At 63.6% G+C, this 42,880-nt stretch carries 39 protein-coding genes (1 of these 39 running past the window's edge); 20 read left to right on the forward strand and 19 right to left on the reverse strand.

Annotated elements, in window-relative coordinates:
• On the reverse strand, positions 1-287 hold the start of the coding sequence (gene lipP1 / locus QTH90_RS29415; RefSeq protein ID WP_286668114.1) for a LipP1 family hormone-sensitive lipase. Its footprint begins 652 nt before the window's first position; 287 of the gene's 939 nt are visible here — the first part of the coding sequence; its start codon is at positions 285-287; its stop codon lies beyond the left edge, outside the window.
• Positions 288-364: 77 nt separating this feature from the next.
• On the opposite strand from lipP1, the gene QTH90_RS29420 reads away from it, so the two are divergent.
• Positions 365-751: a MerR family transcriptional regulator gene (locus QTH90_RS29420; protein WP_286668115.1), complete on the forward strand. Its 387-nt coding sequence runs from the start codon at positions 365-367 to the stop codon at positions 749-751.
• Positions 752-942: 191 nt separating this feature from the next.
• Here QTH90_RS29420 and QTH90_RS29425 read toward each other — a convergent pair whose 3' ends face one another.
• The 3 genes from QTH90_RS29425 to QTH90_RS29435 form a co-directional block, all read right to left on the reverse strand.
• Positions 943-1,344: a hypothetical protein gene (locus QTH90_RS29425; protein ID WP_286668116.1), complete on the reverse strand. Its 402-nt coding sequence runs from the start codon at positions 1,342-1,344 to the stop codon at positions 943-945.
• Between the two features lie 148 nt (positions 1,345-1,492).
• Positions 1,493-1,789: a hypothetical protein gene (locus tag QTH90_RS29430; RefSeq protein WP_286668117.1), complete on the reverse strand. Its 297-nt coding sequence runs from the start codon at positions 1,787-1,789 to the stop codon at positions 1,493-1,495.
• Between the two features lie 376 nt (positions 1,790-2,165).
• Positions 2,166-3,398 (reverse strand): alpha/beta fold hydrolase, encoded by a 1,233-nt coding sequence (locus tag QTH90_RS29435; protein ID WP_286668118.1) that lies wholly within the window; start codon positions 3,396-3,398, stop codon positions 2,166-2,168.
• A gap of 252 nt (positions 3,399-3,650) precedes the next feature.
• On the opposite strand from QTH90_RS29435, the gene QTH90_RS29440 reads away from it, so the two are divergent.
• Positions 3,651-4,367: a hypothetical protein gene (locus QTH90_RS29440; RefSeq protein WP_286668119.1), complete on the forward strand. Its 717-nt coding sequence runs from the start codon at positions 3,651-3,653 to the stop codon at positions 4,365-4,367.
• 86 nt (positions 4,368-4,453) lie between these two features.
• Here the strand turns inward: QTH90_RS29440 and QTH90_RS29445 are convergent, their stop codons facing one another.
• The 4 genes from QTH90_RS29445 to QTH90_RS29460 all read right to left on the reverse strand — a co-directional run bounded on the left by QTH90_RS29445 (position 4,454) and on the right by QTH90_RS29460 (position 9,050).
• A complete protein-coding gene (locus QTH90_RS29445; protein ID WP_286668120.1) occupies positions 4,454-4,816 on the reverse strand; it encodes a hypothetical protein in 363 nt (120 codons plus the stop codon).
• A 202-nt stretch (positions 4,817-5,018) separates the two neighbouring features.
• Complete coding sequence (locus tag QTH90_RS29450; RefSeq protein WP_286668121.1) at positions 5,019-5,864, reverse strand: PA4780 family RIO1-like protein kinase; 846 nt, start codon at positions 5,862-5,864, stop codon at positions 5,019-5,021.
• Positions 5,865-5,963: 99 nt separating this feature from the next.
• Positions 5,964-8,387: a DNA polymerase II gene (locus QTH90_RS29455; protein ID WP_444814779.1), complete on the reverse strand. Its 2,424-nt coding sequence runs from the start codon at positions 8,385-8,387 to the stop codon at positions 5,964-5,966.
• 129 nt (positions 8,388-8,516) lie between these two features.
• Positions 8,517-9,050, reverse strand: a complete 534-nt coding sequence (locus tag QTH90_RS29460) for a phosphatase PAP2 family protein (protein ID WP_286668123.1) — start codon at positions 9,048-9,050, stop codon at positions 8,517-8,519.
• A 92-nt stretch (positions 9,051-9,142) separates the two neighbouring features.
• On the opposite strand from QTH90_RS29460, the gene QTH90_RS29465 reads away from it, so the two are divergent.
• A complete protein-coding gene (locus QTH90_RS29465) occupies positions 9,143-9,676 on the forward strand; it encodes an ABC transporter substrate binding protein (protein WP_286668153.1) in 534 nt (177 codons plus the stop codon).
• A gap of 67 nt (positions 9,677-9,743) precedes the next feature.
• Here QTH90_RS29465 and QTH90_RS29470 read toward each other — a convergent pair whose 3' ends face one another.
• Positions 9,744-9,959, reverse strand: coding sequence for a DUF2061 domain-containing protein (locus QTH90_RS29470; protein ID WP_286668124.1), 216 nt, complete (start codon positions 9,957-9,959; stop codon positions 9,744-9,746).
• A gap of 266 nt (positions 9,960-10,225) precedes the next feature.
• On the opposite strand from QTH90_RS29470, the gene QTH90_RS29475 reads away from it, so the two are divergent.
• Entirely contained in the window at positions 10,226-10,621 is a 396-nt protein-coding gene (locus tag QTH90_RS29475) for a VOC family protein (RefSeq protein ID WP_286668125.1), read from the forward strand.
• Between the two features lie 75 nt (positions 10,622-10,696).
• A complete protein-coding gene (locus QTH90_RS29480) occupies positions 10,697-11,461 on the forward strand; it encodes a helix-turn-helix transcriptional regulator (RefSeq protein WP_286668126.1) in 765 nt (254 codons plus the stop codon).
• A gap of 29 nt (positions 11,462-11,490) precedes the next feature.
• On the opposite strand, the gene QTH90_RS29485 is transcribed toward QTH90_RS29480, so the two are convergent.
• Positions 11,491-16,761 carry a hybrid non-ribosomal peptide synthetase/type I polyketide synthase gene (locus QTH90_RS29485; protein ID WP_286668127.1) on the reverse strand — a complete coding sequence of 1,757 codons (5,271 nt, stop codon included), beginning with the start codon at positions 16,759-16,761 and terminating at the stop codon, positions 11,491-11,493.
• A 1,239-nt stretch (positions 16,762-18,000) separates the two neighbouring features.
• Between QTH90_RS29485 and QTH90_RS29490 the strand changes: the two genes are divergently transcribed.
• Positions 18,001-18,996 carry a 2-hydroxyacid dehydrogenase gene (locus tag QTH90_RS29490; RefSeq protein WP_286668128.1) on the forward strand — a complete coding sequence of 332 codons (996 nt, stop codon included), beginning with the start codon at positions 18,001-18,003 and terminating at the stop codon, positions 18,994-18,996.
• Between the two features lie 225 nt (positions 18,997-19,221).
• Here the strand turns inward: QTH90_RS29490 and QTH90_RS29495 are convergent, their stop codons facing one another.
• Complete coding sequence (locus QTH90_RS29495) at positions 19,222-19,662, reverse strand: IclR family transcriptional regulator domain-containing protein (RefSeq protein WP_286668129.1); 441 nt, start codon at positions 19,660-19,662, stop codon at positions 19,222-19,224.
• A gap of 31 nt (positions 19,663-19,693) precedes the next feature.
• Between QTH90_RS29495 and QTH90_RS29500 the strand changes: the two genes are divergently transcribed.
• Positions 19,694-19,966 carry a helix-turn-helix domain-containing protein gene (locus tag QTH90_RS29500; RefSeq protein ID WP_286668154.1) on the forward strand — a complete coding sequence of 91 codons (273 nt, stop codon included), beginning with the start codon at positions 19,694-19,696 and terminating at the stop codon, positions 19,964-19,966.
• Here QTH90_RS29500 and QTH90_RS29505 read toward each other — a convergent pair.
• Positions 19,866-20,783: a LysR family transcriptional regulator gene (locus QTH90_RS29505; RefSeq protein ID WP_286668130.1), complete on the reverse strand. Its 918-nt coding sequence runs from the start codon at positions 20,781-20,783 to the stop codon at positions 19,866-19,868. The two genes, QTH90_RS29500 and QTH90_RS29505, sit on opposite strands and share 101 nt — an antisense overlap.
• Positions 20,784-20,947: 164 nt before the next feature.
• On the opposite strand from QTH90_RS29505, the gene QTH90_RS29510 reads away from it, so the two are divergent.
• The 3 genes from QTH90_RS29510 to QTH90_RS29520 all read left to right on the forward strand — a co-directional run bounded on the left by QTH90_RS29510 (position 20,948) and on the right by QTH90_RS29520 (position 23,872).
• Positions 20,948-22,177, forward strand: a complete 1,230-nt coding sequence (locus QTH90_RS29510; protein ID WP_286668131.1) for an MFS transporter — start codon at positions 20,948-20,950, stop codon at positions 22,175-22,177.
• An 8-nt stretch (positions 22,178-22,185) separates the two neighbouring features.
• Entirely contained in the window at positions 22,186-22,731 is a 546-nt protein-coding gene (locus QTH90_RS29515) for an NAD(P)H-dependent oxidoreductase (protein WP_286668132.1), read from the forward strand.
• Positions 22,732-22,912: 181 nt separating this feature from the next.
• The gene (locus tag QTH90_RS29520) at positions 22,913-23,872 is read left to right on the forward strand and encodes a Bug family tripartite tricarboxylate transporter substrate binding protein (RefSeq protein WP_444814780.1); all 960 of its coding nucleotides are present in this window, start codon (positions 22,913-22,915) and stop codon (positions 23,870-23,872) included.
• A gap of 13 nt (positions 23,873-23,885) precedes the next feature.
• On the opposite strand, the gene gcvA is transcribed toward QTH90_RS29520, so the two are convergent.
• Positions 23,886-24,794, reverse strand: a complete 909-nt coding sequence (gene gcvA, locus QTH90_RS29525) for a transcriptional regulator GcvA (RefSeq protein WP_286668134.1) — start codon at positions 24,792-24,794, stop codon at positions 23,886-23,888.
• Between the two features lie 267 nt (positions 24,795-25,061).
• Between gcvA and QTH90_RS29530 the strand changes: the two genes are divergently transcribed.
• From QTH90_RS29530 to QTH90_RS29550, 5 genes are all read left to right on the forward strand, one after another.
• Complete coding sequence (locus QTH90_RS29530) at positions 25,062-26,228, forward strand: CaiB/BaiF CoA transferase family protein (RefSeq protein ID WP_286668135.1); 1,167 nt, start codon at positions 25,062-25,064, stop codon at positions 26,226-26,228.
• A gap of 68 nt (positions 26,229-26,296) precedes the next feature.
• Positions 26,297-27,469 carry a thiolase family protein gene (locus QTH90_RS29535; protein WP_286668136.1) on the forward strand — a complete coding sequence of 391 codons (1,173 nt, stop codon included), beginning with the start codon at positions 26,297-26,299 and terminating at the stop codon, positions 27,467-27,469.
• A gap of 42 nt (positions 27,470-27,511) precedes the next feature.
• Positions 27,512-28,255, forward strand: coding sequence for an SDR family NAD(P)-dependent oxidoreductase (locus tag QTH90_RS29540; protein WP_286668137.1), 744 nt, complete (start codon positions 27,512-27,514; stop codon positions 28,253-28,255).
• A 12-nt stretch (positions 28,256-28,267) separates the two neighbouring features.
• The gene (locus QTH90_RS29545) at positions 28,268-29,071 is read left to right on the forward strand and encodes an enoyl-CoA hydratase/isomerase family protein (RefSeq protein WP_286668138.1); all 804 of its coding nucleotides are present in this window, start codon (positions 28,268-28,270) and stop codon (positions 29,069-29,071) included.
• 5 nt (positions 29,072-29,076) lie between these two features.
• Positions 29,077-30,282, forward strand: a complete 1,206-nt coding sequence (locus QTH90_RS29550; RefSeq protein WP_286668139.1) for an iron-containing alcohol dehydrogenase — start codon at positions 29,077-29,079, stop codon at positions 30,280-30,282.
• A 378-nt stretch (positions 30,283-30,660) separates the two neighbouring features.
• On the opposite strand, the gene QTH90_RS29555 is transcribed toward QTH90_RS29550, so the two are convergent.
• Positions 30,661-31,788 carry a zinc-dependent alcohol dehydrogenase family protein gene (locus tag QTH90_RS29555; protein WP_286668140.1) on the reverse strand — a complete coding sequence of 376 codons (1,128 nt, stop codon included), beginning with the start codon at positions 31,786-31,788 and terminating at the stop codon, positions 30,661-30,663.
• 18 nt (positions 31,789-31,806) lie between these two features.
• Here QTH90_RS29555 and QTH90_RS29560 point away from each other — a divergent pair, with 18 nt between their 5' ends.
• The 3 genes from QTH90_RS29560 to QTH90_RS29570 all read left to right on the forward strand — a co-directional run bounded on the left by QTH90_RS29560 (position 31,807) and on the right by QTH90_RS29570 (position 34,116).
• Positions 31,807-32,721 carry a LysR family transcriptional regulator gene (locus QTH90_RS29560; RefSeq protein WP_286668141.1) on the forward strand — a complete coding sequence of 305 codons (915 nt, stop codon included), beginning with the start codon at positions 31,807-31,809 and terminating at the stop codon, positions 32,719-32,721.
• A 248-nt stretch (positions 32,722-32,969) separates the two neighbouring features.
• Complete coding sequence (locus tag QTH90_RS29565) at positions 32,970-33,578, forward strand: gamma carbonic anhydrase family protein (RefSeq protein WP_286668142.1); 609 nt, start codon at positions 32,970-32,972, stop codon at positions 33,576-33,578.
• Complete coding sequence (locus QTH90_RS29570) at positions 33,553-34,116, forward strand: MarR family winged helix-turn-helix transcriptional regulator (RefSeq protein ID WP_286668143.1); 564 nt, start codon at positions 33,553-33,555, stop codon at positions 34,114-34,116. The genes QTH90_RS29565 and QTH90_RS29570 overlap by 26 nt, the downstream gene beginning before the upstream one ends.
• A 130-nt stretch (positions 34,117-34,246) precedes the next feature.
• Here the strand turns inward: QTH90_RS29570 and QTH90_RS29575 are convergent, their stop codons facing one another.
• The 3 genes from QTH90_RS29575 to QTH90_RS29585 form a co-directional block, all read right to left on the reverse strand.
• Positions 34,247-35,614 (reverse strand): amidohydrolase family protein, encoded by a 1,368-nt coding sequence (locus tag QTH90_RS29575; RefSeq protein ID WP_286668144.1) that lies wholly within the window; start codon positions 35,612-35,614, stop codon positions 34,247-34,249.
• Between the two features lie 293 nt (positions 35,615-35,907).
• On the reverse strand, positions 35,908-36,231 hold the full coding sequence (locus QTH90_RS29580; protein WP_286668145.1) for a hypothetical protein: 324 nt from the start codon (positions 36,229-36,231) through the stop codon (positions 35,908-35,910).
• Between the two features lie 721 nt (positions 36,232-36,952).
• Complete coding sequence (locus tag QTH90_RS29585) at positions 36,953-37,246, reverse strand: type II toxin-antitoxin system Phd/YefM family antitoxin (protein ID WP_286668146.1); 294 nt, start codon at positions 37,244-37,246, stop codon at positions 36,953-36,955.
• A gap of 267 nt (positions 37,247-37,513) precedes the next feature.
• Here QTH90_RS29585 and QTH90_RS29590 point away from each other — a divergent pair, with 267 nt between their 5' ends.
• Complete coding sequence (locus tag QTH90_RS29590) at positions 37,514-37,681, forward strand: type II toxin-antitoxin system VapB family antitoxin (RefSeq protein WP_286668147.1); 168 nt, start codon at positions 37,514-37,516, stop codon at positions 37,679-37,681.
• Positions 37,682-38,151: 470 nt separating this feature from the next.
• On the opposite strand, the gene QTH90_RS29595 is transcribed toward QTH90_RS29590, so the two are convergent.
• Positions 38,152-39,141: a Bug family tripartite tricarboxylate transporter substrate binding protein gene (locus tag QTH90_RS29595; RefSeq protein WP_286668148.1), complete on the reverse strand. Its 990-nt coding sequence runs from the start codon at positions 39,139-39,141 to the stop codon at positions 38,152-38,154.
• Between the two features lie 137 nt (positions 39,142-39,278).
• Here QTH90_RS29595 and QTH90_RS29600 point away from each other — a divergent pair, with 137 nt between their 5' ends.
• Positions 39,279-40,292 carry a LysR family transcriptional regulator gene (locus QTH90_RS29600; RefSeq protein ID WP_286668149.1) on the forward strand — a complete coding sequence of 338 codons (1,014 nt, stop codon included), beginning with the start codon at positions 39,279-39,281 and terminating at the stop codon, positions 40,290-40,292.
• Between the two features lie 228 nt (positions 40,293-40,520).
• On the opposite strand, the gene ybgF is transcribed toward QTH90_RS29600, so the two are convergent.
• Positions 40,521-41,393: a tol-pal system protein YbgF gene (gene ybgF / locus QTH90_RS29605; protein ID WP_286668150.1), complete on the reverse strand. Its 873-nt coding sequence runs from the start codon at positions 41,391-41,393 to the stop codon at positions 40,521-40,523.
• Positions 41,394-42,880: the final 1,487 nt, after the last annotated feature.

Raw genomic sequence — 42,880 nt, forward strand, 5'->3', positions numbered from 1 at the left:
CCGTCGTGAGTATCGAGATCCCCCAATACGAAGCCTCCCCCATGAAAGAAAACCATGACCGGTCGCGCGCCTTGCACGTCGGGGTGGTAAATGCGAACCTGGAGATCGCCAGCGTCCGTTGAGATGGTGCGGTTGTCGATCTGTCGAACCGGCTTCCCGGGCGGGAGTGCCTGCGCCATCCGGCGCATTCCTTCGCGGACCTGCCCGGGTTGGAGGGTGTGCATACCGGCAAAGCCAGTTGCTGCGAGTCGCTGCAGATGCGTAGCCACTTGCGGGTCGAGTGCCATTTTCAAAGTCCTTCGCTGTGCTTGAGTTGAATGAGCGACTAGACTATGCAACTTGAACCACGCTTCAAGTCAAGGCCATGTTTTTGGACATAGCAGAAGTCGCTCGGAGTTCGGGCCTCACCGCGTCGGCGCTCAGATACTACGAACGGCGGCGGCTGATCCGATCAAGCGGTCGCAATGGATTGCGCCGAACCTACGAGCCCGATGTGCTCGCTCGATTGGCGCTGATCAACTGCGCCCGAGCCGCTGGGTTCACACTGGCGCAGATCGGCCGCTTCCTTGTGGCGACCCCTGGTGATGTCGAGCTTCGAAAGCAGATGGGGCAGCGCGCGAGAGAACTTGACGCACAGATTGCACAGCTCATCCGGATGCGAAACAGCTTGCGCCACGCGGCGATTTGCAGGCACGAGCCGCTTGTGGAGTGTCCCAAGTTCAAGGCCTTTATCGATGAGCCGAAGCCGTGAGTATTGGTTTGGGGCGGATGTCCGCGCAGTCCTCTGCGCAGCGAATGCCGACATCGAGGCTAGCTCCGCTTGATGCGGGAGACCTGCCGTTCCCGGTGGGCTTGGAGGAGTCCGCACCGGGCCCTAAGCGGTAGTCGGTGTTTCCTCAAAGCGGCCGTTCGCTGAGCCAGATGGGCTCCACAGCCAGGGGCTCAACTCGAAGCTGTCAGAAGTCGAGGTTCGTCCTGGCTCAGAACACTGACGCAGTAATCCACGCCGATGACCAAGAACTCTCGAAGGTCTTCGTACAAGCGGCCGCTCACGAAATGCGCACGTTGAAGTTCGAGCGCCTTCCATCCGCCGTCTGTGACCTCGAACAGCCAACCAGTCTTCAGTGAGCATTGTGACCAGAACTCCGTCAGGTCGAGTTCGTCAAGGACTCGGAATCCCCAGACTGAGGGGAACACAACCTCAGTGGAAGCTTTTGATGCCTCTACCTTTATCGTCAGGCTGCCGGCCGCGTACGAGATGGACACGACCTCACAAGCTGAGTCGGGTTGAAACGGGACCGCCAGCACACTCACGGCAGGCTGCAGATGAATCAACTCGCTCATACTTTCCTTGGCTTTCGCATGACGTGGCCTGGTTTGGACGGACGACGGGAAGACCGGTCTTGGCCGGTTGTGGAAGTAGCGCTCTCACGAAATCTTCGTTCGAGCCCAAGTGCCGCGGGCAACCATCAACCGAAATTGTCGTGCAACTCTACGCCGCCCGCCTCTCCGCCGCAGGTTGGTCGGCGGCAGCGAGCACGCCGATGAATGTTGAGGCCTTGTCGACGAGCACTCGCAAAACCTCCTCGGTCTCTTCGAAGGTGCCTGCCACGGACACCTGCAGCCTCATAAACTGTTGCGCAGCGTAGGCGTAATCGACGTGGAGTACGTCAACGCCGCGCGCGGCATAGAGGCCGAGGATGCGGCAAAGCAAGCCAGCATCGCGCTCAACGAGATAAACCTGCTCGAGGGTGGGCGCGGTTCGGGGGGGGAGGTTGGGAGAATTCATGACTTCGATCCTGGTCGTCGGCGATGGCTAGCCCTGCTGAGGCTAGCGATGAGGGCGCGCGTGGATCGAAGAGGGAGAAGAAGTTGCCCGAAGCGTCGACCCGCCTGACCGGGACGACGCGCACGTGCCCGGTCAGCGGGGAATTCGAATAATCACCGGAGTCGACGTGCGAAGTGGCATGCGCCGAAGTCTAGCAGTGGTCGACCCTTGCGCACCTTGAGGTTCGGTTTTGGCCCCAATTCAGACCGTCAGCACCAACCGCTGTCCGGCGGGTCCGCAGCGAAAGCGGCCCTTCAGGAAGGCAAGCACGGAAGACCGCTAGCCAGCGCTCTGCAGACATTCCTTTGCCGGGTACGCGAAGGCCACGTCCATCGGCTCACGCCCGGCCGCGGACCATGTCGAGCAGGCGACCCACGATGCGCTCGCCATCAGCCCGCAGACCGTTGTGGGCGTACTCGTTGGTAACCCAGGCCCGCAGTCCACGAACGCCACGGGCCGTCTCCTCGGCAAATGATCGCTCCACGTAGACATCGTCGACGTACACGGTCGCTGCCACTGGGACCTCATTGCGGGCGAGGCGGTCAGCGTCGTACAGGCGCGGCCATGGATGCTGGGCCAGAAGCTGCGCCACCTCGCGGTGCGCGCGTAAGCCCGCGTAGTCGTCCCACATCCAAGGGAAGACGTGCTCTGCGCCGAGGAGGTCGCCGGTCATCGCCTCCTCGGGCGCGAGCCGGTGTGCCGACCAGCGAGTGGCACCCCCGTCGGCGTACGAGGACTCATGGAGCGTCGCGTAGATCGGATTGCGCTCCCAAGATGACGCCATCTGCGCGTCGACCAGGAATGCGGCCGAGCCGAAGGGCAGCTCGAGCAGGTGGTGAAGCCGTTCGAACCCGGCGCTGTCGCCGAGCGACATTCCGGTCTGCCGAAACCGACGCGATGTGAGGCGGTCGCCGTTGGGCAAGCGGACATCTTCCTCGTCGAGCCGGCGCAGGATCGTCCGCAAACGATCGAGGTCTCCTGGGTATCGCGCGTGATAGCGCTGGTTCGCTTCGCGCACGCGCGCCCATGTCGCCGCGTAGACCTCGTCGACCGGCCGATTCGTGATCGGCGCGAGGCCGCCGGTGATCAGTACCTCCCGCAGGCCCTCGGGCGCCAGCGACAGATAGGTGAGCGAGGTGAATCCCCCGAAGCTCTGACCGAGGAGACTCCAGCGCTCGACGCCGAGTTCAGCGCGGATCAGTTCGAGGTCGCGCACGATCGAGTCGGCGCGGAAATGTGTGAGGTACTCGGCCTGATCGGCAGACGCTGCTCCAGGAATGACTGGCCCGACGGGCGTGGAGCGCCCTGTGCCCCGCTGGTCAAGCAGCAGGACCCGGAAGTCCGCAACGGCACGCGCCATCCACCCTGAGGGCGGGCTGGTCGGGCGGGCGGCCTCGAAACCTGGGCCGCCCTGCAGGAACACGAGGTAGGGGCGATCAAGACCGTCTGGGGCAGCAAGCTCGCGCGTGAACACGCTGATCGTGCCACGCAGCGGATCGCCGTGAACCAAGGGAACCGAGTGCTCGCGCTCGGTCAAAACTGCCCCGGGCATGCGATAGGTCGTATTCATGGCTCGCATTAGAACCCGAACGCCCCCGGAGCGAGCGTCTCTGCGGCCCGGCAGCGAAAGCCGCCGTTCCTCTGGGTGAGCCCCGCCGTGATGGACGCGCTCCATCCGGACAGGAGCAGCTGGTTGGCCTGGATAGGCGAAGCACAAGTCCTTGACGAAAAGAATGGGTGCGGAAGCCGCTGAGTTCATGGCCCAACCCAACCGCGTCTGCGCACCACGTGGCGCGCACCCATGGTCGACTAGGATCTCGGTATGAACCCATTGCAGTTCGAACTCGATCGCCTGTACGGACTGGGTGCGAGCGCCTCGCACGGCGCTGCCCCAGCGGCGGCCCAGGGCGTTCGAGCGTTGGTGTTCGAGTTGAGGCCACCCGCGGGGTGGGCCCAGCTTTCCTCGGTGTGGACCGGCGTCCAATCGGACCTCGGCCTTCCTCCCCCTGCCATCGCGGTCTCAGGCGTCGACGCAGTGCAGTTGTGGTTCTCCCTTGCATCGCCGACGTTGCCGAGTGCCGGCGAGCTTTTCCTGCAGGGCCTGCGTGCACGGTATCTGCCGGACTTAGGATCGACCCACTTACGTCTGATCGCCGACGCGGCGCAACTCCCGTCCGCGCCGCCCTTGGAGACCAGCCCGGATCGCTGGTCGGCGTTCGTCGCCCCCGACTTGGCTTCGGTGTTTGCCGATACGCCGTGGCTGGACCTGGCCCCCAATGGCGAAGGCCAGGCAGCGCTTCTGCGCGCGCTCGAGCCCATCCAGCAAGTTGCCTTCGAAGCCGCGCTTAGACAGCTCGGCGTCTTGGAGGAAGTGCCAGCTGACTTGAAGCTGTCCGGCTTGCCCGAAGTGCCCACCCACGAACACGGGCGCGCCGACGCGGAGCGCTTCCTCAGACGCGTCATGAACGACGAATCGGTGCCTATGGCTTTGCGGATAGAAGCCGCAAAGGGCTTGCTTGGCCATGCCAAGCGTTCGTAGGCAGATCGCCGCCGGACCGATGGGGGCTGGCGGAGGCCGGGGAGGGCTCACAGCAGGCTTCGTCTCGCTCGAAGCAGCCGTAATCCCTATCTCCAACTTGGTGGGATCAGCGCAAGCGCGTCAGGGTCGGAAAGCGAGTACTGCCGCACATAGGGCTCACGATCGAAAATCTTGGCGTGGACCGTCGGATCGATCCTGGGCTTGTGCAAGTCCTGCTTGCCGAGGAACGCCTTGACGCTCTCCATCGAGTCCCACAACGCCAGGATGACCACCTCGACCGTTCCGTCCGCCTGATCGCGAAACAGCGCCGTCGACCGAAGATTTCCTGGGCTCTCGATCAGTTCCCTGAGCGTGTTTGTTTCGAGGAACTCGCGACACTCATCGCGCAGCGAGGACAGGATCCAGAAGCCGTAGGTGCGGAGGATCGTTTCGGTGTTGCGCGTAGTCATGCTGGCTTCGAGGAGAGGCGATGATCCTACCGGCTACGAGCGGCGAATTGCCTCGATGGCGGCGGAGTTCCGCCACAAATCGTGGACGAATGCGACATACCACGCTCTTTGTCCAGAAAAAGGAATCTCACTCCCCAACGATTCGCAGACTAGACCTTCAGGGCGCGCATCGCCGCGATCCTGCCGGCGCAGCTGAGTTGCATCAACGCGTCGCCATACGCACAAGCCGGGCCGCCTCTTCGGCGCGCGCGTCGTCAACCTCGCGCAGCACGCCGTCCACGTCCACCGGCCCACTCGGACGCGCGAAGCTGCCCGTCAGCGTCGAGCCAGCGTGCAGTTCGCCACGCTCGTAGAGGTTCCATATTTCCTCGCCGTAGCTGGTGGAAAGCAGCTCGGGCGCGACCTGCCCGAAGAAGTCCGCGAGGTTGGCCACATCGCGCAGCAGCATCCGCCGCGCGTGGTTGTTGCCAGCGGCATCGACCGCCTGCGGCAAGTCAATGATCACCGGGCCGTCGGTGGCGAGCAATACGTTGAACTCAGAGAGGTCGCCGTGCACCACACCCGCGCACAGCATGCGAACAACTTCCACCAATAGTGCTGCATGGTGCAGCCGCGCGTCCTCTGGCGTGAACACAACGTCGTTGAGGCGCGGTGCGGCATCGCCCTGCGCGTCGGTGACCAGTTCCATCAGCAGCACGCCGTCGCAGAAGTTGTGGGGCACCGGCACGCGCACGCCGGCCGCGGCCAAACGGTAGAGTGCGTCGACTTCGGCGCTTTGCCAGGCGGCTTCGGTGGCCTGCCGGCCGAACTTGGTGCCTTTGGCCATCGCGCGCTGAAGTCGCGTGTTCTTGACTTTGCGGTTTTCGGTGTAGTCGACGGCTTGTCGGAAACTGCGCTGGGTGGCTTCCTTGTAGATCTTGGCGCAGCGTGTCTCGTCCCCGCAGCGCACCACGTAGACCATCGCTTCCTTGCCGCTCATGAGCTGGCGAACCACGCTGTCGATGAGTCCTTCGTCGATGAGTGCCTGTAGGCGAGGGGGTGCTTTCATGGTCCATTCTGCCTGTCGGGCCGTTGGCCTCGCGAAGGAGGGCCGATGCCAACTGCTGCGGCAAGCGCAAGAAGACGAAGCTCGTCTGGGAAAAGGTGGTCAGAAAAGACCTTGCTGTGAGCTCGTCAGCGCCATGAAATTCTCCCCCATGGGCTGGAGGATGGCATCGGCAATCGGCTGGAGCTGCTTGGTCAGATAGTGGTCGTAGTCGATGCGCGAATGCCGCGTCTCCAGCGGCTCCGGACCGTTCTGCGTCATGACGTATTGAATCCACCCGCCTTTCTGGTACTGCAGAGGTCGGTTGACCCGACCGTTGTACTCGTCGGCAATACGCGCGGCACGGACCTGCGGCGGCACATTGACCTGGTAGGCATCGAGACGATGGCGCAGCCGCTTCCGGTAGATGAGAAGGTCATCCTTCTGCCCAGCCAACGTCGACCGCGCATAGTCGGTCACGAACTCCTTGAAAGGGTCGCCGTGGAAAATGCGTGAGAGCAGCCCTTCCTGGAACTGGCGCGCCAACAGGGTCCAGTCGCTACGGGCCATCTCCAAGCCGCGGTAGACCATCTCTTCCTTGCCCGCAGCATCCACGCTCAGGCCCGCGTAACGCTTCTTGCTGCCCACGTCCGACCCGCGAATGGTCGGCATGAAGAACTTCTTGTAGTGGGTGTCGAACTCGATTTCAAGGAAGTTCGCCAGGCCGTGCTCCTCGCGCAGGGTACGCGTCCACCAGTCGTTGATGTCGCTCACCAGGTTGGCCGCGATGGCGTGTGCTTCCTCGTTGGTCCGGGTGCGCTTGAGCCAGATGAAGATGGAGTCGGTGTCGCCATAGATGGCCTCGTAACCCCGCTTCTCCACAAACGTGCGCGTGAGCTTCATCATCTCGTGCCCCCGCAACGTGATGGCGGAGACGACCTGGGGATTGAAGAAGCGGCAGTCGGCCGCACCCAGCACGCCGGCGAAGGAGTTCATGAGCAGCTTGAGGGCCTGGGATAGCGCCTCGTTCTTGGCGAGCTTGGCCTCGTCCCGGGCCCGCCAAAGGGTGGTCACGATTTCAGGCAGGCAATGTTTCTCGCGCGAGAACAACGTTCCTTGGGGTCCCTTGACGAGCGTTGTCGAGTCGCGCGCGTTAGCGGCTTCCACGAAGCCGACTGGGTCGACCAGAAACGTTCGAATAATCGAGGGGTAGAGACTCTTGTAGTCCAGGACTACGACTGAGTCATAGAACCCTGGCTTCGAGTCCATCACATACCCACCGGGGAACGCCTTGCTCTGGACCTCGCCCACGCTCGGCGCGACGTAGCCCAGGCGATGCATCCGCGGCAGATAGTGGTGGCTGAACGCGGCAATGGAGCCACCGAAGTGGTCCACCTGAAGTCCCGTGGTGTGGGCACGTTCCATCATGAACTGCAGCAGCCTCGTCTTGTCGAAGATGCGCAGGACCAGTTCGCAGTCACGAATGTTGTAGAGCGCCAGTGCGGGCTTGTCCTCCTGGTACCGTCGCTCAATCTCGGCCATCTTGTCGTATTCGTCGCCGATGGCCTTGCCCTCGCCCAGCAGTTCCTGTGAGACGGCCTCCAGGCTGAAGGAAGGAAAGCTCTTCGACGCGGCTTTGAGTGCTTCGATGCCGTCGATGACTACCCGGCCTGGGACGGCGGCGAACAGGTAGCCCTGCTTTCCCGGGTGAGTTCGCCAATCGATGGGCCGCCGCTCACGGCCCAGATGGAGCTGCGCCCCGCACGCGTCGGCACCCTTCTGCAGAACGCGCAGGTCGAACTGAATGACGCTCCAACCGATGATGACGTCCGGATCGTTCCTTTCGAACCAGTCGTTGAGCTTCTCCAGCATGGCCCGCCGGGTTGGGCAATAGATGAGCGAGAAGTTCAAGGACTCGTCGGGCTCTGGTGGCGGCTCGCCCAGCATGAAAACGACGCGGTCTGTCATCCCGTCCAGCGCGATGGAATACAGCTCTTCGTCCTGGCTCGTCTCGATGTCCAGCGACACGACCTTCAGCACCGGCCGGTAGTCGGGTGCAGGCTTGAGCTTGCAGTCGAAGATGGTGGCACCGTCCTCAGTCCCACCTTCCAACAGCACGCCGGCGGTAATGAACCGCTCCATCAGGAAGCGGTCATGAGGACGTACGTCGGCTTCTAGCAAAGGAATGTCGTGGGGCCGGAGGGCGCGTGCCAGTTGACCCAGTTGGCGGAAATGCCTCGCGTAGACGCCGACGACAGGTTCCTGGTGAAAGGTCCTCAGCTCGAGCTCACGCAGCTCCAACCCTGGCATGGCGGCCAGATGCGCTTCGACCGATGACCTGTGCCGTGTTTCAACGAATGCGACCGAGGTCTGGGAAGTCAGGACAACTTTCCTTGGCCCCGCATCTGTGGCCACCCAGTACTCGATTTCGGTGCCGGCCGCGACATCACGCCATCGACGAGTGAGGATGAAGCCTTTGATTTCGGTGGGGACCACGAGAGCTAAACCAACGGAAGGCGAGGGACGCGGGGCTTGGGCACAAGCCATTTTCGCCCGGTTGCAGTCGCATTCCGCTCCGAGGTCCGCTATCGAATCGGGTTTCCCGAGCACCACGATCGAGGCGAGCGAAGGGACAGTCGAAGACCTGTGCCGAATGAATCGCGAGGAACCGGCCTTTCACCAGCGTGCAGCAAGGTGGACGCCGACGTAGCGGCGGCCGACCATCGGCATGACGACGACCTTGGACTCAGGCTCCACGAGCCACCAGGCAGCCAGCTCCGACACCAAGGCCGCGCCGGCGACATCGGTCCAGCTGTGCCGATCGGCCTCCACACGGGTGTACCCGACGTACAGCGCCGCGATGTACATCGGCCACGCCACGTCGAACCCGTGGCGCTGGCGCACATAGGCGGCCGAGGAGAAGGCGCGCGCCGCATGGCCCGACGGAAACGAATGATCGTTCGATCGGTCGGGCCGCTCGACGTGGGTCGTCCGCTGGAGCACTTCGGTGGTTGCGATGCTTGCGGCAAATGTCATGGTGAATTGCCAGGCGCCCTCCCGATCGCCCCGAAACAACTCCGTGCCGAGCGTCGCGAGGGGCATGGCCGTCGCCAGGAAGTCGCCGGCCTGCCGTTGCGAGTCAGCGCGGACCTCATGGGCGCCGACAAGCAGGCACAACAGGAAGACGAGCGCCGCGAGGCATGCATGCATGCAGGTGAAGACCGTTGGGCCCTCGCCAGAGCGAGATCGAATTTGCACCAGCATGGCGTCAACGTAGGTCGCGAAGATGAACGGAACCTGAACTGAGATGGAGCTTCACCAAGCCGAACTGCGGCAGCCTTCCGCAAAGCGGACCGTCGCAAAGGTCGGTTCATGGCGCCACGCAGACGATTCCAATCGCGGTGCCAACCTGCAACGACGATCTGGTCGAACAGGGCATCATCAGAAGCTTCAAGAATCCCGGCGGCAGCATCACGGGCATGTCGACGCTGACGCCTCAACTGGCAACGAAGCGTCTTGAGCTTTTGCTTCAGGCGGTCCCGTCGGAGAAGCGGATCGCGGTTCTGTGGAACCCGGGGTACTCCGAATTCAAGGCCGATTGGCGAGAGTTGCGCGACGCGGCCCGCGTGCTTGGGGTGACACTCGTTCCGTTCGAATTCCGCAGGGTCGATGATCTCGAGCTGGTCTTCGACTCCATATTGCGCGCATTCTGCGGGGCGAAAGCTGGAGATCTTCCGATAGAGCAGACGACACTTTTCGAGCTGGTGATCAATCGCAAGTCGGCGAACGATCTCGGGATTTCCCTGCTCCGGCGGGTCGACGCCGTGGTGGACTGAGCGGCCCCAGCGGACCTTTGCCGGGAACCTCCTCAATGGCGGGCGAAGACGACCGCGAGGGTGCCGATCACGCGGTAAGCGGAGCGAGCCCAGGCTCTTGCCGCTCCTTGCGCGTCGCCCAGAAGAGCTCGTGGAAGTAAAACGCCACGGTGTTCACGCATGGCTCGATGAGCGCCACCGCACCTGACACGCGCCAGTCACCGGTCAACAGATACGTCACTCCGAAGGCAACGCTGAAGTGCAGGGCGGCAAAGCTGATGGTTTTCTTGAGATGGCGGTTCATGGCAACTCCTTGACTGCATTGTAATTTCTAAATGCGAAGCATTCGCATCTAATTCGCTATCGATCCGATAGGCCGCAATGGCGCGAGCCCGGACGCCACTCGCCAACTGTCGGGCGAGGGAACGGTACGAAAAGGAGGAAGATTCCAGGCGCCTCAGTCACGTTGAGCGTTTCAGCGCTGAAATTGAGCGTTTCTTGCTGAATCTGCGATTGATACAGCGCCTAAACTCGCTCTGACCTCACGGTCGAACCTAGCAAGGAGAAGCGATGTTCAATCACGTCATGGTCGGAAGCAACGACCTCGAACGTTCGCGGCAGTTCTATGACGCGGTACTTGGGGTACTCGGCGCTGGTGATCCTGTCCGGAGTACGGCAGCCTCGGGCCACGTTCGGCTTTTCTATCGCCACAACGGCGGCACCCTCGGCGTCAGCCAGCCTATCGACGACGGGCCAGCAACGTATGCAAATGGAGGCACCCTCGCTTTCAAGTGCGACTCGCCCGAACGCGTGCATGCGTTCCACGACGCGGCAGTGGCACATGGAGGCTCCTCCATCGAGAACCCGCCGGGTCTGCGCAAGGACTCGAGCGGTTCCTACTACCTCGCCTATGTGCGCGACCCCGATGGCAACAAGCTCTGCGCCATCCATCGAGTGCCGTCGTAGCGTTTCGGGTTGACGATGCGCGGCGTGACAAGGTCCCTCGACGTACGTCCCGGCGTCGGACTGACTGCGAACGTAGTGCAGCGCAGCGCGCTCAGATTCAGCAATGTCGTGGTCGATAGCCCTGCACTCATCCTCTTGAAGCACGGTACGAAATCGCTTCAGTCGGGAAGCCGGCAGTGGACCATTCAAGGCGGAGACGCCATTGCCATCGCCGGCGGTCAGTCCCTCGACGTGTCGAACCACTTATCGAGCGCTGGTCTGTTCGAAGCGCGCTGGCTCGTATGGGACAAGGCAGTCGTTCAACGTTTCGAGGAGGCATTTCCTGCGGCAGGGCGCGCAATGACAGGGGCCGTGGTGCTCAAGCAGCCCAGCAGCGAATTCCTCGCTGCGACCGAACGCGCCATCTCGGCCGTTTGCTGCCCTTCAGACGTTCCGGAACCAGTCGCCTTGCATCGGCTCACGGAGGTCCTCGTGTGGCTATCTCTCGCCGGCGTGAAGCTTTCGGTTCCGCGGGCCCTGAGCACGTCAGCAAAGCTGCGAGGCTTGTTCGCCGGAGCGCCGTCCGAGGCCTGGACGATCTCGAATGTCACCGCCCGGCTCGCTATGAGCGAAGCGACGCTGCGACGACGACTCAGTGCAGAGGGAACGAGCTTCGTAGACCTCCTGGCCGACGTCCGCATGTCTCTCGCGATGACGCTGCTTCAGTCAACCGACCGTGCCGTTGCGCGCATTGCCTTGGATGTCGGCTACGAATCCGCCTCTCGGTTCGCCATCAGATTTCGCGAACGGTTCGGCTTTGCCCCCACGGCAATTCGTGGGCACCGCAGAAGCGGCACCTGAAGAACTTCAAATCCCGCTCTGTTGCCGGGTCAGGATTCCATGGAGCCGGACCCGTTCAGGGGAGAGGCCGACAGCATCGTGAGTTGCTGCTGCATCAACTGCATCTGACTTGCCACGACCTGCTGCAGGAGGCCGTCGTGAGGAGCTGCGGACGCTGTCGGCTCCCGCGCCGCGTCCGGAGCCGGCGCCACGGCCACTGGCGCCATGCCGTGCGAGCGGAGATCGGGGGACGTCGCGGAGGCGGCGGTCGCGTCGAGCCAGCAGCGCTTGCGTTCGAACGGATAGGTGGGCAACGGCACGCGATGCTTGTTTGCACGTTCGTCGAGCGCGACGAGATCGATCTCCGCACCCATTGCCCAAATACGGCCGGCAGCAAGGCGCCAGGCACTGCATTCGTCATGGGGTCCGTTGCCGAGGAGGACGATAGCCGGCGACGGAGCCTCTTCAGCGGGCCGGTGCCTGCTCAGCGTCGGCACAGTGTGGCGCGGACCGATCTCGATGAACAACGGATGTCCGAGCTGGCTCGTCACCTCGGACAGCGCCGGCGAGAAGCGCACCGTCTCCCGCAAATGGCGGACCCAGTAGCTCGGATCGGTGGCTTCCTCGGGTGTCAGGAGTCTGCCGGTCAATGTCGAATAGATCGGCAGACGGGGGGCCGACAAGCGGATGTCTGGCAATTTCGATCCGCAAGGCGTGCCGGCGAGGCTGGTCAGGTTAATTGCGCGCGATGCCAGGAAAAGTCTGGACTCGATCCCTTGGGCTTCGAGCGATGCACGCAGGCGTTCGAGTCCATCGATCGGCCCGGCCACAAGGCAGCCCGTGGGACCGTTGTCGGCAGCCAGCGAAACGCCTTCCGGCAGCAGTTGCGACAGCTCCGCGGCAGTCCGGGATATGGACAGCATGATCTCGGCGCGCTGCGTGTGCATCGAGTCGGCGCGCAGTTCCACGAGCTTGACCGCGTCGTCGAGCTGCATCACTCCCGCCAGAACCGCGGCGACGAAGGCGCCGACTCCGTGGCCGAGCATGGCGGCCGGCTTCACCTGCAGCGCCAGTAACTGGCGCGCGAGCGCATATTCGATCGCAAAGGTCGCGGCCTGCGCGAAAGCGGCAGGGTCATCGGCAAACATGTGCGCCCGGAGGTCGAAGCCCTGCACGCGTTCGAAGGCCGAGTGGCACTCGTCGAAGGCGGCGCGGAAAACCGGCTCCTGCGCATACAGCGCGCGGCCCATGCCGCGGTATGGCGGCGCATCCTGGCCAGGAAACAGCAGGACAGGCTGGGGTCTCGATGTGGCCGCTGTTCCGCTGAAACCACCTGATCCGTCTGCGGTGCGCAATGCGGCGGCCGCTTCGGCTGGTGACCGTGCGACGACGCATGCCCGATGGGCGAAGATCTTGCGACCGACGCGGAGCGTGTGGGCCACATCGGGTAGGCAGATGCGGGGATGAGCCTCGAGGTGAGCGGCCAGCCGCGTGCGAGCCGCAGCCAGCGCCGTGGGCGTGCGGGCCGAAAGCACCAGCAGTTGAGGCGCGGCCGAGATGTCCGAGTCGTCACGGGATGGCGCCTCTTCGACGATCACGTGGGCGTTGGTGCCGCCGACGCCGAAGGAGCTCACGCCGGCGCGCCTGGGCGCATCCGCGCGCGGCCAATGATGCAGACTGTCGTTGACCCTGAAGGGTGTGGTCTCGAAGCGGATGCGGGGGTTGGGCCGCGTGAAATGCACCGTGGGCGGGATGCGCTCGGTGTGCAAGGCCAGGGCCGTCTTGATCAGCCCCGCAACCCCGGCTGCCGTGACCAGATGGCCGACGTTGCTCTTCACCGACCCGATGCGGCAGAAGTCGGTGTCCGACGTGTGGCGCGCGAACGCCCGCGTCAGGCCCTCGATCTCCACGGGGTCGCCCATGGGGGTGGCTGTGCCGTGGGTCTCGACGTACGAGATGCTTCGGGCGTCCACGCCGGCCGACGCGAGGGAGGCCGAGATGACGGCGGCTTGGCCGTCGATGCTGGGAGCCGTGAAACTGGCCTTGGCGCCACCATCGTTGTTGACGGCCACGCCCCGGAGCACCGCATAGATCGGATCGCCGGCAACGAGCGCATCGCTCAGCCGCTTGAGCATCACCACGCCGGCACCATCGCTGAACACCGTGCCCTGCGCCCGCTCGTCGAAGCTGCGCGTGTGGCCATCGGGAGACAACATGGCTCCCTCTTCGTAGAGGTAGCCGCTGCGCGGCGGACAGGTGATCGCGATGCCGCCGGCAAGTGCTGCGTCGCACTGACCCGAGCGCAACGCGTGGAACGCTTGGGCGACGGCAACGAGCGAAGTGGAACACGCGGTGTGGATGGCGATCGCAGGCCCTGTCAGGTTCAAGCGATGCGCCACGCGCGTGGCGATGTAGTCCTTCTCGTTGGCGAGCATGACCTGGAACGCACCGAAGTCATCCACCATATCGGGCTGCTTCTGCACATGGTGCAAGAAGTAGGTGGCGTTGTTCATGCCGGCGAAGACCCCTACCGAACCCGGGCACTGATCGGGCGTGTAGCCCGCGCGTTCCATGCACTCCCAGCAGATCTCCAGAAACAGACGCTGCTGTGGATCCATCAGCTCCGCCTCCTTCGGGTTGATGCCGAAGAAGGCGGCGTCGAACCACTCGACGTCGTCGATCAAGCCGCGCGCCCGCACGTAGTTCGGGTTGTCCCGCAGCACTGCCTTGACGGCAGGATCGAGCGTGGCTTCGTCGAAGAAACTGATCGAATCGCGACCGGCGCAGAGGTTGTCCCAGAATTGCTCGACGCTGGCCGCTCCTGGGAAGCGGCCCGCCATGCCGATGAGCGCGATGGGCTCATCGTTGCCGGAGGACAACCTCTCCCGAGCCGGCTCCGGCCTGATGGGCGGTTGTGCGGACGTGCCGCTGTCGAGTTGCGCTCCGAGCGCCTCCGGTGTCGGCTGCTGAAAGAACATGTTGGCCGATAGCGGCTGCGCACTGGTCTTCTGCAACTCGGCCAACGCGCGCAAAACCAGAATCGAGTCGCCGCCGAGATCGAAGAAATTGTCCGTGCGACCGACGTTGTCGATGCCCAGCACCTTGGCGAAGACGTCGCATACGTGCCGTTCGGTCGGGCTTCGGCCTTCTTCATAGGGCTCGGACAGCTCGGGGCGCGCCGTCGGCGGCGCCGGCAGCGAGCGGCGATCGAGTTTGCCGTTGGGAAGCAGTGGAAGCGCATCGAGCGCAACGAACGCTGTCGGGACCATGTAGGGCGGCAACCGCGTCGCGAGGTGTGCGCGCAGCGCATCCACGCCCGGCGCTCGCTTCGCGGTGAAGTAGGCCACCAGGCGTACGTTGCCGGGCTGGTCCTCGCGTGCGATCACCACGGACTGGTCGATCGCGGCGTGCAACGACAGTGCGCTCTCGATCTCGCCGAGTTCGATGCGGTAGCCCCGGATCTTGACCTGGTGATCATTGCGGCCCAGGCACTCCAGCACGCCGTCGGCACGCCAGCGGCCCAGGTCGCCGGTCCGGTAGAGCAGGGCGCCTTCCTCGTTCCGGAAGGAATCCGGCAGGAAGCGCTCGGCCGTGAGTTCGGGGCGATTCAGGTAGCCGAGCGTCACCCCGGCGCCCCCGATGAAGAGTTCGCCGACAACGCCGACCGGCAGCGGTTGAAGCGCTGCATTGAGCACGTGGAACTGCGTATTCGCCACCGGGCGCCCGATCGGGACAGTCCCTTCGACTTGCTCGACCCGATGGAAGCTCGACCAAACCGTCGTTTCGGTCGGACCGTAGCCATTCCAGAGCTGCTGCACCATCGGCAACAGCTTGCGGCCGAGGTCCGGTGGCAGGGGCTCGCCCGTGCAGATCGCGAGCATGTCCGCGCAACCAGGCCAGCCCGCGGCAAGCAACAGGCGCCAGGTCGACGGCGTGGCATCGATGAATGTCACTTTTTCTCGCTCGACCAGCGACCGCAACAGCGACCCGTCCACAGCCTGGGCCTTGTCGGCAACAACGATGCGCGAGCCGACAGTCAGCGGTAGAAGCAATTCGGACACGGCGATGTCGAACGACAGCGTCGTCACTGCGAGCGTCACGTGGTCTGTGCGGATTTCCGGCACGCTGCGCAGACTCGACAGGAGATTGCACACGCTGCGATGCGGCACGCGCACTCCCTTGGGTCGGCCCGTGGACCCCGAGGTGTAGATGACGTAGGCGACTGCCTCGGCGTCGTGGTGGGGCGCCGGCATGGCAGCGCTGGGCTCGATTTCGTCGGCACGCACGATGGCGAGCGAAGTGCCAGACCAGCGACCCTCGGTCGATCCATCCACCACCATCACGCGCAACTGCGCATCTTCCGTCATGAAGGTCAAGCGATCCGTCGGGAACGAGGGGTCCAGCGGCACATAGCCAGCGCCCGCCTGCAAGATGCCATAGAGCCCCACCAGCATGTGCTCGTTGCGGTCGCAAGATAGTCCGACGAGGTCGCCCGCGCCGACGCCATGGTCCTTGAGTGCAGCCGCGAGGCCATTGGCCCGTCGGGCCAGTTCCTCGAAACTGAGTTGCACTCCGCCTGCCGCTGTCACTGCAATGGCCTCAGGCGTTGCGGCCACCTGACGCGCAATCATCGTCTCGATGCGCAGTCCAGCCTCCTGCGCTGCCGACGTGGCGTTGAACGACGCCAGCAGAGCGCGGTCGCTTTCACCGAGGGCGAATGCCGCGACAAGGCTGATCTCGGCATGCGCGTCGGAAGCCCAACGCACGATGGCTGAGCGATAGATCTGGAGCCAGCGCTCGACCGTTGCTCGATCCAGCACGGCGCTGTCGTAGTGGCCGTTCAGTTGCAATCCTCGAGGCGTCATCGATGCGTGCAGCAACAGGTCGAAGGTCAATCCCTCGATATCGATCGCGTCCGCCGAAAAATGAAAGATGGCTCCTGTTCGCGACGCGCCAGGTTGATGCGCCGAACCATGGGCATCAGGCGGCAAGGCGGCGTGCTCCTCGCCAGCAGGCCATGCTTTCACGGCCTGTGCTGCGAGTTGGCGCAGACCTGTGGCGTCGTCCACCCGGAAGCGCACAGGAAGAGCGATGCCCGTCCCCTGCTGCAGGGTGACACCGACCAGCAAATCGGATTGCTGGGCCAACCAGTGCGTCATGCCTGCGAAGACACCGAGCAGAATCGATGGCAGTGGGTCGCCGGTCACCTGCGCCAGGCGATGGGCGCATGCGGTGCTTTCGGCATCGAGTTCAAGGAAGGTCACAGCGGGTGCGAAATTTGCACCCGACGAACGCGCGTGATCCAGTGGAAGATTGGTCAACAGTGTTTCCTCGCATAGTTCGAGCCCGTCGATCCGACAACTCATTCGGACCGCACCTGTAGGACGCGACTCGAATCCACGTCCCTCCGTCATTCCCCCGAAGCCATTGTATACTTTAGTTACAATAGTTGGTCAGATTCTAGTCAGGTTTCCTCCTCAACTGCGAATTCCCATTTGGAGGCCGAACATAGCGGACGTTCGATACTTCAGGGGCGCGGTCGCCACAGGGTCAGATGCGAGTCGCGGCGGGGCCGCAAAGGCTGTCCCGTGGAGGAGAGGTCCGTGAGTCGGGGCGTGGTCGCAAAGCTAGATGGGCTCGCTCCCATAGAAGTCGGTGCCTATCGGTTGTGTCAGTAGGACATTTCGACGGAACAAGAAGTTGGATCAGATGACTCGGCTTGCTGCCCAGAAGAAAGCTTGGGTGAAATGGCGCGGCCGCTTGCGAGCGGCTCGACTACGTCCTTGAGCCGTCTGCAGGCGCCGCTTCAGACATTGGAACTGACTTGGAAACCTCCATCCGGCTGGTGCTCGAAGCGTTGGATGAGCTTCGAGCCACCTACACGGATATGACGGTGATCCAGCGCGACGCTAGCGGCTACGAAATGCGGGATCGCTTGTAGTACGCCCAGCGGCGTCACCAGCTCAATTCAGCTTTTGTCCCCAGCGGCGCGGCCCGTTAGCTGCCGTTGGATTGGCTGGAGCCAGTCGGTCGCCGCCTGCGCGGGCGGCAGGCTGCGCAGCCTTTCGTCTTGCCAGAGGTTGGCGGCTAGGTCGTCGAGTTGGTCCGGGTCCACCGTGCGCCATCGGCGCTGTAGCTGATGAGCGCAGACGGCAATCCAGTCTTGTCGGTCCATAGACCTCATAATACCCATTTACTGGATATTTATACAGTTATCGAGAGGGGACGTACTTCTCTAGATTCGGAAAGCGAACGACGGCTGAGATCCAAGGCGCAGCGGCCGCAAAGGCCTGACGGTCGCCACTTATGCGTGTGCGCCTCGAATCAAGATCGGCGACACCGCGACCGCTCGTTTTAGGAGACGAACACGAGGAGTAGACTGCCTGACGCCCCTGAGCTTGCTGCCGTTCCGGCGTCTGCTGTTGGAGCGACGTGACTTGGCAAGCGCCGCTTTCGGCCTTGAGACGAGCACTGGGGTCGGGCTGTCCCGGAGATGGGGCGGACATGCCGAGCGAGTGAGTCACTTTCGTTCAGCGATCGCATCTCGCAAGGAGGTCCCTATGAAGACAGCCGTGTTCAGTACGCGAAGCTACGACAAGACCTTGCTGACGGCGGCCAACGTCAAGGCGGGGCATGAACTGACCTTCCTGCAAGACCGGCTGACGTCCAACACGGCGTCGCTGGCCGCCGGCTGCGTGGCCGTCTGTGTTTTCGTGAATGACAACGTCGATGCCGAAGTGCTGGCCATGCTGGCCGCGCAGGGCACACGGCTGGTGGCTACCCGTTCCACCGGCTACAACCACATTGACGCTGTGGCCGCCGCACGGCTGGGCGTCGAGGTCGTGCGCGTCACCGACTACTCGCCGCATTCGGTGGCCGAGTTCGCCGTCGGCCTGCTGCTGGCGGTGAACCGCAAGATCGCGCGGGCCAGCGCGCGCACGCGCGACGGCAACTTCGAACTCGACGGCCTGATGGGCTTCGACCTGCACGGCAAGACAGTAGGGGTCATCGGTACGGGCAAGATCGGCACCATCTTCGCGCGCATCATGCTGGGCTTCGGGTGCACGGTGCTGGGCTATGACCAGTACCACAACCCTGCCTTCGAGGCCATGGGCGGGCACTATATGAGCACGGTGGACCTGGTGCCCGACTGCGACGTCATCTCGCTGCATTGCCCATTGACGCCCGAGACACGGCACGTCGTGAACGCCGAGTCATTGGCACGCGTCAAGCGGGGCGCCGTCCTCATCAACACCAGCCGCGGTGGCCTGGTGGACACAGAGGCTGCGATCGCCGCGCTGAAGACCGGGCAGCTCGGCGGACTGGCGATCGACGTTTACGAACAGGAAGCCAGCCTGTTCTTCCAGGACCTGTCGTCGACCATCATCGAGGACGATGTGATCCAGCGGCTGGTGTCGTTTCACAACGTGATCGTGACGGGCCATCAGGGCTTCTTCACCCAGGAGGCCATCGGGCAGATCATGCAGACCACTATCGAGAGCATCAGTGCCTTCGAGGCGGGGACCGAACTGGTCAACCGCGTTCCGCTTTCCTGACCACCTTGACCGCGTGAGCGCGACTGCACAGCGTAACTTTGGCCAGGACCGCGAAGGGCAGCAACCGCGGTATACCTGCCGGATAGCGGTCGATGGCGAGGGGCTGGACAGGAAGTTCGGATCTCTCGCAAGCTGTCGTCACGGCCATTCGCCAGAAGCGATTCTTCCGCCGGGATGGTCAGAAAAGACCTTGCGGTGCGATGCAGCCGCGGCAGCGATGTGGCATCAGTTCTTCCAATCAGCCGCATGAATGGCGGCGACGATTTCAGCAGCGGCGCTCACCAGCAACGGCCCGACCTCGTCGTGCAGGAAGCTGCCGTTCAGCCACGTTGAGGCTCCGCCGACCGACAGGCCGAGAAGGGTGCGGCCGTCACCAAGATTCACCGGCACGGCGGCTGCGGAAATTGCTGGATCCCATTCGCCTTCGGTCGTGACAAAGCCTCGTACGTCGAACTGAGCTTGCACTTCCGCGAGCCTCCGACTCAACGGCGGCCAGCGGCTGCCCTCTGCGGAGGCTATGCGCTTGAACAGCAATTCGCGCTCGATCGTCGGCGTGGCGCATAGGACTGCACGGCCCATGGCAGTGCGAGCGAGCGGCAAGCGTGCGCCGACGTCCAGACCGAGGATCAGTCGCGCTGTGCTGCGGCAATGTGCGACGTAGATCATTTCGAGGTCGTGCCTTGCGCCGGCGCGAGGCATTGAACTGCTTCGGGCATTCAAGCCACAGGACCGTTGGTTGAGTCACGGCGAGATCGTGCGACGTACTGCATTGCCGCGGGCGACGGTGTCACGCCTGACCTTCACGCTGACTGCGCTTGGCTATCTGCAGCACCGGGACGAGGCGGGCGAATTTGAGCCCCACAAATTAGTCAGTCATCGAGCGAGGCTTCGTTCGGTTGTATCTTCAAAAAATCAACAAGTGCGCGCAATTTGGGCGTCATCCCGCGGCGGCTGGGGTAATACAAGGTGAGGTTTGGAAGCGACGGCGTCCATTCATGGAGCACGCGCACCAGGCGGCCGCTCTCGATCAGCCCCTCGACGTAAGCGCTGGTGATGTAGGCCGCGCCAATACCGTCCAGCGCAGCCTGCACGATGGCGGCGACGTCGTTGACCACGACCGCATGAGTCGTCGGAGACAAGTTGAGCGGCTTGCCGTTCTTCACGAACGCCCATCGCTCGAGCACACCGCTGCTCTTGTAGCGAAAGCCGACGCGGCGATGGCCAAGCAGGTCGTGTGGCGTAGACGGCGTGCCGTACCTGGCCCAGTGCTCCGCCGTGGCGACCACGTAGCTGGACATCGACGGGCCGACCGGCACGCCGACCATGTCGCCGTCAACGATGTTGTTGTAGCGAATGCCAGCATCGAAGCCGCCTTCGATGAGGTCGGTCAGCGTGCTGTCGATGGAAAGCTCGATGCTCAACTCGGGGTACGCATCCAGGAACTTGCGCAACACCGGTTGCAGCACGACCATGTGGGCCACTCGAGGCAGGTTCAGGCGCAAGGTGCCTGTCGGGCGGGCATCGGTCTGTGCCAATGCGCCAGCGGCCTCGTCCAGTTCAAGGACCGCGGGACGCACGCGTTCGAGGTATCTCTCACCGGCCTCGGTCAGACGCACGCTGCGGGTGGTGCGCGTGAACAAGGCGATGCCGACGCGCGCTTCGAGCAGGCGGATCGATTGGCTCACGGCTGACGGCGTCAATCCCATTCGAGCCGCCGCCGCGGAAAAGCTACGTGACTCGGCTACCTGCACGAAGGCGACGAGACCTTCGAGGTTTTCCTGGCGCATTTTCTTCAGCGTGCTTAGTCAAGACCGGCGCGGCATCGCGCGAAATTTCTTCCGATTATGTAGCGACGCTACAAGCCTCATTTGGAAACTGCCGGCTTATCGAGGCGAGGTGTGACGCCCACAGTATGGGCTTCGGCATCAGCTCATTCACTAGGCAGTTCGCAATGAACACTTCGGCACTTCAATCACCGCTTCCCAACGGGGACGCTTCGGCAAGAGGGCGTTCCATTCTGCTGGCCGCCAGCGTAGTCACGGCGGTCTTCGTGCTCTCCAATTCCGCCACGCCTCTGTACATGCTGTGGCAGCGCAAGTTTGGCTTTTCATCAGGCATGCTGACTGCCATTTTCGCGGCGTACATCGTCGGGCTGCTGGTCACGTTGCCCGTCGCGGGGCAGCTCTCGGACCGCCTGGGCCGCCGGCCAGTGCTGCTGCCCGGCCTGGCCAGCGCGCTGGTCGCCTGTGCGCTCTTTGCAACCGCGCAGTCCGTGGGTGCGCTGATGATCGGCCGCTTCCTCACGGGCGTCGCCGTCGGCGTCATCGTTTCGGCCGGCATGGCCGCGGTCGTCGATGTGGGGGGTGCCGCGCTGAAGCGCAAGGCGTCGCTGGCGGCATCGGTCGCGATGGTGCTTGGCGCCGGACTCGGTCCTTTGGGCGCGGGTGTCGTCGCGCAATGGACACACGCGCCGATGCCGATCACCTTCGCCATCGAGGCAGCTTTCATCCTGCTGGCCGGCATCGTGGTGATGACGTTGCCCCTGAAGCAGCACCCCAGGCATCACGCCGCGGCCAGCGCGAGCCGCCTCGGGCTGCGCATGCCCTCCATTCCGGCTTCGAACCGCGAGCATCTGCTTCAAGGCGTCGCGGTCTTCGCACCGGGCCTGACGGCGACTTCCTTCGTCCTGGCGCTTGGCCCCTCGCTCCTGTCTCGTCTGCTCGGCGTATCGAGTCCTCTGGTGGCCGGTCTGACGGCGTGCGTGATGTTCCTTGCCGCGACGGGCGTGCAGTTTGCAGCGCGCGGCGTCTCGGTGCGCGCCATGTTCTTCCTCAGCTGCGCGGCCACTGCAGGCTCGATGACCAGCCTGCTGGGCGCCATCTACCTTGGCAGTCCGGTGTTGCTTGTCGCCGCCGCGATCCTCGCGGGCGTGGGGCAGGGGCTGGGGCAGCTCGGCGGCCTGACGCTCATCAGCATCCACGTGCAGGAGGCGCATCGCGCCGAAGCCATTTCGCTTCTCAACATGGGCGCCTATGTCAGCGCAGGGGTGCTGCCGATGCTGAGCGGATTCGCGATCGATCTCGTTGGCCTGCGCGGCGGCGCCACGATCTTCGCCAGCGTTCTGTTGTTCAGCGTCTCGCTGTCCGTCTTGCACATCGCCCGTCATGGAAGCCGGACTTGAGGCACTTCATGTCGCATTCATCCCTTGTCGTGGTCGCGCATCCGTGCCTGGTGAATTCCCGTGTCAACCGTGCCTGGATGCAGGCGTTGCGTTTGACCGATGCCACTGTCCACGATCTCTACGCCGCCTATCCGGACGAGAAGGTAGACGTTCGGGCCGAGCAGCGCCTGCTGGCTCGGCATCGGCGCGTGATCTTGCAGTTTCCGTTGCAGTGGTACAGCGGCCCGCCGTTGCTCAAGAAGTGGCTCGACCTGGTGCTGGAACATGGGTGGGCATATGGCGGCGTCGCGAGCGCGCTCGAAGGAAGGCAACTGGGCATTGCGGTGTCCGCATGGTCGCGAGAGGCCGATTACCGCAAGGACGGGCGCTACCGCCGGACCCTGGAAGAACTGACCAGCCCGTTCGAGGTGACCGCTTTTCGATTGGGCATGACATACCTGCCGGGCTTTTTTCTTGCCGGCGTCTGCGAAGTAGACGAACAGGCGCTGGAAGTGAGCGCACGGGACTACGCGGCGCACGTGGTGGGCTCGAACGGGCACGGGGCTGCCCGCTGAATGCAGGCGGCGGGCGCCACGCGGTTCGCATGCGGTTTACCTCGCATCAACGGCACCCCTCACAAAAGTCGATTGCCGGCTTTTTCCGCCTTGGTCAGCATTCCCGCTCCAACCACTAGGAGACAACATGATTTTCGAATGCAGGCAGCGCCGCGAATCTTCGCGGGTGCCTCGCCTTGCCATGCGAACCTGCCTGGCAACGGTGCTCTACGCATTGGCGATCCAGGCTACCGCGGCGCCTGCCGACTATCCGACCAAGTCCGTCACTATCGTCGTGCCAGCGCCGCCCGGAGGGATTATCGACGCGTCCGCGCGTTTGATCGGCATCCAGTTGTCGCACGCGCTGAGCCAGCCCTTCGTCGTGGAAAACAAAGGGGGCGGCAGCGGCAACGTGGCGTATGCGCAGGTCGCCCGCTCGCCAGCCGAGGGGTACACGCTGCTGGCCTCCTATTCCGGCTACCACGTCGGGAACCCGTTATTGACGCCGAAGCTGCCCTGGGCCGAGAAAGATCTGGAGCCTGTCGCGCTGATCGCAACGGCAACCAATGTCATCACGGTCAATCCGTCCCTGCCCGTCCACACGTTGACCGAACTGATCGCCTACCTCAAGGCGCATCCCGGCGAATTGAGCTATGCGTCGCAAGGCAATGGCTCGGTGTCCCATATTGGCACGGAGATCTTCAAACAGCAGACGGGGACGCAGATGCTGCATGTTCCCTACCGAGGATCGGGACAGGCGCTGCAAGATGTTCTTGCCAACCAGGTGCAGGTGTTCATCACGACGCCGCCTTCGGTCATCGGCCATATCAAGTCGGGCAAGTTGCGCGCGCTGGCGGTCACGTCGAAGCAGCGATACCCGGAGCTTCCCGATGTGCCGACCGCCGCGGAGGCCGGGCTGAAGGGCTATGAACTTGAAACATGGGTGGCGCTGTTCACGCCGGCCGGCACGCCTCGGCCGGTCATCGCGAAAATGTCCGACCTGGTGCGGCGGGCCATGGAGGACCCCGTCACCCGTACTTCCGCCGAAGCTTCCGGCTTCGAGGCGCGCTACGAACCGCCAGACGCCGTGCTGCGCCGGGTCGCCTCTGAAAGCGCTCGCTGGGCCAAGGCGATCAAGGAGGCGAACATCACGGCCGACTGATTGCCATGCCGCCTCAGCGCGCGAGTGCGCCGCCCGGCCCCACGGAGCGCTCCAGAATCCACTGGCGAAAGGCCGTCATTTGCGGCCTCTCCACTCGGTCCGACGGGGTCAGCAGGTAGTAGGTGAAGCTTGCGCGGTCGAGCACGAAATCGAATGCCTTGACGAGGTCGCCATTGCGAAGATCCTCTTCCACCAAAAAAAGTTGGGCCATGGCGATTCCTTGCCGCTGAATGGCAGCGGCGTAGGCCATGGCGGAGCTCTGGAACATGGTGCCGGCGCGCGGATCAATGTCGACCGCGCCCACGGACGCCAGCCAGTCGGCCCAGTCATCCGCACGCGCCAGCGAATGCAGCAGCGTGTAGCGCGACAGGTCGTCGGGAACGTTCAGCGGGGCATCCGGGCGCGGCAGGTGCGGGCTCATCACGGGACACAGCACATTGGGCACCAGCCAATAGCTGTTCGCGCCGCGCCACAGCCCGTCGCCCAGGCGAACGGCGCCGTCGATGTCTTCCCGGTCGAAATCGACATCTTCGAGCGATGTCGTCAGGGACACCTCGATCTCCGGGTGACGGGCATGAAAGTCCGAAAGCCGTGGGATCAGCCAGCGCATGGCAAACGTCGTGTACGCCCGGATGCGCAGTTCCTGCTTCTCCACTCTGCGCCCCAGGCGAGACGTTGCTTCGCGCATGTCGTTGAGTGCGCGCGAGATCGACTTGAAGTAGTCGGCACCGTGCCTCGTCAATGCGATCTGCTGATGGCCGCGCAGGAACAGCGAAGTTCCCAGGAACTCCTCGAGTTGCCGCACCTTGCGGCTGACCGCGCCCGGCGTGACGAAAAGCTCCTCGGCCGCCGCCGTCACGCTGAGGTGGCGGGCGGCCGCCTCGAAGGCTCTGAGCGAGTTAAGAGGAGGCAACTTTTCCATGCGTGCGCAAGCTTGCGGCCTTCATTGCATTTACGTCAAGCAGATTCTTTCAGATGACCGGAATATCAGCGGCTTTTCAGCAATCTGGCCTCTCGCCAGTGCCGATTATGACGATTGACGAAAAGTCAACCATGCCCTCTTCAAAAGTCGTTTGCGAGGCCGTTGGGTGTCGAACGATAGTTCGGTCAAGCCCTTGGTCAGCCGCCGCACCGGCAACCTTTCTTGGCGAGGCGCGCAGGGGCAGCAATGACACAGGAGAAAGAAGATATGGAAGACAACGACGGCAACCTCGCCGGCCTCCTGGTCGTCGACTTTTCTCAGATCGCAGCGGGCCCGACGTGCACCATGATGCTTGCGGACCGCGGCGCCGACGTCATCAAAATCGAGGCCCCTGGCGGAGACCTGGGGCGTACGCTGGGGCCGCCCTTTCTCGAAGGCCACGGCGTCATCTTTCTTTCGCTTAATCGCAACAAGCGAAGCGCCGTCCTGGACCTGAAGCTTCCGCATGACCTTGAGGTCGCGCGTCGTCTGCTGCAACGTGCGGATGTCGTCGTGGAGAGTTTCCGCCCAGGCGTCATGGCGAAGTTCGGGCTGGACCATGCGACGGTTTCAGCCGGCAACCCGCGACTGGTCTACTGCAGCATTTCCGCATACGGCCAGCAGGGCCTTTACAGCGGCAAGCCCGGCGTGGACGGCGTCGTGCAAGCCACATCGGGCCTCATGAGCATCACCGGCGCCGCGGACGGCGTACCGGCCAAGGTCCAATCGCCCGTCGTCGACATGGTCACGGGCTTCCTGGCCACCACCGCGATCCTCGATGCCCTCATGGCAAGGCAGAGCAGCGACCGAGGTGCGTGGCTGGACATCAGCATGTATGCGGCCGGCATCCAGCTGCAGCAGATGGGACTGGCCTCGTATCTTGCGTCGGGCACGCCGCCCAGCCCTTGTGGAAGCGCAGCCCCGTACTCGGCGCCAAACGAGGCGTTTCCCACTGACGACGGTTGGATCATGGTCGCCGCGTATCAGCCCAAGCGCTGGGCTTCGCTGTGTCGCATCCTGGGCGTTCCCGACCTGGCCGGTCATCCGCTTTTCAGCACCTCGGACCTGCGAGTGGCCAATCGCGGCGCCATGTTCGAGCAACTCTCGACGCGCACCCGATGCTTTTCCAGCATCGAACTGCTGTCGGCACTGGAGGCCGAGGACATCATTTGCGGCCCCGTCAACACCTACGTCGAAGTCGCGGCGTCGCCCCCCTTCGTGGGAATGACCGCTTCCTTTCAGCATCCCGAGTCGGGCGAAGTGCGCGTGATCGGCCCGCTGCCTACCGGCTGGGATGGCGCGTACCGCTCAGGACCGCTGCGGCCCGCGCCCTTGTTGGGCGAGCACACCGCGGAAGTTATCGATTTCGCACGCCAGGCCAGCCCCTGCGCCTGAGCACGCAGCAGTTCCCTCAGACATATCTCCATGCGCAAGCGCGTTTCCACTCCAACCAAGGATTTCCCATGAGCGAAGCAGTAATCGCAGGCGTCGGCATGACGCCATTCGGAAAATTTCTCACCCGCAGCCTGAAGTCGTTGTCCGAGGAGGCCGTGAACGAAGCATTGGCCGATGCCAGTGTGCAGCCGAGCCAGATCGAGTGCGTGTTCTTCGCCAATGCAGCCGCGGGTGTCGTCACCGGCCAGGAAATGATCCGTGCCCAGTCGTCCCTGAGAAACACCGGCCTTGCCGGAAAGCCGATGTTCAACATCGAGAACGCGTGCGCTTCCAGCAGCTCGGCGTTCAACCTCGCGCGCGCCGCGGTGACCTCGGGCCAGTACGAGTGCGTGTTGGTGGTGGGGAGCGAAAAGCTCAGCCACGAAGACAAGAAGGTTTCGTTCGGCGCGTTCGCGCGTGCCGTGGACATCGAGGAGGACCTGGGTGGCCACATCGGAACGGGCACTGGCAGCGTGTTCATGGACATCTACGCCGCAAAGACGCGCAAGTGGATGGGGACCGCGGGCGTGGAGCGTGAAGACTTCGCACGCGTCTGCGTCAAGAGCCGCCTGGCCGGTTCCCTGAATCCGAAGGCGCAGTTCCGCGCGACCACCACGTTGGAGGAAGTGCTGTCCAGCCGCATGGTGAGCGACCCGTTGACGCTCTTCATGTGCTCTTCCATCGGGGACGGCGCGGCCGCCATCGTCGTGTGCTCAGAGGCCTATGCCCGCAAGCTCGGGGTCAAGCGCGTGTACGTCAAGGCATGCAGCATCGTCAGCGCCGCCGGCGTCCCGGGCGCGGAGCTGGTGGCGGTCAGGGCGGCAAGGCTGGCGTACGAGGAAGCCGGCCTCGGCCCGAAGGACATCCACGTGGCCGAGCTTCACGACGCGTCCGCGCCGGCCGAGCTGATCCACTACGAGAACCTGGGCTTCTGCGGACCCGGAGACGCCGGTGCTTTGATTCGATCCGGAGACACGGGCCTGGGCGGACGCCTGTCCGTCAACCCGAGTGGCGGGCTGCTGAGCCGCGGCCATCCCATCGGCGCCACCGGTGCGGCACAGATCGTGGAACTCACGCAGCAACTGCGCGGGCGCAGCGGCGCCCGCCAGCGTCACGGTGCCAAGGTTGCCTTGGCCGAGAACAACGGCGGGCAGCTGGCTGGAGATTCCGCAGTGGCGCTGGTCACCATCCTGGCCGTGTGAGTTGCCGTGGCGCATACAACAAATTCCACCTTGGGGAAAGCAATGACAGAGAAAGTAGCGGTAGTCACGGGCGGCGCGCAAGGCATTGGACGAGGCATCGTCGAGGCGCTGTTGAACAAGGGGCTGCGGGTCGCCGCCTTCGATCTCAGCACTCCGGCGCTGCGGCGGGCTTCGGAGCAATTCGCGGGGAGCAGCCGTTTTCTTCCTTTGCAGGTCGATGTGACGTCTTCCGCCATGGTGGGCGCCGCCGTGGCCGAGGTGACCGCCAAGTGGAAATCGCCCGACGTGCTGGTGAACAACGCCGGACTCAGCCGCGACAAGCGCATCCAGAAGATGAGCGAGGAGGACTGGGACTTCGTCGTCAACGTCAACCTTCGTTCGCAGTTCCTTTGCGTGAAGGCCGTGGTCGACGGCATGGTGGCGCAGAAGTACGGCCGCATCATCAACATGTCGTCGCGTGCATGGCTCGGCGGTTTCGGGCAGGCCAACTACGCCGCCGCTAAAGGCGCCGTAGTGAGCTTCACGCGTTCGCTGGCCATCGAGTTGGCTCCTCACGGCATCACGGCCAACACGATCGCGCCCGGCATCATCGAGACGCCGCTGTTCGAGTCGTTCGACGAAGATGTCAAGGACCGCCTGAAACGCAGCGTCCCAGTGGGGCGCATTGGTCAACCCGCGGACGTCGCCGCCGCGGCGTTATTGTTTGCCGGCGACGAAGCCTCCTACATCACGGGGCAGACCCTGTACGTGTGCGGGGGCCGGTCGCTGTCGAGCCCCAGCGTCTGAAGGAGAAGGGCCGTGACCATCGAGATTCGCCATGCGCAAACAGTCGCCACCCTGACTCTGAACGAGCCGAAGTCGCTGAATGCGCTCGCAATTCCCGATCTGCTGCAGTTGCGAGAGGCGCTGCGCGCCCTGCAAGACGACGAGCAGGTGCGTTGCATCGTGCTGACGGGTGCCGGCGCGAAGGCGTTTTGTACCGGGGCGAACCTGAAGGAAACACTGCCGCCGAGCGAGCTGTTCGCGAGGGGTGCCCTGCTGGGCCGCGAGGCCGAGGCCGGACGAGATGGATACACCCGTCTGCTAGACCTCAGCGACCTGGAGCTGTGGAAGCCCATGATGGCGGCCATCAACGGCTACTGCCTTGGCGGCGGCCTGGAGCTGGCCATGCAATGCGATCTGCGCATTGCAGGCGAGAACGCATGCTTCGGGTTGCCGGAAGTCAAGGTCGCGAGCATTCCTGCGGCCGGCGGTGTTCAGCAGCTGCTGAGGGCGATTCCCGCGGCGCACGCTATGAAGCTGGCGTTGACGGGCGACCGCATTGATGCTGCGACCGCATTGCGCATCGGCCTGGTCAGCGATGTGTTCGCGTCGGGCGACCTGCTTCGCGAAGCTCAAGCCATCGCGGTGCGAATTGCCGCGAATGGGCCGCTTGCAACGCAGGTGGTGAAGAAGATGGCACTGGAAACCGCGCACCTCGCGCCGCGCGACTACATTGCGCAGGCCAACCTGCATTGGGGCCTGTTGCGCGACTCCAGGGACCGCATCGAAGGGCGCAAGGCATTTGCCGAAAAGCGCACCCCCAACTACATCGGAGACTGAAAGAAATGAACGTCACAACCCCTCCGGGCCTTCGCTACCGTTTCACGGGGCATGAACGCGTGCTGCATGACGTCGCCGCGTCGCAGGCCCTGCCTGAATTGATGGAGTGGTTTGGCTACCGCCGCGCCTTCATCGTGTGCTCGCGCACGCTGAACACGCGCAGCGACGTCATCGCCACACTGGTCGCGACCCTCGGCGACCGCTGCGTCGGCGTGACCGACAAGGTGGGCGAGCATTCGCCGCTTTCGAACGTGCTGGCCGCGGCAAGGCAGGCGTCCGACCTTGAGGCCGACGTCATCGTCTCGGTGGGCGGAGGCTCCGTCATGGACATGTGCAAGGCAATGCAGCTCTGCATTTCGGAAGAGGTGTTCGACCGTGAGCGGTTGCTGCAACTGCAGATGCGCATGTCGGCCGATGGCACCGAGATGCTCTCTGGCGCGACCTCCGTGCCTCGCATCCGGCAAATTGCGATTCCCACGACCATCGCCACTTCGGAATGGACGCCGGTCAGCACGCCGATCGATGACCAGACGCACTTGAAGGCCCGCTTCGTGGTGCCGGACGGCGCGCCACGCGGCATCGTCTACGACCCGTCCCTCCTTGCCCGCACCCCGCTTTCGCTGCTGCTGTCGACCGGCGTGCGAGGCCTCGATCACGCGATCAATACGGCTTGCTCCCTGCACCCGCATCCGTTTGCGAGCCTGCTCGCGGAGAAAGCGATCCAGCTGTATGTTGAGAACCTGCCGCGCCTGCACGACAGCAGTGACATCGAAGCCTTCACCAACTGCCAGCTGGCGACCTGGTACACCGGAATGGGACAGATGTCGGTGCCGCACGGCTTCAGCCACTGGATGGTGCATATCGTCGGGCCGCTGGCCGGTGTGCCGCACAGCGATGCGGCCTGCGTGCTGATGCTGGCTCAGGCCCGGTGGCTGGAGCGCCACGCGCAAGCGCAGCACGCCAGGATGCTGCAGTTACTGAACCGGACGGAGTCTTTTGCCGACGTGTTGGAGGGCTTGCTCGTGCAACTGGGCATGCCGAGAACGCTGGCGGACCTTGGGTTGAAGGATGAGCAGGTCGAGTCATTCATCCAGCCCGCACTGGACCATCCCCAGGTCACACACAACAACCTGCGTCCGATTCGTACCGCGGCAGACCTGCGCGCTGTTCTGGCGCTGGCCGGTGCGTGCGCTGAGGGGCGCGACCTCTGAATCATTACCCCCGAAAACCATGAACGAATGCACCTACATTGCCGCGGGCCTTCCCTGGTGCTTTCGTCCGACCGCGTTGCAGGGTCCAACGCGGCTACGCTCAAGCAGTGGTACAAGCTGCGCGAACGAATCAAGGCACTGGAGACTAAGAGCGACTCTGGAGGTACATCCGGATCGCCGTGAATGTCCGCAGCTGGCCGACGGCCGAAGCCCAGCCTGCGCGCCGAGGCGCTATCGCTTCGACAAGATGAGATCGCTGCTTGCTTACCGATGTTCCGCATCGAGGACGACCGGTGCCGCGGGAGATTCGTCTTTCGACTTTCGGACGGCTGCGCGTTTGGTGCTATGACACCCGAGTGCAGCAGGCGCGTGCTCACCTCAGACGATGAGGACGACCTTGCCAGCATGCCCCGCCCGCTCCATATACTCGTGCGCAGAAACTACGTCAGGCAGTGCAAAGGTGCGGTCGATTCGCACAGTCAGCGTCCCGTCCGACAGTCCCTTGTGAACGAACGCCATGGCGCGCTCAAATGCACTTTCGTTGCGCGGCAACCCCATCGAGGAGGAACCGGTGAATTCGAGCACCTTGTAAACGTGGAAATGCCAACTGTTGCGAAACTGTGCGGCCACCGGGAACGTGAGATCGACACCGCCAGAAAGCCCATAGAGCAGGTACCACCCGCGGTGGGCAACCGCCTCGCCCAAGCTATTGAACAATGGGCCGCCAACCCCGTCGTACACAAGATCGACACCGCGGCCTTCTGTAAGCGCAAGAACCCGCTGCAGCACGTCTTCTTCCTCTGTCACAACCACATGCGCCGCGCCAGCATCCAACAGAGTCTGGCGCTTGGCGGTGGTGCGCGTGGTAGCAATGGCCGTCAGGCCCGTCGCGCGCGCCATCTGAAGCGCCGCCAGGCCCGTGCCCGACGAAGCGCCTGTCACGAGCACGGAGTCGCCAGCCTGTAGGCGCGCGATCTCGAACAGGGCGAAGTAGCCAGTGAGGAAGGCCATGTACGCCGAGGCGGCCTGCGCGGCCGAGAGGTTCGCCGGGTGCTTCGCGACGTGCGTGGCAGGAAAGAGGATGCGATCGCCATAGGTGGGATAGCGACCCTGATGCGCGCCCGGAAGAACCGCGACACGGTCGCCCACTTGGAAGCCCTGTACCCCGGGGCCCACTGCATCGATAACACCCGCCGCCTCGTTTCCCAGACCACTAGGCAACACGGCGTCTTCGACATAATGTTTGCGCCGCCAAAGCACGTCCGCCCAGTTCAGGCCGACGGCTTGCACCGCAATACGAACTTCGCCGGCTCCTGGCTCGGACGTGGGAACGTCTTCAATTTCAAGAACGTCAGCGCCGCCGAAGGCGTGAAAGCGAACTAACCTGGCCACATGAATCTCCTTGACTTTCGTGTCGACGCCCGTTGCGACGACTGGCCAACCAAATGTAGGAGTCGCGAAGATCAGGAGGAAATCGATTGATTCGATAGTTGCTATTCGAATCACCCATCAAGGATGCTCATAGTGAACCCCATCGACTTGGGTCGGATCGACCTGAACCTGCTGACCGTTTTCGCGGCACTCATGCAGGAGCGCCATGTCAGCCGAGCGGCTCAACGCCTGCATGTCGGGCAGCCTGCCGTCAGCTACGCGCTGGGTCGCCTACGCGCGCTGACCAGTGATGTTCTATTCGTTCGCCAAGGGCGTTTGATGGAGCCAACCCCGCGCGCTCTCGCATTGATGGAGGGCTTGCGTCCAGCGCTCGATCAGATTGAGACCACGCTGCGAGCCCAATCCGAGTTCGACCGGAGGCTGGCCCGGCCGGTATTTCGAATCGGCATGACCGATGACCTGCAGATCTGCATACTGCCGCGACTGCTGCGGCTTCTCCGCGCGGAAGTGCCGCTCGCACAGTTGATCGTCGCGACGGTCAGCCATCGGGACGCCATGCGGCAACTTCAGGAGGGGCGAGTCGACACTGTAATGGCCTATTTGCAGAGTTTGCCGGCGGACGCAAAGGTGCGGCAGCTCGGCTCAACGCGCTATGTCGTGCTTCGTGCAGACCATGCCGCGCCGCCCATGACACTGGACGAGTTCTGTACCCGCCCGCACGCGCTCGTCACGTTCGCAGAAGACGTTCGGGGTTTTGTGGACGATGCGCTGGAATCGATGGGCCGACGGCGTCATGTGGTGGTCTCCATTCCGCAGTTCGGCAGCGTGCCGTCGGTACTGGCTGGGACTGATCTGTTGGCTACGGTGCCGGCGTACCTGGCCGAAGAGCTGTGTTCTCGCGCGTGCCTACGCCAAGAGCCCCTGCCATTTAGGAGCCCGGAGTACTCCGTATCGATGTGTTGGCGCGCCGCGGTGGACAAGGACGGTGCACAGATGTGGTTGCGCGATGCCTTGAATCGCGCCTATCAAAGCGACGCTGCAGCTTGAACACATCCCGATAGCGGCTAGACGGTTGCACCCCGGACGCCCCAATCGCTCGCCGCCCTGCCAGCGTCGCGCATCCCTGGCCCAGGCCAGCTCAAGAGGACCCCAAGTTCCCCGCGTGCGGCAAGAAAACTGCCCGCGCCGCGTCGATGGCCGCCTTATGCACGCGCAACGCGCAGTCGATCCGCAGCACTTGCGCGGAACTGCAGTCGGCGTCAAAATACATGCAGACTGCATATATGGAGCATGCCTTGCTGCTGAAATCGAACAACTTCTCGCCGATGATCCACCCCACCACCCGTATCGCCTCCAGTGCGGTGATATCTGGCGATGTCGAGATCGGTCCGAACTGTTCCGTCGGACACGGGGCCGTGGTCGTGGCCGAAGGCGGCCCCATTCGAATCGGCGCGAACTGCGTGATCATGGACACCGCTGTCATCCGCGGCGTGCCAGACCAAGTAATGCGCCTGGGCGACCATGTGTTGGTGGGGCCGCGTGCCTGCCTGGTGGGATGCACCGTCGAAGACGAGGTGTTCATCGCAACCGGTGCGTCGGTCTTCAACGGTGCGGTGCTCGGGCGCGGCAGCGAGGTGCGCATCAATGCGGTAGTTCATCTGCGCACGGCGCTCGAGGCTGGCGCGACGGTCCCGATCGGCTGGGTGGCCGTCGGCGCACCGGCCCGATTCCTGCCGGCCAGCGACCACGAGGGCATCTGGGCGATCCAGAAGACGCTCGACTTTCCGAAGTACGTGTTCAACACGACGCGGCCCGCTCCCGGCGATTCGATGATGCAAAACCTCATGCCGCGCTACACCAAGGCCCTGCTGCGCATGCATGCGCACGATCATGTTGCCTCCTGAGCTATCGCGAGCGAAGGCGTTGCAGGCCAACAAGCTGGGCGCGCTATGGGCCGTAGTCGGGCGCGCCATGACCGCGACGATGGAGACCCACTCGGAGTCCAGCGCCGCGATCCTGCTCTGGCTCTACTACTGGGCTCCCACTGGCGTGGTCGAACTCGGCCGGGTGGTCGGCCTGTCGCAACCCGCCTGCTCACGCGCCGTCGACAAGCTGATGGCCGCAGGGTTGTTGCTCAAAGCTCGGAGCGGCGCACGTGAGACTTGGCTTGACCTCTCGCCCGCTGGGCGTGTCGAAGCCGAGCGTTTGCAGTCGGCGCGCCTGCACGCCTGCGATCGATTGCTTGGCACTCTGTCCCGGCAGGAGCGCGCCACGATGGTTGGGCTGCTCGACAAGCTTCTGGCCGCGCCGGTGGATAGTCGAGCCTATGCGCGCAACGTTTGTCGGTTCTGCGATCACGCCATCTGCGACGGTCCGGCATGTCCGGTGGGGTGCCGGGCCACGGAGATCGAGGGAGAGGTCGCGGCCGACGACGCGCGCTGACCCCCAAATCCTTTGCGCGCTCGACGGCGCGCCGCGCGGCAAGCTCGGAACAACTACGTTGGTGCACTCATCGCCGCGGGGGTCGCGCCGACGTCAGTTCCCGTAGAAGGCCCAGACGTTCGCCGACACCTCACCGGCAGCAAACTCGGAGGAACTCGCGTCGCGTCTTTGGCCCGTAGGTCCTGAAGTGAGGATCGGGTTTCTCCAGGTAGGCCATGCGCTTTCGGGCGACCGAGTCGCGGGAGGTGTATCGCTTCACTTCCGCCGGTGTCAAGCCGTACACCTTCGCGGCGTTGAGACCGAATATCTTGGCTCGCAGCGCAGGCGTCATCTCGGGATAGCCATGCCGTTCGCGCAGTTGCGCCGAGATCTGGAACGTCCGGAAGGCTTGGATCTGGTCCTGCGGTGAGCCGTACCAGATCGAATCCGTGCCCCACAGCACGTTGTTCTCGCCGCACGCGAGGATCAGCTTCCCCAAGGCGTGAGCCGCCTGTTCGGGGTCACGCATCAGGAAGCGCCACGTGCTGCCTAGCTCCGCATAGACGTTGCTGTTCGGCTTGACCTGGTGTTTGCGCAAGGACGTGATCAGAGTGTCGATTCCGTCGCTCTTACCGCTCGCGTCGTAGGCCTTTTCGGTCACCGTGCTGACGAAGCCTGAGTGATAGATCAGGAAGTTCACGTCCGGGTAACGCCCGGCGACGACGCCGATGTCGCTGCACTGGCTGTGCTCGTAGGAGCGTGGTCCGAACGGCAGCCCCTTGTGGATGCAGATGTTCCTGACGCCCAGTGCGCGAGCCTTCTCGATGAACCGGATGCCGACGTCGTCGTGCAGGAAGTAGCCGTTGCCGTTCGGTCCATACTGCGTGTAGGTCTTCCAGGCGCTGATTCCCCACTTCTCGTGCAGCTCGTCCATGCCCTCGAGGTCTCCGGGCTGGTTCGGGTTGACGCGACCATGCAGCAGAAGCCGGTGCGTTCCCTCGAGCTTGTCGACCAGCCTGCGGACCTCGTCGGCGGCCTGGATCGTGACCGGCTCGGCGTCGCGAGCGGAGGGCACGAAGGACAGCACCATCACGTCGGTGTCGCTGTCCATGAACACGTCCTTGAGGAAAACTTCCGCGCTCTTCGAATTGCCTTTTGGCGTGTCGATGAAGTGGCCCTGGACATCGAGGATGAACTCCTGCTTGGCGGGGCCGACCTGCGCGCGCGCGAGCTGCATATCCAGCATGGCGTCGCGGGGCAACTCGAAGAAGCCGCCGGTCCTTCCGGCCGCGGCGTTGGCCGCGTTGAAGGCCAGCAGCGTGCTGGCTGCACCACAGGAGGAGGTCAGGAACGCTCGCTTCGAGCATCCCAGCCGCTTCGCGTTGATTGCAGCGGCCTCGTGTGCGAGGCGGTTGGCCTCGATGTTCGCCGGCCAAAGCGACACCGGTGCGAACTCGCCATTCGAGGTGCTGTCGAGCTTGATAGGAAGACGCTTGCCCTCAGGGTCGCTGTCATGCATGGTGGTCCCCCGGTTTGATCAAGGAGCCCCGCCGGCCCGCCACCGGCGTGATGAGCCTCCTTGGTTTCGACGAGATTTCCGGATTCTGCTCCGTGTCGCGGGGTTCGGCTGCGCTGTGCGTAGAACGCCTCCGGCGTGGCAAGAAGACTGATTGCCGCCATTCACGTTCGAAGCCTGGATGGCAAGGGAGGGCCCAACCCCACTTCGGCGGCCAAGAAAGTGGGGTGATTGCGGGGTGTCGCGGCTCGCCGTGATTGCCGCCGCCGGGGCTGGCCTTTTTGTCGTCCGTCGGCTTAGCCTTTGGCCGTATTCGTGACTGGCATCGAGGCAATGGTCGCCAACGCGACGTGCGTGCGGCGCTCGAACTCCGCATAGACCAGCTCCGCCAGAGCGCCCACCTCATTGCGCTTCAGATGGTCCTTGCCACTGCTCGGACTCAGCGCGTGTTCGAGCAGTTCGCGAAGGCAGATGATGGCGCGATGCGCCTCTTTCGTGGCGCTGACCGCATCGTCGACTTGTCTGGCCAGTGCGGCGGGATCGTTGATGGTGGGAGGCGAGTTCTCGCCGTCGGGGGGATCGTCGGGGCGGCGCGCGAGCGCACAGATAGGGTGGGCCACGAATGGTCTCCAAACGGGTTCGGGTTTGCAAAAACCGCCGCACCCAACGCCAATTGGAGGCGGCAGCTCGAACGGGTTGGCGTACCGGGAACCCGCTTGCGCGAACCGGCGAGCCTTGCGGCTCCCCGCTCGAGCCGCCAAAAAATGAGGCACGAACAATGAAGCCGCAGACTCCCTGCGGAAAGACTGCGGCTTGCGTCGCAGCGGGTTACTCGGGACGCCAATCCCGACCACGCCTTTGTGGACGTGACAACGCGGAGTATAGCGACGGGATGTCGAACGAGGGGCCAGGGCGGCTCGCAATGGCGAGTCACAGGTCGCTCAGGTTGGCACCGTGTCGACGCCTCCCACATGCTTTGGAATGCCATGCTGCGCGATGGCATCGCCGTAAGGCCCTCTCCCGGTCGGCTGCTGGCGCTTTGGCCTTCCTCAGTGTTCGTCAGATGGATGGCTTGGGCGATCCGCAACCCAACCGACGCTCGTGCCGTATTGAAAGCAACCACTTCCCGCTCGGCGTGCGCATAGAGCATTGCGTGGCGAGCCAGCACCAACTCCCGCAACTCGGGCTGGCCAACTGCCCGCGCTTTGTTCACTTCAGCTTGCAATTTCTTGAAGCGCACCGACGCAGATGTGGCGTCCTATTCCTTAATGAAGCTACGTGCAGCGTGTCGGCACGTCAGAAAGTTCGAAACCGCCCGAACCCTTGCCTTGACGGGAATGCTCACGGCGCCGATGTGATGCCGAGTGCCTCGTCCAGTTTCTCGTCAGACACGAATTGCCCCGCCAAGGCTTGCCGTAGGCCAGCGATGGCGTCTTCAGCCAGCACAAGGTTGGCGTGTTCCGACTCGAGGGCATGGTAGTAGTCCAGCCGGCGTGCATCGACCAAGGCCACGTAGCTCGCACCGTTCTTGGTCAGCACTTTCTCGGAGCCGTTGCCGACCACGTCTTCGGCCAGCTCGGTGAGCCGGGCGCGCGCTTCGCTGAAGGGAACAATGTCTGACGCTCTCAAAGGCATATTTGCAGTATCCGTTAAGGTTTGCGTCAATCACTCTTGCGGCGAAACTTGCAGCCTGCAATTGCGGCCGGAGGTTGGTACGCACCTTACGTGTGTGTTTTGAGGCATGGTTCCGAATCTGTCCAACGTTCCACGCCGGTGCATCAATTGACTCCTCCACCCTCTCTTGGTGGATTTGCCGCTGGGTTCGCGCCCCGGGGGTTCTTTGACGCTTTATCAGATGCGGGTTGATTGCAAAATGGAATCAGGAATGAGTCAGGGCTAGCCATGCGCACCGCCGTCACCATCGAAGACTCTCTTTTCGAGAAAGCCTTAGAAATGGCCGATCCCGACATGGACAAGGCCGAGATCTTTCGAGAGGCGATCCGCACGTTCGTGCGTGTTCAGGCGGGCAAGCGCCTCATTGCGCTCGGAGGGCGTTGTGATGTCGCCTGACATGCGCCGGCTCTCCGCCAAGGAGGGCTTCAGGCCGACTGGCGCAAATATCCTCAACAGGTTCGTTTTCATTCCGATCTATGAATTCACCTGCCGTCCTGGACGCTCGCTTCCCTCGAGACGGCGGGAGCATGGACGCCCTGATGCGCACCCACGACTGGTCGGACTCGCCTCTTGGGGAACCGGCGACCTGGCCTCAGGCATTGCGCACGGTCCGCAGGACTGGGGAGTGAGGAGTCGTTACTTCTCAAACCATACAACCTCGATGAGCTGTGGGCGGCATTGAGCGTTCGGTAGGTGACTGCGGGCCACACCACGATGGCGCGTGACACCGGGTTGCACCGGCGAGTTGATCCAGGCTGCAATTGCCTTTCAGCAAGTGGCCAGGAATGTCGAGTTCACAGGCCGCGCGGACGACCTGCGCCGTCAGTTGGCGTTGATCAAGGCGAGCAACTCCGTGCTTGGGTCCATCATTCCATCCTGATGCCGGCTTCCCGGATCACTTGGCCCCATCGCATGTTCTCGCTGCGGATGAATTCGCCGAACGCCTCCGGCGTCATGAGGCCGGGCTCCGCACCGCCGCTGGCGAACCAAGCGCGAGCCTCGTCGGTAGAACTGACCCGCGCGATCTCGGTGTGAATGCGATCGACAACCGGCCGAGGAGTGTTAGCCGGCGCCGCGATGCCAGTCCAGCCGGCGAACTCATAGCCCCCAACGCCGGCTTCGGCGATCGTCGGAACCTCCGGCAGCGAAGGCGATCGCGTTGCGCCGGTCACGCCCAGTGCACGCAGTGATCCGGTGCGCACATGCGGCAGCTGAGCCGTGAGCCCTTCGATGGCCCATGTAACCTGACCCGCAAGCAGCGCGGCCATCATGGCTCCGCCACCCTTGTAGGGAACGTGGACCGCGTCGATGCCCGCTGCCCGCTTAAACAACTCGCTGGCCAGATGCGGCGGCGTGCCGACGCCCGGCGAAGCGAAATTCATTGCACCCGGCTTCGTCTTTGCCAACGCCACGAGGTCGCTCACCGAGCTCACCGGCACGCCTGGCGCGACCGTCAGCAGCAGGGAACCATGGCCCCACCGCGTGATCGGTGCGAAGTCGGCCAACGGGTCGTAGCCGGTGCGTGCGAAGAGATAAGGATTGAAGGCGGCCGTGCCTTGGTGGATCAGCAGAAGCGTGTAGCCATCGGGAGCACTATGCGCAACGGCTGCGGCACCGATGTTTCCACCGGCAGCGGCATTGTTCTCGACGATGACGGGATGCCCGAAGGCGCTGCCCAGGCGCTCCGCCAGCCAGCGCGCGCGGATGTCCGTCACGCTGCCAACGCCACCGGCCACGATCTTTAGGGGCCGCGTGGGCCAGGGGGCAGGCTGCGCCTGCGCAACCGGTGCGCCGGCGGCACCAAGCCCCACGGCGGCCAAGGCGGCCAGAGAGAAGGAACGGCGTCTGGTGTTCATCGTGAGCTCCTTGTCGCAACGAACGGATGCGCTCAATATGACCGCCAGCAAGCAGAAAGGGAATACTCCAACGCGCGCCGACGGCCTCAACCAGCGGTTGAAGCGTTGAGCGGTCGAGCATTGTTAAGGGAGCCGGCATGGACAAACTGCGTTCGCTCAAGTACTTCGTCGCCGCGGCGGAGACCTCCAGCTTTTCCGCCGCCTCGCGCGGGCTGGGCGTGAGTGTGGCGGCGGTCGCGAAGATGATCGGCGCCTTGGAGCGCGAACTCGGCGTAACCTTGTTCGAACGGCATGCGCAGGGACTCGCACTCACGGCCTCCGGTGGCAACTACTTGGAGGCCTGCCTGCCCGCGCTCGAGCAACTGGCCCTGGCCGACGAGCAGGCGAGTGCCTCGACATCGCGCGCCCGAGGCACCGTCGTGGTCGGCGTGCAGCCGGTGATCGCGCAGGAGTGCCTGACGCCTGCCTTGCCGCGATTCGCGGCCATGTACCCGGAGATCCAGTTGGACATCCGTTACTTCATGCGGGTCACGGATGAGCAGGTTCGCGGCGTGGACGTCTTCCTGGTGATGGGCTGGCCGCAAGCCGTCGGCGACCTAGTGCTGCGTCCGATCGGCGCCACCGGCTTCGTCGTGTGTGCCGCGCCAGCCTATTGGGCGGCGAATGGCATGCCACGGCACCCGAGTGAATTGGAGCATCACAACTGCATGTGCATTCGCTCGAACCATGGTTCGGTCATGGACCTGTGGCGGTTCCGGCGCGGCGATGAACAAGTGTCGATCACGGCGGGCGGCTGGCTTACGGTCGACAACGCCCATCGGGACATGGTGCGCGATCTGGCCATCGCCGGCGCGGGTGTGGTCCGGGTGCTCGACTGGCACAAGCGGCAAGGCCGCGAAATCGCGAGCGGCATGCTGGTTCCGGCACTCACCGACTGGGAGATGGACGTGGAGGTACCGCCGGTCAACCTGCTGTATCCGCCAAGCTCGCGGCGAATCGCTCGCGTCAGGTTGTTCATGGATTTTGTCACCCAGCTCTTCCGCGACATCGAGCAGCAAAGGGAGTTTCGTTCGCCTGCTACGTCCATGCCGCGTTGGGCCATCGGGCGTCGCTCCCGCGCGTCGGCGGCGTTGCGAGCAGACGGGGGTTGAAGACGCCAGTGTGAGCAAACATGTCACGCAACTGGAAAAGCGCTTCGGCGTGCGGGCCCATTCACGTGGCGGCGACGAAATGTCCTTGGGGAGCATCGCGAATGCGGTCGGAAATCCACGTAGAGAAGGCCAAGCCCCACAGCGGAGTTCCATCATGGCCGGTCGTTTTTACGATAGCTGCCTTGCGACGCCGGCCCCGGGTGCTTCGGGGGTCTTCCCATGCCCGGCTCATTGGAGCTTTGTAAGGCGCTCCTCGGCCACGTCCGCCGCTTCGGAGTCTGGATACGCCTCTACGACGTCTTGAAGCGTCCGGCGGGCCGCTTTGACATTCATGAGTTCTACTTGGCAATCGGCCACAGACAACAGCGCGTCGGGTGCGCGCAGATGGCTGGGCTCGGCCGTCACCAGCGCCCGGAAATTGCCCTCAGCATCTGAGTAGTTGTGGAGGGTGTACTGGACATTGCCCAGCCAAAACAGCGCAGAGGGCTTGTATCTGCTTCTGGGGTAATGCTTGACGAAAGCCACAAGGCCATCTTGCGCTTGAGCAATGTCGCCTTCGCGAAGGGTGGCAAGCGCCGCATCAAACTCATGCTTCTCGGCCGGCCCGACGACAAACTGCTGGCCATCTACCAAGACCATGGTCGACTCAACATTGCGCTCGCCAGCGCTTTGTTCCGTGCTCGTCTGGCTTCGCTGCATATCGGCCATGCCATGGGCCAGTCCCTCGTTTTGTCCGCGCACGATTGCCACTTCGTTGCGCAACTCCTCCATCTGGTTGGAAAGATCGAGCACGCTGCGACGAAGCTGGACGTTGTCCTCATTGGCTTTTCTCAGGTCATCTGCGACGCGCTGCTGGGAATTAGAGACCTTTTGTCGCAACTCGATGGCGCTCGCGGCTGAAAGCGCATACAGGCCATGCCCCACGGTGCAGCCCAGCGAGCACGCCACGCCCGCGCCCATCAATGCAGCACCTACCAGGCGGCGAAAGTCGCCGCCTAAAAAAGCCCAGAAAACCACCCCCAAGACAGTCAGCGGGGCCAGGCCCAGCCCAGCGAAGCCGCTCGATATGCCGAGCGCGCTGGGTGTGCTCGATCCGGACATATTCGTTCCTCCAAGGCGGCTGTCAATTTGATCCTGAAGGAAACAGACTTAGGCAAGTAGGGTCATGACGCCATGTCTCCAGGTTTGGCGTGCAGGGATTTGCCCAGCGAACAAGCCGCCGCGACCCGCTGTTGGGCGATTGCGATTAGCCGCTGGACGCTTCGCTGCGGTGCGGGAGTTCTGAGGGAAAACGAGCTGATGAAGATCCGCACATCCCTGCATACCGAGTTGGGAGACAGACACGCCCGACAGGATCACCGTTCGCGGATGGCGACTGTGTCGTCTCGTAAGCGCGCACCGAAGCGCTTTTCCTGGCGTCGGAAAAGTTGTTCGATGAACCGGAGTCCTGAGAGTTGCTTCCGGCTCCTAAGCGAGCGGCATAGGCCATGTGATCGCCTCGCATAATTCGCTTAAAGAGGTCTTTGGTATTACATTGAGGGGCGGCTGAGGTTTCGGCCGCAGATTGTGGGGGGGCGATGGAAGAATTTCATTCGGAAATGAGCAGGGCGATCAAGCGGTCGCGGTCGGATGCGGGTTGGAAGTAAGCGCCGCCTCGCTCCGGAGAGTCAGGCCGAATTTGTGGACACATCGGCCTTGTCGCCCTGTATGCGTTGTGCAGAGTTACTTCAGGAGGACGACCGTTTTTGCCGATCTTGTGGCGAGGATCAGTCCGGGGGGAGGGGCGCGAACGATCGACATTCGGCTGTTGGGCCCACGCGCGGTCGACGCCGAGCGGAATGTCCAGTCGAGGCGGATTTCGCTGACACATTGCAGCCAGAAGAAGAGGGAGCGATCAGTGTGCTTGTGGTGGAGAACGCTGCCAATGAGGCAGTTAGTGCCGGGCCGAAGGAGCCGTCCGTCGGCACGCGAGTTGAGCCCTTGGCCGCCAGGCCCGGCACCGCGTACGCCTTGGTGATCGGCATCTTGGCGCTGGCGTTCTCCCTTGCGACTGCGATGGGCTATGACCTCATGCGGAGGGGCGTCAGCGATTGGCAGAACCCCGGGGCGGATGCTGAGCAAGCTCAAACCGCTTTCACTGGTGAAAACCTGAGTGGCGTAAGGCGCGCAGGCGACGCAGTTGCTCGCGAACGCAGCAGCTCAATCGTGAGGGTGACGTCCGATCCGGAAGGGCCTTTGCGGGAGCATCAGACACAGCCGGAACAGGCCCAACCTGGTCAGCCCCCAGAGACGGCCTCCGATGTGATCAGGGCTCTCAGTCTTGGCGAGGCCGTGGCACCCCCTTCTGAAGCCCCATGGCCGCTAGCGACACCAGTAGTTTCTCGCCCTCCAGTAGAGCTTGGCTTGGCGAATCCACGCCGAGATGAATGCAACGAAGCACTCGTCGCGTTGGCCGTGTGCCAGAAGTGATCGGGATACAGAAACGGGAGACAGCGAGCAGCAAAAAGGGGCCGGGCATCGCCTGGCGATTGCCAACCTTCGATGGAGCCAGCATGCGAATCAGAACCATACTGACCGGCCTGATGTGG

It is taken from the genome of Variovorax flavidus (assembly GCF_030317145.1).
Classification (GTDB): Bacteria; Pseudomonadota; Gammaproteobacteria; order Burkholderiales; family Burkholderiaceae_C; genus Variovorax; species Variovorax flavidus.

What these genes read in the sequence shown, in the direction of transcription:
- QTH90_RS29420 (WP_286668115.1), top strand. Translation starts at nt 365, where the DNA reads ATGTTTTTGGACATAGCAGAAGTCGCTCGGAGTTCGGGCCTCACCGCG.
- QTH90_RS29425 (WP_286668116.1), bottom strand. Translation starts at nt 1,344, where the DNA reads ATGAGCGAGTTGATTCATCTGCAGCCTGCCGTGAGTGTGCTGGCGGTC.
- QTH90_RS29430 (WP_286668117.1), bottom strand. Translation starts at nt 1,789, where the DNA reads ATGAATTCTCCCAACCTCCCCCCCCGAACCGCGCCCACCCTCGAGCAG.
- QTH90_RS29435 (WP_286668118.1), bottom strand. Translation starts at nt 3,398, where the DNA reads ATGAATACGACCTATCGCATGCCCGGGGCAGTTTTGACCGAGCGCGAG.
- QTH90_RS29440 (WP_286668119.1), top strand. Translation starts at nt 3,651, where the DNA reads ATGAACCCATTGCAGTTCGAACTCGATCGCCTGTACGGACTGGGTGCG.
- QTH90_RS29445 (WP_286668120.1), bottom strand. Translation starts at nt 4,816, where the DNA reads ATGACTACGCGCAACACCGAAACGATCCTCCGCACCTACGGCTTCTGG.
- QTH90_RS29450 (WP_286668121.1), bottom strand. Translation starts at nt 5,864, where the DNA reads ATGAAAGCACCCCCTCGCCTACAGGCACTCATCGACGAAGGACTCATC.
- QTH90_RS29455 (WP_444814779.1), bottom strand. Translation starts at nt 8,387, where the DNA reads ATGGCTTGTGCCCAAGCCCCGCGTCCCTCGCCTTCCGTTGGTTTAGCT.
- QTH90_RS29460 (WP_286668123.1), bottom strand. Translation starts at nt 9,050, where the DNA reads ATGCATGCATGCCTCGCGGCGCTCGTCTTCCTGTTGTGCCTGCTTGTC.
- QTH90_RS29470 (WP_286668124.1), bottom strand. Translation starts at nt 9,959, where the DNA reads ATGAACCGCCATCTCAAGAAAACCATCAGCTTTGCCGCCCTGCACTTC.
- QTH90_RS29475 (WP_286668125.1), top strand. Translation starts at nt 10,226, where the DNA reads ATGTTCAATCACGTCATGGTCGGAAGCAACGACCTCGAACGTTCGCGG.
- QTH90_RS29490 (WP_286668128.1), top strand. Translation starts at nt 18,001, where the DNA reads ATGAAGACAGCCGTGTTCAGTACGCGAAGCTACGACAAGACCTTGCTG.
- QTH90_RS29495 (WP_286668129.1), bottom strand. Translation starts at nt 19,662, where the DNA reads ATGATCTACGTCGCACATTGCCGCAGCACAGCGCGACTGATCCTCGGT.
- QTH90_RS29505 (WP_286668130.1), bottom strand. Translation starts at nt 20,783, where the DNA reads ATGCGCCAGGAAAACCTCGAAGGTCTCGTCGCCTTCGTGCAGGTAGCC.
- QTH90_RS29510 (WP_286668131.1), top strand. Translation starts at nt 20,948, where the DNA reads ATGAACACTTCGGCACTTCAATCACCGCTTCCCAACGGGGACGCTTCG.
- QTH90_RS29515 (WP_286668132.1), top strand. Translation starts at nt 22,186, where the DNA reads ATGTCGCATTCATCCCTTGTCGTGGTCGCGCATCCGTGCCTGGTGAAT.
- QTH90_RS29520 (WP_444814780.1), top strand. Translation starts at nt 22,913, where the DNA reads ATGCGAACCTGCCTGGCAACGGTGCTCTACGCATTGGCGATCCAGGCT.
- gcvA (WP_286668134.1), bottom strand. Translation starts at nt 24,794, where the DNA reads ATGGAAAAGTTGCCTCCTCTTAACTCGCTCAGAGCCTTCGAGGCGGCC.
- QTH90_RS29530 (WP_286668135.1), top strand. Translation starts at nt 25,062, where the DNA reads ATGGAAGACAACGACGGCAACCTCGCCGGCCTCCTGGTCGTCGACTTT.
- QTH90_RS29535 (WP_286668136.1), top strand. Translation starts at nt 26,297, where the DNA reads ATGAGCGAAGCAGTAATCGCAGGCGTCGGCATGACGCCATTCGGAAAA.
- QTH90_RS29540 (WP_286668137.1), top strand. Translation starts at nt 27,512, where the DNA reads ATGACAGAGAAAGTAGCGGTAGTCACGGGCGGCGCGCAAGGCATTGGA.
- QTH90_RS29550 (WP_286668139.1), top strand. Translation starts at nt 29,077, where the DNA reads ATGAACGTCACAACCCCTCCGGGCCTTCGCTACCGTTTCACGGGGCAT.
- QTH90_RS29570 (WP_286668143.1), top strand. Translation starts at nt 33,553, where the DNA reads ATGCGCACGATCATGTTGCCTCCTGAGCTATCGCGAGCGAAGGCGTTG.
- QTH90_RS29575 (WP_286668144.1), bottom strand. Translation starts at nt 35,614, where the DNA reads ATGCATGACAGCGACCCTGAGGGCAAGCGTCTTCCTATCAAGCTCGAC.
- QTH90_RS29585 (WP_286668146.1), bottom strand. Translation starts at nt 37,246, where the DNA reads ATGCCTTTGAGAGCGTCAGACATTGTTCCCTTCAGCGAAGCGCGCGCC.
- QTH90_RS29590 (WP_286668147.1), top strand. Translation starts at nt 37,514, where the DNA reads ATGCGCACCGCCGTCACCATCGAAGACTCTCTTTTCGAGAAAGCCTTA.
- QTH90_RS29595 (WP_286668148.1), bottom strand. Translation starts at nt 39,141, where the DNA reads ATGAACACCAGACGCCGTTCCTTCTCTCTGGCCGCCTTGGCCGCCGTG.
- QTH90_RS29600 (WP_286668149.1), top strand. Translation starts at nt 39,279, where the DNA reads ATGGACAAACTGCGTTCGCTCAAGTACTTCGTCGCCGCGGCGGAGACC.
- ybgF (WP_286668150.1), bottom strand. Translation starts at nt 41,393, where the DNA reads ATGTCCGGATCGAGCACACCCAGCGCGCTCGGCATATCGAGCGGCTTC.